49 protein-coding genes, 1 tRNA gene and 1 pseudogene (2 of these 51 only partly in view) are annotated in these 57671 nt (G+C 64.3%); 29 read left to right on the top strand and 22 right to left on the bottom strand.

Annotated elements, in window-relative coordinates:
- The 9 genes from IVB36_RS37715 to IVB36_RS37755 all read left to right on the top strand — a co-directional run.
- Positions 1–146: the final stretch of a tripartite tricarboxylate transporter substrate-binding protein gene (locus tag IVB36_RS37715; protein ID WP_085350245.1), read on the top strand. 850 nt of this gene lie to the left of the window's left edge; 146 of the gene's 996 nt are visible here — the last part of the coding sequence; the start codon falls outside the window, past its left edge; the stop codon is at positions 144–146.
- Between the two features lie 313 nt (positions 147–459).
- Entirely contained in the window at positions 460–2112 is a 1653-nt protein-coding gene (locus IVB36_RS37720) for an NAD-dependent malic enzyme (protein WP_083926483.1), read from the top strand.
- Between the two features lie 261 nt (positions 2113–2373).
- Entirely contained in the window at positions 2374–2766 is a 393-nt protein-coding gene (locus IVB36_RS37725; RefSeq protein WP_018457458.1) for a BlaI/MecI/CopY family transcriptional regulator, read from the top strand.
- Positions 2763–5279 carry a M56 family metallopeptidase gene (locus IVB36_RS37730; RefSeq protein ID WP_018457459.1) on the top strand — a complete coding sequence of 839 codons (2517 nt, stop codon included), beginning with the start codon at positions 2763–2765 and terminating at the stop codon, positions 5277–5279. Before IVB36_RS37725 ends, IVB36_RS37730 begins: the two co-directional genes overlap by 4 nt.
- Positions 5280–5450: 171 nt before the next feature.
- On the top strand, positions 5451–6902 hold the full coding sequence (locus IVB36_RS37735) for a DUF1800 family protein (RefSeq protein ID WP_018457460.1): 1452 nt from the start codon (positions 5451–5453) through the stop codon (positions 6900–6902).
- Between the two features lie 2 nt (positions 6903–6904).
- Positions 6905–8155, top strand: a complete 1251-nt coding sequence (locus IVB36_RS37740; protein WP_018457461.1) for a DUF1501 domain-containing protein — start codon at positions 6905–6907, stop codon at positions 8153–8155.
- A 30-nt stretch (positions 8156–8185) separates the two neighbouring features.
- The gene (locus IVB36_RS37745) at positions 8186–8407 is read left to right on the top strand and encodes a hypothetical protein (protein ID WP_026233375.1); all 222 of its coding nucleotides are present in this window, start codon (positions 8186–8188) and stop codon (positions 8405–8407) included.
- A 93-nt stretch (positions 8408–8500) separates the two neighbouring features.
- Positions 8501–9016, top strand: a complete 516-nt coding sequence (locus tag IVB36_RS37750; protein WP_018457463.1) for a septal ring lytic transglycosylase RlpA family protein — start codon at positions 8501–8503, stop codon at positions 9014–9016.
- 111 nt (positions 9017–9127) lie between these two features.
- Positions 9128–9283: a hypothetical protein gene (locus IVB36_RS37755; RefSeq protein ID WP_018457464.1), complete on the top strand. Its 156-nt coding sequence runs from the start codon at positions 9128–9130 to the stop codon at positions 9281–9283.
- A gap of 19 nt (positions 9284–9302) precedes the next feature.
- Here IVB36_RS37755 and IVB36_RS37760 read toward each other — a convergent pair whose 3' ends face one another.
- The 3 genes from IVB36_RS37760 to IVB36_RS37770 all read right to left on the bottom strand — a co-directional run bounded on the left by IVB36_RS37760 (position 9303) and on the right by IVB36_RS37770 (position 12788).
- Positions 9303–9608 carry a hypothetical protein gene (locus IVB36_RS37760; RefSeq protein WP_018457465.1) on the bottom strand — a complete coding sequence of 102 codons (306 nt, stop codon included), beginning with the start codon at positions 9606–9608 and terminating at the stop codon, positions 9303–9305.
- Positions 9609–9696: 88 nt separating this feature from the next.
- Positions 9697–9969 (bottom strand): hypothetical protein, encoded by a 273-nt coding sequence (locus IVB36_RS37765; protein ID WP_018457466.1) that lies wholly within the window; start codon positions 9967–9969, stop codon positions 9697–9699.
- Between the two features lie 128 nt (positions 9970–10097).
- Positions 10098–12788, bottom strand: a complete 2691-nt coding sequence (locus tag IVB36_RS37770; RefSeq protein WP_026233376.1) for an alpha/beta hydrolase fold domain-containing protein — start codon at positions 12786–12788, stop codon at positions 10098–10100.
- Between the two features lie 191 nt (positions 12789–12979).
- Here IVB36_RS37770 and IVB36_RS37775 point away from each other — a divergent pair, with 191 nt between their 5' ends.
- Both IVB36_RS37775 and IVB36_RS37780 read left to right on the top strand, forming a co-directional pair.
- Positions 12980–13225, top strand: a complete 246-nt coding sequence (locus tag IVB36_RS37775; protein ID WP_018457468.1) for a hypothetical protein — start codon at positions 12980–12982, stop codon at positions 13223–13225.
- 81 nt (positions 13226–13306) lie between these two features.
- Positions 13307–14767 carry a carboxylesterase family protein gene (locus IVB36_RS37780; protein WP_018457469.1) on the top strand — a complete coding sequence of 487 codons (1461 nt, stop codon included), beginning with the start codon at positions 13307–13309 and terminating at the stop codon, positions 14765–14767.
- 15 nt (positions 14768–14782) lie between these two features.
- Here IVB36_RS37780 and IVB36_RS37785 read toward each other — a convergent pair whose 3' ends face one another.
- Positions 14783–14962 carry a hypothetical protein gene (locus IVB36_RS37785; RefSeq protein ID WP_007601069.1) on the bottom strand — a complete coding sequence of 60 codons (180 nt, stop codon included), beginning with the start codon at positions 14960–14962 and terminating at the stop codon, positions 14783–14785.
- A 158-nt stretch (positions 14963–15120) separates the two neighbouring features.
- Here IVB36_RS37785 and IVB36_RS37790 point away from each other — a divergent pair, with 158 nt between their 5' ends.
- The gene (locus IVB36_RS37790) at positions 15121–15918 is read left to right on the top strand and encodes a class III extradiol ring-cleavage dioxygenase (RefSeq protein ID WP_247294809.1); all 798 of its coding nucleotides are present in this window, start codon (positions 15121–15123) and stop codon (positions 15916–15918) included.
- Between the two features lie 44 nt (positions 15919–15962).
- Here IVB36_RS37790 and IVB36_RS37795 read toward each other — a convergent pair whose 3' ends face one another.
- Genes IVB36_RS37795 through glgC form a run of 3 tightly spaced genes read right to left on the bottom strand, consistent with a single transcriptional unit; the run spans position 15963 to position 18974 of the window.
- Complete coding sequence (locus tag IVB36_RS37795) at positions 15963–16223, bottom strand: SemiSWEET transporter (RefSeq protein ID WP_018457471.1); 261 nt, start codon at positions 16221–16223, stop codon at positions 15963–15965.
- Positions 16224–16260: 37 nt separating this feature from the next.
- The gene (glgA, locus tag IVB36_RS37800) at positions 16261–17715 is read right to left on the bottom strand and encodes a glycogen synthase GlgA (protein WP_018457472.1); all 1455 of its coding nucleotides are present in this window, start codon (positions 17713–17715) and stop codon (positions 16261–16263) included.
- Positions 17712–18974, bottom strand: a complete 1263-nt coding sequence (gene glgC, locus IVB36_RS37805; protein ID WP_007613273.1) for a glucose-1-phosphate adenylyltransferase — start codon at positions 18972–18974, stop codon at positions 17712–17714. The genes glgA and glgC overlap by 4 nt, the downstream gene beginning before the upstream one ends.
- A 335-nt stretch (positions 18975–19309) precedes the next feature.
- On the opposite strand from glgC, the gene IVB36_RS37810 reads away from it, so the two are divergent.
- The gene (locus tag IVB36_RS37810) at positions 19310–19741 is read left to right on the top strand and encodes a hypothetical protein (protein ID WP_018457473.1); all 432 of its coding nucleotides are present in this window, start codon (positions 19310–19312) and stop codon (positions 19739–19741) included.
- Positions 19742–19945: 204 nt separating this feature from the next.
- Here IVB36_RS37810 and IVB36_RS37815 read toward each other — a convergent pair whose 3' ends face one another.
- A complete protein-coding gene (locus IVB36_RS37815) occupies positions 19946–20125 on the bottom strand; it encodes a hypothetical protein (protein WP_018457475.1) in 180 nt (59 codons plus the stop codon).
- Between the two features lie 202 nt (positions 20126–20327).
- Between IVB36_RS37815 and IVB36_RS37820 the strand changes: the two genes are divergently transcribed.
- Positions 20328–23399: an AAA family ATPase gene (locus IVB36_RS37820; RefSeq protein ID WP_247294805.1), complete on the top strand. Its 3072-nt coding sequence runs from the start codon at positions 20328–20330 to the stop codon at positions 23397–23399.
- A 5-nt stretch (positions 23400–23404) separates the two neighbouring features.
- On the opposite strand, the gene IVB36_RS37825 is transcribed toward IVB36_RS37820, so the two are convergent.
- Entirely contained in the window at positions 23405–24499 is a 1095-nt protein-coding gene (locus tag IVB36_RS37825; protein WP_026233377.1) for a catalase family protein, read from the bottom strand.
- A 381-nt stretch (positions 24500–24880) separates the two neighbouring features.
- Positions 24881–25861 carry an ABC transporter substrate-binding protein gene (locus IVB36_RS37830; protein ID WP_026233378.1) on the bottom strand — a complete coding sequence of 327 codons (981 nt, stop codon included), beginning with the start codon at positions 25859–25861 and terminating at the stop codon, positions 24881–24883.
- Between the two features lie 475 nt (positions 25862–26336).
- On the opposite strand from IVB36_RS37830, the gene IVB36_RS37835 reads away from it, so the two are divergent.
- From IVB36_RS37835 to IVB36_RS37870, 8 genes are all read left to right on the top strand, one after another.
- Positions 26337–27440 (top strand): ABC transporter substrate-binding protein, encoded by a 1104-nt coding sequence (locus IVB36_RS37835; RefSeq protein ID WP_085360713.1) that lies wholly within the window; start codon positions 26337–26339, stop codon positions 27438–27440.
- A complete protein-coding gene (locus IVB36_RS37840; protein ID WP_247294801.1) occupies positions 27418–28440 on the top strand; it encodes an ABC transporter permease subunit in 1023 nt (340 codons plus the stop codon). Before IVB36_RS37835 ends, IVB36_RS37840 begins: the two co-directional genes overlap by 23 nt.
- On the top strand, positions 28434–29234 hold the full coding sequence (locus tag IVB36_RS37845; protein ID WP_018457482.1) for an ABC transporter ATP-binding protein: 801 nt from the start codon (positions 28434–28436) through the stop codon (positions 29232–29234). The genes IVB36_RS37840 and IVB36_RS37845 overlap by 7 nt, the downstream gene beginning before the upstream one ends.
- Positions 29228–30400, top strand: coding sequence for an acyl-CoA dehydrogenase family protein (locus IVB36_RS37850; protein WP_018457483.1), 1173 nt, complete (start codon positions 29228–29230; stop codon positions 30398–30400). Before IVB36_RS37845 ends, IVB36_RS37850 begins: the two co-directional genes overlap by 7 nt.
- Before the next feature lie 29 nt (positions 30401–30429).
- On the top strand, positions 30430–31530 hold the full coding sequence (locus IVB36_RS37855; RefSeq protein WP_018457484.1) for an LLM class flavin-dependent oxidoreductase: 1101 nt from the start codon (positions 30430–30432) through the stop codon (positions 31528–31530).
- A 405-nt stretch (positions 31531–31935) separates the two neighbouring features.
- Positions 31936–32781 carry a CmcJ/NvfI family oxidoreductase gene (locus IVB36_RS37860; protein WP_247294798.1) on the top strand — a complete coding sequence of 282 codons (846 nt, stop codon included), beginning with the start codon at positions 31936–31938 and terminating at the stop codon, positions 32779–32781.
- A 103-nt stretch (positions 32782–32884) separates the two neighbouring features.
- A complete protein-coding gene (locus IVB36_RS37865; protein WP_026233379.1) occupies positions 32885–33196 on the top strand; it encodes a septal ring lytic transglycosylase RlpA family protein in 312 nt (103 codons plus the stop codon).
- A gap of 42 nt (positions 33197–33238) precedes the next feature.
- Positions 33239–34408 carry a Gfo/Idh/MocA family oxidoreductase gene (locus IVB36_RS37870; protein ID WP_247294797.1) on the top strand — a complete coding sequence of 390 codons (1170 nt, stop codon included), beginning with the start codon at positions 33239–33241 and terminating at the stop codon, positions 34406–34408.
- A 270-nt stretch (positions 34409–34678) separates the two neighbouring features.
- On the opposite strand, the gene IVB36_RS37875 is transcribed toward IVB36_RS37870, so the two are convergent.
- The 11 genes and pseudogenes from IVB36_RS37875 to IVB36_RS37925 all read right to left on the bottom strand — a co-directional run bounded on the left by IVB36_RS37875 (position 34679) and on the right by IVB36_RS37925 (position 48714).
- Positions 34679–35989, bottom strand: coding sequence for an ABC transporter substrate-binding protein (locus tag IVB36_RS37875; RefSeq protein WP_018457488.1), 1311 nt, complete (start codon positions 35987–35989; stop codon positions 34679–34681).
- A 153-nt stretch (positions 35990–36142) separates the two neighbouring features.
- Complete coding sequence (gene uvrA / locus IVB36_RS37880; RefSeq protein ID WP_026233381.1) at positions 36143–38656, bottom strand: excinuclease ABC subunit UvrA; 2514 nt, start codon at positions 38654–38656, stop codon at positions 36143–36145.
- Positions 38657–38831: 175 nt separating this feature from the next.
- Positions 38832–40073, bottom strand: coding sequence for an ABC transporter substrate-binding protein (locus IVB36_RS37885; RefSeq protein WP_026233382.1), 1242 nt, complete (start codon positions 40071–40073; stop codon positions 38832–38834).
- A gap of 41 nt (positions 40074–40114) precedes the next feature.
- Positions 40115–41596 carry an ATP-binding cassette domain-containing protein gene (locus tag IVB36_RS37890; RefSeq protein WP_026233383.1) on the bottom strand — a complete coding sequence of 494 codons (1482 nt, stop codon included), beginning with the start codon at positions 41594–41596 and terminating at the stop codon, positions 40115–40117.
- Entirely contained in the window at positions 41596–42522 is a 927-nt protein-coding gene (locus IVB36_RS37895) for a branched-chain amino acid ABC transporter permease (RefSeq protein ID WP_018457492.1), read from the bottom strand. Before IVB36_RS37895 ends, IVB36_RS37890 begins: the two co-directional genes overlap by 1 nt.
- Before the next feature lies 1 nt (position 42523).
- Complete coding sequence (locus IVB36_RS37900) at positions 42524–43399, bottom strand: branched-chain amino acid ABC transporter permease (protein WP_018457493.1); 876 nt, start codon at positions 43397–43399, stop codon at positions 42524–42526.
- A 104-nt stretch (positions 43400–43503) separates the two neighbouring features.
- A complete protein-coding gene (locus tag IVB36_RS37905; protein WP_026233384.1) occupies positions 43504–44745 on the bottom strand; it encodes an ABC transporter substrate-binding protein in 1242 nt (413 codons plus the stop codon).
- Between the two features lie 250 nt (positions 44746–44995).
- The gene (locus IVB36_RS37910) at positions 44996–45637 is read right to left on the bottom strand and encodes an FAD-binding oxidoreductase (protein ID WP_247394844.1); all 642 of its coding nucleotides are present in this window, start codon (positions 45635–45637) and stop codon (positions 44996–44998) included.
- Between the two features lie 145 nt (positions 45638–45782).
- A pseudogene (locus IVB36_RS37915) lies at positions 45783–46133 on the bottom strand (FAD-dependent oxidoreductase); the annotation flags it as partial.
- Entirely contained in the window at positions 46111–47295 is a 1185-nt protein-coding gene (locus IVB36_RS37920; protein ID WP_247294795.1) for a hypothetical protein, read from the bottom strand. The gene IVB36_RS37920 and the pseudogene IVB36_RS37915, both read right to left, overlap by 23 nt.
- A 198-nt stretch (positions 47296–47493) precedes the next feature.
- Positions 47494–48714 (bottom strand): SMP-30/gluconolactonase/LRE family protein, encoded by a 1221-nt coding sequence (locus IVB36_RS37925; protein ID WP_247394846.1) that lies wholly within the window; start codon positions 48712–48714, stop codon positions 47494–47496.
- Positions 48715–48990: 276 nt separating this feature from the next.
- On the opposite strand from IVB36_RS37925, the gene IVB36_RS37930 reads away from it, so the two are divergent.
- The 5 genes from IVB36_RS37930 to IVB36_RS37950 all read left to right on the top strand — a co-directional run bounded on the left by IVB36_RS37930 (position 48991) and on the right by IVB36_RS37950 (position 53514).
- Positions 48991–49254: a hypothetical protein gene (locus IVB36_RS37930; RefSeq protein WP_018457498.1), complete on the top strand. Its 264-nt coding sequence runs from the start codon at positions 48991–48993 to the stop codon at positions 49252–49254.
- 429 nt (positions 49255–49683) lie between these two features.
- Complete coding sequence (locus IVB36_RS37935) at positions 49684–51246, top strand: 2-isopropylmalate synthase (protein WP_018457500.1); 1563 nt, start codon at positions 49684–49686, stop codon at positions 51244–51246.
- 170 nt (positions 51247–51416) lie between these two features.
- Positions 51417–52421, top strand: a complete 1005-nt coding sequence (locus IVB36_RS37940; RefSeq protein ID WP_247394850.1) for a TRAP transporter substrate-binding protein — start codon at positions 51417–51419, stop codon at positions 52419–52421.
- 193 nt (positions 52422–52614) lie between these two features.
- Entirely contained in the window at positions 52615–53238 is a 624-nt protein-coding gene (locus IVB36_RS37945; protein WP_018457502.1) for a Spy/CpxP family protein refolding chaperone, read from the top strand.
- A gap of 200 nt (positions 53239–53438) precedes the next feature.
- Positions 53439–53514, top strand: a tRNA-Lys gene (locus IVB36_RS37950).
- Positions 53515–53575: 61 nt separating this feature from the next.
- Here the strand turns inward: IVB36_RS37950 and IVB36_RS37955 are convergent.
- Positions 53576–54598, bottom strand: a complete 1023-nt coding sequence (locus IVB36_RS37955; protein WP_247294793.1) for a tyrosine-type recombinase/integrase — start codon at positions 54596–54598, stop codon at positions 53576–53578.
- A 706-nt stretch (positions 54599–55304) separates the two neighbouring features.
- On the opposite strand from IVB36_RS37955, the gene IVB36_RS37960 reads away from it, so the two are divergent.
- Both IVB36_RS37960 and IVB36_RS37965 read left to right on the top strand, forming a co-directional pair.
- Positions 55305–57668, top strand: a complete 2364-nt coding sequence (locus IVB36_RS37960; protein ID WP_247394853.1) for an adenylate/guanylate cyclase domain-containing protein — start codon at positions 55305–55307, stop codon at positions 57666–57668.
- A protein-coding gene (locus tag IVB36_RS37965; RefSeq protein ID WP_247394856.1) for a hypothetical protein crosses the window boundary here: on the top strand, positions 57631–57671 show its 5' portion. 982 nt of this gene lie beyond the right edge of the window; only the first 41 of its 1023 coding nucleotides appear in the window; its start codon is at positions 57631–57633; its stop codon lies beyond the right edge, outside the window. Before IVB36_RS37960 ends, IVB36_RS37965 begins: the two co-directional genes overlap by 38 nt.

Genomic DNA, 57671 nt, shown 5'->3' on the forward strand with positions numbered 1-57671 from the left:
CCACCGTCAAGCAGCGGTTTGGCGAATTGGGGCAGGAGATTCCTCCGCCCGATCAGCAGACGCCCGCAGCGCTCGGAGCCTTCCAGAAGGCCGAGACCGAGAAATGGTGGCCGATCGTGAAGGCCGCCGACATCAAGGCGGAATAATACCACTGCCTCATCCTGAGGAGCCCGCGGAGCGGGTGTCTCGAAGGATGCGCCGCAAGCGAGAGCAGGGCCTGCGTGGTTCGCCCGGCGATGCAAAGCATCGTCCGGAGACGCGCGTTCCGCGCTCCTCACCATGAGGAGAACGACAGCCTCGCGGCGTTAACCTTTTCGTGCGCACGACGACCGGTCTGTCACCAAAACCTCGCTGCGGTGCGGGATCACAATGCTTGCCGCAGTTTTCTGCGTCCTTGATCTCAGGTGAGTGCTGGCCGACAATGCTCGCCCTTCAATAAGAAACTCCCTGGGGGAATTCGTGAATAGACCTGCTCGGGTCAGCGCCCATTCGACATCGTCCGATTCCGTGCACGGCATGGCGCTGCTGCGCGATCCCCTGCTCAACAAGGGCACCGCCTTCTCCGCGCAGGAGCGCGACGATCTCGGCCTGCGCGGCCTGCTGCCGCCTTGCGTGCTGACGATGGAGACCCAGGTCGAGCGCGTGCTGGTCAATCTGCGCACGCTGCCGACCGATCTCGAGAAATATGTCGCGCTGAATGCCTTGCACGACCGCAACGAGGCGCTGTTCTTCCGCGTCGTCGTCGACAATATCGACGAGATTCAACCGATCATCTACACGCCGACGGTCGGGCTCGCCTGCCAGAAATACGGCCTGATTTTCCAGCGGCCACGCGGCATGTTCATCTCCTCGCGCGATCGCGGCCAGATCGCCGAGATCCTGAAGAACTGGCCCTATCCGGCCAAGCTGATCGTCGTCACCGATGGCGAGCGCATCCTCGGCCTCGGCGATCTCGGCGCCAACGGAATGGGCATTCCGGTCGGAAAGCTCTCGCTCTATTCGGCCTGCGCCGGCGTGCATCCCGAAACGTGCCTGCCGATCGTGCTCGACGTCGGCACCAACAACGAAGAGCTCCTGAAGGACCCGTATTATCTCGGCCTGCGCGAGCGGCGGCTCACGGGCGAGGCCTATGACAGCTTCGTCGACGAGTTCATGGTCGCCGCGCGAAAGACCTTTCCGGGTGTGCTGATCCAGTTCGAGGATTTCGCCAACCACTCGGCGTTCAAGCTGCTGCACAAATACCGCGATGAGGCCTGCGTCTTCAACGACGACATCCAGGGCACGGCTGCGGTGGCGCTCGCCGGCCTGTTTTCGGCGCTGCGCGTCAACGGCGGCAAGCTGAAGGACCAGCGCATCCTGTTCCTCGGCGCCGGCGAGGCCGCGACCGGCATCGCCGATCTCGTGACGTCCGCGATGATGGCGGAAGGTGCCTCTGAAGCCGAGGCGCTTCGGCGCAACTGGCTGGTGGATTCCCGCGGCCTCGTCGTTGGCGCCCGCCAAGGCCTGTCCGGTCACAAGCTCCGTTATGCCCATGCCGGTCAGGCGCCGATCGCCGATTTCCTCACCGCGATCAGGACGCTGAAGCCGACCGCCATCATCGGTGTTGCCGCGGTCGGTGGCGCCTTCACGCCCGACGTGCTCAAGGCGATGGCCGAGCTCAACGAGCAGCCGATCGTGTTCGCGCTCTCCAATCCGACTTCGAAGGCCGAATGTTCGGCGGAGGACGCCTACCGCTACACCGGAGGCCGCGCGCTGTTTGCCTGCGGCAGTCCGTATGACCCCGTCAAGCTCAACGGCCGAACCTTCGTGCCGCGCCAGGGCAACAACTCCTACATCTTCCCGGGCGTCGGCCTCGGCGTCATCGCCAGCCGCTCGCGGCTGGTCACGGACGAGATGTTCATGGCGGCCGCCCATACGCTCGCCGATTGCGTCGGCAAGGACGATCTCGCGCAAGGCAGCCTCTACCCGGCGCTGCCACGCATCCGCGAAGTCTCGGTGCGTATCGCCGCCGCCGTCGCCGATGTCGCCTTTCAGCGCGGGCTCGCGGACGGACCCGCGCCGAACGACGTGAAGGGACTGGTTCAGTCCCAGATGTACGAGCCGCAGTACTGAGGCCTCCGCCTCGTCATGGCCGGGCATAGCCGTCCGAAGGACGGCGTCGCTTCCGCTCGCCTATGTCCCGGCCATCCACGCCTCGCCGGATGGTACGAAGAACGTGGATGCCCCGGACAAGCCCGGGCCCGACGACCGCTTGAAGCAAGCCACGTTAGGTCAGCACAGCGATACCATTTCAGGTAGAAACCCGGTTGCGCGGCGCGGCCGTATATGCGACGCTCTGTAGCGTTACAAGAAATTCAATCAAGGTAAGCCGCCATGGACGATCGTTTGCCCGAACTGGGCGACCTCGAGCACGAGGTCATGCAACTGGTTTGGGCCCATGGTCCTGTGACGGCCGAAATTGTGCGCGAGAAGCTGTCGCGTCGGCTGAAGGAATCGACAGTCCGCACGGTGCTGCGCCGGCTGGAAGAAAAGGGCTATGCTCGGCACACGGTGGACGGACGCACCTATGTCTACCACGCAGCCGAAGAGCGCGCGCGGGTTGCGGCCAAGGCGGTGCAGCGCATCGTCGACTGGTTCTGCAACGGCTCGATGGAGGAGGTCCTCGTCGGCATGGTCGACAATGCGATGCTCGATCAGCAGCAGTTGCGCACACTGGCCGACCAGGTGGCCAAGGCGAAGAAGGCGAGGGGAGTGAAGAAAGAATGATCGCAACTCTGGCGGAGGCGGCGCTGCGCTCCCTTGTGCTGGGAGGCGTCGTCTGGTTCGGCCTCAACCTGTTTCGCGTGCGCAATCCGCACGTCCACATGACGGCGTGGGTCGTCGTGCTGCTGGCGTCGCTGGCGATGCCGTTCGTGATGCATTGGCCGACGGTCACGATCACCCGGCTGCCATCGCCGGTATCGGTGCCGGCTGATGTCATGCCAGTTGATATCTCGACGTTCGAGATGCCGCAGCCCATGCAGCCGATGACGCCCGGCGCGGCGATTCCGCCGTCGAAGAACGGCGTCTCAATCAATTGGTGGCTGATCGCTACCGTCATCCATGCCGGCGTCGCCAGCCTGTTGCTGCTGCGGCTGGCCATCGGCCTCTGTCTGACCTGGCGCCTCGCGCGCGCGGCAAGGCCGATCAACGGTCCGCGCATGGTCGACGCCGATGTGCGCGTCAGCCGCGACGTCGGCGGTCCCGTCACGTTTGGCTCGACCATTCTGGTGCCGCCGCAATTTTCCGGCTGGGACGCCAAGAAGCGCCTCGCGGTGCTCGCGCATGAGGGCGCGCATGTCGCCAACCGCGATTTCTATATACTCCTGCTCGCCTCCCTCAATCGCGCGGTGTTCTGGTTCAGCCCGTTCTCGTGGTGGCAGCTCGCGCGTCTGGCCGAACTTGCCGAGATCATCAGCGACGCCGAGGCCATCGAGGTGATCGACGACCGGCTGTCCTATGCGGAAATCCTGCTTGATTTTGCAAGCACGGTAAACCCGCGGCCGGTCGAGCTCGCGATGGCGCGGGCCTCGACCGTGCGCGCCCGCGTCGAGCGCATCATCGCGGCCGCCGCGATGCCCGTCGCGGTCGGCTGGCGCAAGCGGGCGTGGATCGCGGCTGCGATCGTCCCGGCCGTGATCGTGTCCGCCGGCATGATCGCCTATCGCACGCCGGAGCCTGCGCCGCTCGCCGCGGATAGTGGAGAGGTGCCGGCCCAGCATTACCGCCCCTTCGTCAATTTCTACGCCATGGGTCCGACCTCGGTGTTCGCGATCTTCCGCGACGGCGACGAGGTCTACGGCCAGCTCACCGGGCAGCGCAAATTGCGCCTGACGGTCGGCACTGACGGCATCGCATCCTACCCCGCCTCGTCCGGTGAGATCACGTTCCCGCTCGATGCGGAGCGCCGCTCCGCCGAGCTGATGCTGCGCATGAATGGACGCGACATCCGCGCACTTCTCGTTGCCGAGATGCCGACGGCGGCCACCGATTCCGGATCACTCGATCAATATGTGGGCTGGTACAGGATCGCACCGAACCGCGTGCTCACGGTGGACCGCGACGGGGATCGGCTCCAGGTGCAGGAAACCGTACAGGGCCGGGCTGCGCTCCTCGCTGAGGGGGCCGACGCCTTCTCGATCCGTGGCGACAATCTGCTGGTTTTCCTGCGCGACGAGCAGGCCAGGGTCTCGCGCGTGCTGGTCCAGAACGCGGTGTTCGGCGCCCGCCTCGCACCGCGGATCGATGCGGCCGCGGCGCAGGCGATCGAGGCCGACTTCGCGCGTCGCGTTGCGGAAGTCCCCGATCGTTTCCGCGAGCAGGTCCCGGTCGCCGGCGGCAAGGAGATGATCCTGCGCGGGATCGAGGATCTGCGCAGCGGCACGCCGAACTACGACCGGATGAGCGCACCGCTCGCCGCCAAGGTCCACCGCCAGGTCGACGAGTTGCACGCGACCTTCGTCGCCCTCGGTCCGGTGGAGTCGCTGTTCTTCCGCGGCGTCGGACCGGGCGGCTACGACATCTATGGTGCGAAATTCGAGAACGGCACGGCGGAATTCCGCCTGCTGCTCGAGCCAGACGGCAAGGCCGGCGACGTCATCTTCCGGGCCGACGGCAATGATGAGCTCGGCGGCATCGTCACGTGCGCCGAGGAGGCGAATGTGCGCGGCCGCGCCGGCACTTCGCCGATCCGGATCATGGTCTACAACGAGATGGGCGAGGACATCCGCGTCTTCAATCTCGATGCCGACGGCAATCGCAAGGCCCAGAGCGTGGTCCGGCCCAACATGAGCTGGGCGGCCACGACCACGGTGAACAATCCCTGGGTGATCGCCGACAAGTCCGGACGGTGCCTCGAGGTGCTGATGCCGGGTCGGCAGACGCGCTTCCACAATGTCGAGGCTTCCAACATGGGCGCGAAGCCGGGGCGCGCCGCCCGCCGCGCCGTTCCGATCGCCAATGGCGAGGATATGCTGCGCCGCTATATCGCTGATGTCGGCAAGGGCCAGCCGGACTACGAGCACATGACGTCGGAAGTCGCCGACATCACGCGGCAGCAGCTTCCGTTCGACCAGGCGATCCTGGCGAAGCTCGGCGCGCTGCGTGCGGTCTCGTTCCGCGGCGTCACCGCGCTCGACAGCGACATCTACATCGCCCAGTTCGCCAACGGCTCGGCGGAATGGCGGATCGGCGTCAGGAACGGCACGATCACCAAGATCGCGCTCGGGCCGAATTTCTAGGAGCGTTGCGGCCGTCCATCAGTCACGCCGGATGGGCGGCTCGCGATATCGGACGGGACAGCGCAATCTCTGCTTGCGGGCCAGCACCGCAAATGCTACGATATGTAGCATTACGGTTCGTAGCCTTGCGCGGCGTGCCGCTGGCAGGCTCGAGAAAATCAGGCGTTCGCGATGACCAATTCCGCAAAGGCCGAAGCTGTGCTGGCGCTTCATCGCTTCGGGATGGGGCCGCGACCGGGATCGATCGCCGCCGTCGGCACCGACCCGCGCGGCGCACTGATCGCCGATCTCGACCGGCCGCTCACGCTGACCGCCGCCGCCGTCCTTCCCACCAGCGCAAAGGCCTATCGCACCGTTGCCGACGCCAATGCGCGGCGCGCGGCTAGGGCCAAGCAGGCGCAGCAGCAGGCCAAGAGGCAGCAGACGGCGTCCGCGCCGACAATGTCGGAAGACCAGACGCAAGGGCAGGGTGCGGACAAGGACGCCGCCGAGATGGCGGCCAAGCAGGCGGCCGAGGCCGTGCCCGATCCCGGGCGTCCGATCTATTTGCAGGAAGCCAAGCTGCGCACGGAAGCCGCGCTTGCCGCCGAGATCGGCTTCGCCGAGCGGCTGGTGTGGTTCTGGTCCAACCATTTCTGCATCTCGGCCAACAAGATCCAGAGCATGTCCGGCGCCTATGAGCGCGAAGCCGTTCGCGCCAATATGCTCGGCCGCTTCGTCGATCTCCTGTTGGCCGTCGAGGGCCATCCGGCGATGCTGTTCTATCTCGACAATCTCGGCTCGATGGGTGCGAACTCGATCGCCGGCATCAACCGCAGCCGCGGCCTCAACGAGAACATCGCGCGCGAGATCATGGAGCTGCATACGCTCGGCGTGCGCGCCGGCTACACCCAGGACGACGTCATCAGCTTCGCCAATGTGTTGACGGGATGGACGCTGGTGCCGCCCGGCGACAATCCCGAGCACGGTGGCGAGTTCACCTTCAATCCGCGGCTGCACGAGCCCGGCGGGCAAACCGTGCTCGGCAAGCGCTACGAGCAGGAGGATGCCGAGCAGGGCCGCGCGGTGCTGCGCGATCTCGCCGCGCATCCGGCGACCGCAACCCATATCGCGACCAAGCTCGCGCGCCATTTCGTCGCCGACGAGCCGCCGCCTGTGCTGATCGAGCAGATGGCGAAGACTTTTCGCGACACCGAGGGCGATCTTAAGCAGGTCGCGATCGCGATGGTGTCCTCGGACGAGGCCTGGCGCGGGCCGCCGTCGAAGCTCAAGCGTCCCAGCGAGTGGGGCGTTGGCATGGTGCGCGCGACCGGCGCCACGACGGTCGATCCAGTCCGCTTCACCGGCGGGCTGGAGCTGCTCGGCGAGGCGCTGTGGCGTCCATCCGCGCCCAAGGGCTATCCGGACGACGAGGCGAGCTGGATCGACGGCGTCGGCCGGCGGCTCGACATCGCCAACAATTTTGCCGAGCGCCTCGCCGGTACGGCTGATCCGCAGGCGATCATCGAGGACGTCTTCGCATCGGAGATATCACCCGAGGTGAAGCAGGCCGTCGGCCGCGCCGAGAGCCGGCAGCAGGCGCTCGCGCTGTTGTTCATGTCGGCGGATTTCCAGAGGAGGTGACCATGGGCTTTGACCATCATCTGCCCACGCGGCGCGAGCTTCTGGTCGGCTCCGGCGCGCTGTTCACGTGGAGCCAGATGCCGCGGATCGCGCGTGCCGAAGGGCGCGATCCGCGCCTGCTGGTCATTGTGCTGCGCGGTGCGCTCGACGGCCTTGGCGCGGTTGCGCCGGTCGGCGATCCCGACTGGATCTCCTTGCGCGGCGATCGTGCGCTGGTGCTGGACGGCAAGCCGCCCGCGCTGCCGCTCGATGCCTTCTTCGCGCTCAATCCGGCGATGCCGAATCTGCATCGGCTCTACAAGAGCGGCAAGGCTGCGATCGTCCATGCCGCCGCGACGCCCTATCGCGAGCGTTCGCATTTCGACGGCCAGGACGTGCTGGAAAGCGGGCTCGTCAAGCCGGGCATGACCAGCTCGGGATGGCTCAACCGCGCGCTGCTCGCGCTGGAATCCAGCGGGCGTGTCGACCCGCGCGGCAGCCGCGCGCTCGGCATCGGCTCCGTGACGCCGCTGGTGGTGCGCGGTTCGGCGCCCGTCATGACATGGGTGCCGCAGAGATTGTTGCCGGCGAGCGAGGACACGCAGAACCGCCTGCTCGATCTCTACCAGCACACCGATCCGAAGCTTGCGACCGTGCTCCAGGCCCGCATGAGGCTCGCTTCGCTCGGCGGCGCACCAGGCGCGGGCGATCCGATGTCCGACGATCCGACCTTGCCGCCGCCCGGCATCGCGCGCGTGCGCGCCTATTTCGCCGAAGCCGCCGGCACGGCCGCGCGCTATCTCGCCAAGCCTGACGGCCCGCGTGTCGGCGCCATGGGCTTCGTCGGCTGGGATACGCACATCGCCGAGGGCGTGGCCTCGGGCCAGCTCTACAATCTGCTCGGTGCTCTCGACGGCGCCTTTGCCGCGATCGAGAGCAATATGGGCGAAGCGTGGCGCGAAACAGTCGTGGCCGTCGTCACCGAGTTCGGGCGAACCGCGCGCATCAACGGTACGCAGGGTACCGACCACGGCACGGGCACGGTCGCTTTCCTGATCGGCGGCGGGCTCAACGGTGGTCGCGTGATCGCGGACTGGCCCGGTCTGAAGCCGGCGCAACTCTTCGAGGATCGCGATCTCAAGCCGACCACGGATTTGCGCGCGGTGCTGAAAGGCCTGCTGAGGGATCATCTGCGCGTCGAGGAGAAGGTGCTCGCAGAAGCCGTCTTCCCGGGCAGCGCCGACGTCAAACCGATGGGAGGCCTCGTCGGCTGACGACGCGGCTCTCGCAACCGGATCGGGTTCATGATGTGCACGCTGACACAACGGGAGCTCGACTTTCTCGCCAGCTTGAAGACCGGCTGGCAGCGGCTCTATCGGCGCGAGCTCGCGCGGCTCTCGAGGAGCGGCGCCGAACCTGACGAGGTTCCGCCGGAGACGCGCCCGATCTGGCGCGTCGTATCGGGCTTATCCCACGAGCCTGTCTCGATTCAGGACAAGCCAGTGTGGTGGAATCGCCACAGCTAACCCGAAACGGCTGCGGCCTCAGGCGCACTTTCGTTCCGACAAGGTTCTGCCCTCATTGCCCACCGAAACTCGGGGCCATTCGGAGGGCGCATCATGTCTTGCTTTGCACGTGCCGAAAATGCCCGGATTTCGCCGGCAAGCCTGTGCCGGATCCTGCTCGCCACCATCGGCGCGGCGTCGCTTGCGGCGTGTGCGCAATCGCCGGTCGGCCACCAGAAGGCCGATCTCGGCACCCACCGCCAGGCCGCTGTCGAACGACCGCACAGGGTGGCGGCGCTGCATCCGCGTCCGATCAGCCGGGCGCGCATCCCCGACGGTGATGCAAAGCAGAGCGTCTCCCACGGCGTCGCCAGTTTCTATTCGGACACGGAGACGGCGAGCGGCGAGAGGTTCGACAAGAACGAATTGACCGCGGCCCATCCCAGCCTGCCGTTCGGCACCAAGCTGCGCGTCACCGATGTCTCATCCGGCCGCTTCGTCACCGTCAGGATCAACGATCGCGGGCCGTATGTTCGCGGACGCGTGGTCGACGTCTCTCCCTCCGCGGCGGAGGCGCTCGGCATGGTCGACAAGGGTGTCACCAATGTCCGGCTCGACGTGGTGCAATAATTTGCGGCTGCATCGATCCGAAGCGCTGTGCTTAACCGGCTGTTAGCCGCCTCAAGCCACCATGGATACCCAATCATTCGGGACTAGATCTAAGCTCTTGGGAGGCGGCGTTTGACCACGATCCAGTATCTCGAAGATCAGGCCGCACGCGCCGAGCGGCTGGCCAAACGGATCACGGATACATTGACGATCGAAAAGCTCCTGACCTTCGCGCACGAACGCCGCCGCGAGATCGAGGTCATCGCCGGCAAGTACCGGCGCGCCTGATTCTCATCCCCATGCGCGCTCAGCTGTGGCTTTCGACGAAGTCGCTGAGATAGTCCGGCAGCGTCATGCCATCAATGTCACAGCGCGCCCGGATCTCGCCGGCGACATCGGTCGAGATGTCCTTCATCCAGTGCTCCAGCGTGTTGAACGAGATGACCTTGATGGGGTCGTTGAAGCAGCCAGCGACGAGCTCGCCGATCGTGGCGTCGAGATCGCTTCGCTCGACGCGAATTTCGGTCGCCTTGTCGAGGCGGTCGATCACCACGAACAGGGTCTGGTCTGCGCCATAGGGCACGACAGGGGCTGGCACGCCGGCTTCAAGCATGTGAGGCACTCACGCCTTCGCTTCCGATCACCATCAACGGGAAAAACCGGCAGAAGGTTCCCGCGCTCAGCCGGTGCTTCTGCGAGGATCAGAGAAATTCGCGCAGCCGCGCCAGCTCCGTGATGTGCTCGGGCGAGAGAATGTCCGTGACCAGCGGCGGTTGCGCGATGGTGCGGATCTCATAGAGATGCCTGGTCGCCGCCGGCTTCGCCATGAACGCCGAGATGCATTCGTCGAGCGTACCCTCGATCACCTGGTAGGACGCTCGGTCCGACCGTCGCTGGTTCGCAAGCGACGGCCATTTATGCAGCACCGCAAGGACACCAAAGTCGACCTTTGAATCCCCAACCACGTCCCCCATCGTCCCGCCTCACGCAAAAAGACCCCGGCACACGATCGTGCGTACCGGGGCCTACACCCATTACTGCATCTCAATGCCTCAGCACCAAACGCGATGACCGGGAAATAGTTCCCGGCAAATGTTTGCTTTCAGCTCGCGGCCGCCGCGATTTTATGGCCCGGGCTGGTGTGCCCGTGGCTGGTCTCATCGCCGCGACCAACTTCGGGCGGAAGCCCGGCAAAGCGCCGCAAGGCCTCGGCCATCTGCACCCGGCTCGGCGCGCCGGTGATGATCACGTCCACCATCGTGAAGGACGAATGGAAATGGCCACGCGCCTTGAGTTGCTCGACCGGGACGCCGGCGGCTGCCATCGCCTCGGCATAGGCGATGCCTTCGTCGCGCAGGGGATCGAATTCGCAGGTGACGACGAAGGCCGGCGGTAGCCTTTCGACCTTGCCGCGGAGCGGCGAGGCGCGTGGATCGGTGCGGTCGGTCGGCGAGCAGTAGAGGTCCCAGAACCAGTACATCAGCGAGCGCGTCAGGAAATAGCCGGTCGCATTGTCGTTGTAGGAGGGGCGGTCGAAGGTGCAGTCGGTGACCGGGCAGATCAGGAGTTGGCCCGCGATCTCAGGGCCGCCGCGATCGCGCGCAAGCTGGCAGGTGACGGCGGCGATGTTGCCGCCGGCGCTCCAGCCCGCGACCAGCACCGGGCCCGGCCTGCCGCCGAGCTCGGCGGCGTGCTCGGCGATCCAGCGCGTCGCCGCATAGCCGTCTTCGGCCGCGGCCGGGAAACGATGCTCGGGCGCATGACGATAGCCGACGCTGACCAGCATCATGCCGGTCCGCCGCACCATGTCGCGGCAGAACGGCTCGTCCGACTGCTCGTCGCCGAGCACCCAGCCGCCGCCGTGGAAATAGACCACCACCGGATGCGGCCCCGGCGTTGCCGGCCGGTATACCCGGTAAGGCAGCGGACCGTCGGCGCCTGTCAGGGTGCCGTCGACGATCTCGCCGATCGGCCGTCCCGCCGGGCGGCCCTTGTTGAACTCGTCGACGAAGGCGCGGGCGCCGAGGGCGCCCATCGACTCGATCGGCGGCAGGTTGAGTGACGCCAGCAGGTTCAGCACCAGCCGCACGTCCGGCTGCAGCCGCACCACCTCGCCGTCATTGCATTGCGCGGCGACGTCGGGGCCGGTCAGCTTGAAGCCGAGCATGCCGCGGCTGACCACCTCGTCGCAGATGCTGCGATAGGGACCGACGCCGCCGGTATAGGGCATCAGGCCCTGCACCTTGCCGGGCACGTTGGCGCCCGTGTACCAGGTGTTGGCGAGCCGGTGCAGCGTCACCATCGAGCAATCGGCCATGTGCCTGTTCCAGCCGGCTTGCGCCGTCTCGGTCGGCTCGATCGTGGTGAAGCCGCCGTCGCGCAATGCTTTGAGCCGGTCGACGACCCAGTCGACATGCTGCTCGATTGACACCGCCATGTTCGACAGCACCGACGGGCTGCCGGGACCGGTGATCATGAAGAAGTTCGGGAAGCCTGCGACGGTGAGGCCGAGATAGGTCTGCGGCCCCTGCGCCCAGACGTCGGTGAGCGACTTGCCGCCACGTCCGGTGATCGGATGCACGGCGCGGATCGCGCCGGTCATGGCGTCGAAGCCGGTCGCGAACACGATCACGTCCACGTCGACGCTGCGCTTGGCCGTCGTGATCCCACTTGCGGTGATCGCCTTGATCGGCTCCTGACGCAGATTGACCAGCGTGACGTTCGGCCGGTTGTAGGTCGCGTAATAGTTGGTATCGAGGCAGGGGCGTTTGGCGCCGAACGGATGATCGTCCGGCATCAGCGCCGCGGCGGTCTCGGGGTCTTTGACGGCGGCGCGGATCTTCTCGCGGATCAGGTCCTGGACGATCTTGTTGCCGTCGATGTCGACCGCCTGGTCGGCCCAGAGCTGGGTCAGGATGTGGACGAGGTCGCCGGCCGCCCAAGCGCGTTCGAACCGCTCACGACGCTCGGCATCGCTTAATTGCCAGCTAACGACCGTCTGCTGCGGATAGGGCACGCCGGCCATCGACTGGCGCGCCTGCTCGCGATAGGCCGCGCGATCGCCTTGCAGCAGGCTCATGCGATCGGACGGCGCGGGACCGTTGTGCGCCGGAAGCGCGAAATTCGGGGTGCGCTGGAACACGGTCAGGTGCGCAGCCTGCTCGGCGATCAGCGGGATCGACTGAATGGCCGACGATCCCGTGCCGATCACCGCGACGCGCTTGCCGCCGAGATGGACGCCGTCATGCGGCCAGCGTCCGGTGAAATAGACCTCGCCCTTGAAGTCCTTCACGCCGTCGATCTCCGGCGGCTTGGGCGCCGAGAGGCAGCCGGTGGCCATGATGTAATGGCGGCAGGAGACCGGCGGGCCATTATCGGTGGTGAGCTGCCAGCGCTCGATCGCCTCGTCCCATTTCGCTTCCGTGACCTTGGTCTTGAAGCGGATGTCACGCCTGAGATCGTAGCGGTCGGCGACGAAGCCGAGATAGCGCAGGATCTCGGGCTGGGTCGCATATTTCTCCGACCAGGTCCATGCGGTCTCGAGGTCGGGATCGAAGGTGTAGCTGTAATCAATGGTCTGGATGTCGCAGCGCGCCCCGGGATATCGGTTCCAGTACCAGGTGCCGCCGACGTCGCCGGCTTCTTCGAGGCCGACCGCCGTCAGGCCGGCCTTGCGTAGCCGATGCAGAAGATAGAGGCCGGCAAATCCGGCACCGACCACGGCAACATCGACCTGCTGGCTGGTTCCGCGCCCCGTGTCCGAGGCACGTGCAGCAACCATTGCATCAGGCATGGCATTTCCTCCCGTGTGTTTTGTTTTGCCCGCAGGCTATCGCTGCAGGTTCGGCTTGTCATCACGGCATGTGCAATCTTCGGTAGCCATTTGCGGCGTCATCATGGCCGCGTGAATGTTGCGGCGGCACACGCATCGCGATGCACAAGGGCCGTGATTTCCCGGGCTAATCAGGGTCGATCCACCTGTGTATGCTCTTGTTTTTGCCACGCGTGCAAACGGGCGTCATGACAGAGTTGAGTGAGCGGACCAAAGCGAACATGGACGTCGTCCTGGAGGAGACGTGCCGCCAACTGCCTCACGGCGGCGATCACGACAGCCGCAGGTTCATCGCCGAGCGGCTGATCGAGGCGGCGCGGTCCGGTCACTCCACGCTCGGCGAGCTCGGCATCATCGCACGGCACGCACTGGCGGAGCTTGCCGCCAAGCGGAGCTAGGCGCAGCCGCGGCGCTTGCTTCGCGGCGGGCCACGGACATAACCTGCCCAAAATCCTTCCGCGCGTCGAGATGCTCCGAAGATGCGGTCCGTGTTCGCGCTTTTTGCGACGTCACTCGTCCTCTGTTGCGCCGGCTCGGTCGTGGCCCAGCCGGTCGGCCAGTTTCCATTTGCGCTGACGCGCGAAGGACAGATGCTTGGCGCCGTCGAAGGCGAGGTGGCCTCGTTCAAGGGGCTGGCCTATGTGGCCGCGCCGCTCGGACCGCTGCGCTGGCGTCCGCCGCAGGCTGCACCCGAGAGTTCGGAGATGCGCACCGCCTATGCCTATGGCGCGCCGTGTCTTCAGCCCTCGCTGCCGGGATCGAGCGAGGATTGCCTCACGCTGAACGTGTTTCGTCCGTTCGGGGTCGACGGCCCGCTACCGGTGATGATGTTCATCCACGACGGCGCTTTCGTCAGCGGCACCGCGAATGATCCGCTGTTCGACGGTGCCAGGCTCGCGCAAGCCGGCCTCATCGTGGTGACCGTGAATTTTCGCCTCGGCGCGTTCGGCTGGCTCAGCGATCCCGCGCTGTCGGAAGGCGGCTCCGGCAATTTCGGCCTGATGGACCAGATCGCGGCGCTGCATTGGGTGCACGACAACATCGCGGCCTTCGGCGGTGATCCCACCAACGTCACCTTGTTCGGCAGTGGCGCAGGCGCAACGTCGATCGCGCTGCTGATGCTGTCGGAGCAATCGCGCGATCTCTTCCAGAAAGCCATTCTGCAATCGATCCCCGGCCGTGCGCGCCTGCGTTCGGCACAAGAGGCCGAAATTGTGGGGCGGCAATTCGTGGCGGTGCTGGGGCGACAGGCCGATTTACGTACAGCCGAACCGCAACGCCTGCTTGCCGTCGAAAAACATTTCCTGGAAAAATCGCCGCGCAGCTTCGCGCCGACGATCGATGGGAGTCTGGTGAGCGAGGAGGTCGCCGCGGGCTTCGCAGCTGGACATGAGAGCCGCATCCCCTTGATCATCGGCTCGAACGACGACGAGACCGGTTTCGACGGCGAGCTGGATATCCGGGAAGAGCTGGCATCGTCAGGCACCACCAGCGATGAGCTGCGCAGGCTCTATCCCGATCTCGCCAGACCTTCGGACCGCGCGGCAAGGTTCTACACCGACAGGGTCTTCTCCGAGCCAGTGAGACTGCTGGCGCGCCTGCATGCCGCCAGCGGTGCGCCGACCTTTCGCTATCGCTTCACCTATGTGCCGGAGGCACGGCGCGCAAACCCCGAGGGCGGTCACGGGCGGGAATTGCAGTTCATCTTCGGCGTCGAAGGCATGCCCGGTGCAGGCATCTTGTCAGGAGCCGATCGCGAGGTCGCAAATCGCATGCGCGCCTACTGGATCAATTTCGCCAGGAGCGGCGATCCCAACGGTGCGGACCTGCCGCATTGGGATTCGGCCGCAGGCAGCGATCGCCTGCTGCTGATCGCGAACGATGGCATCGCGAGCGGAGACGACCCCTGGTCGGAGCGTCTGGACCGGTTCGCGCATTAGAGGGATGAGTTGGACTTAAGCCGCGAGCTCGACGCGCGGCGCCGGGCTTAGCCGGTCTTCCTCCAGATAATCCATCGCGCCGTCTTTCTCGACGGCGTAGAACTGCTGGCCTTCCTTCGACTTGTAGGCGGCGCGAACGACGCCGCGGCGGCCCTTGTCACTGTTGACGACATCCCCCAACGCAAACTTCTTCATTTCACGTCCCTGGCTGCTGGCCGACTCCTTCGGCTACGCCCGGGATTCTGGGCAGCAAATCGTTAACGTCTTGCTAACCATACGGGTTTGCCTATGCTCGCGGCCGATCGCGCGGGCAACTCGCACGCGCATGTTGCCAACGAAACGAGCCTTCGCCCATGGTGCGATTTCCCACCTTCTTCCTGTCGCATGGCGGCGGTCCGTGGCCGTTCATGGAAGACAGGCGGGTGCAATACGCGAAAACCGCCGAGGCGTTCGGCCGGCTGCCACAGCTCTTGCCGGAGAGGCCCAAGGCCGTGCTCGTCATATCAGGACATTGGGAGGCTGACGCCTTCACCGTGTCGACTTCCGCGCATCCGCCGATGGTGTACGATTATCACGGTTTCCCCGAGCACACCTATCACCTCAAATACCCGGCGCCGGGGCGGCCCGAGCTCGCCGCGGAGGTAAAGGCGCTGCTCACGCGCGCGGGTGTTGATTGCCGGGAGGATCCCAACCAGGGGTTCGATCACGGCACCTTCGTGCCGCTCGGGCTGATGTATCCGAACGCCGACATGCCGATCGTGCTGCTGTCGCTGAGATCGAGTTACGATCCGGCCGAGCACATCAGGATGGGGCAGGCGATTGCCTCCCTACGCGACGAAGGCATTCTGATCGTCGGCAGCGGACTCACCTATCACAACATGCGCGGGTTCGGCCGTGCCGAATCGAAGCCGGTCTCGTATGATTTCGAGGCTTACCTGAACGAGGCGATCAGCCACAAGGACGCGGCGCGGCGCAACGCGATGCTGGTTGACTGGGAGAACGCGCCGAGTGCGCGCCTGGCCCATCCGCGCGAAGATCATCTGCTGCCGCTGATGGTGGCCGCCGGCGCCGCCGTCAGCGACACGGGCAAGCGCGTCTTCGTCGACGAGGTCGCGAATGTCGCGATGGCGTCGTATGTGTTTGGCGGGTGATCTTCTCCTCTTCCCGCAAGCGAGGAGAGGTGAAGAAGAGTGGCTCACCCGTATTTCAGCTTCATGAACAGGATGCCGCCGGCGAGCACCATGGTGATGGCGTTCGCGGCGACGAGGGGCGCATCGCCCGACAGCAGGCCATAGACGAGCCAGAGCGCCAGCCCAAGCACCATGACCAGGAACATGCCGAGCGAAATATCGCCGGTGGAGCGGGTCTTCCACACTTTGATGGCTTGCGGCGCGTAGGCCACGGTGGTGCAGGTCGCGGCGGCAAAGCCGATCAGCTTGATCAAGAACGGGTCCATGGCGGCTCTATAGCATTGATTCGAGGATGGTCGCGCCTCAGGCGCGCGCGGTCATGAGGCCGCGATAGAGCGCGGCATAGTCACCGGCGCGGTTGCGCCAGGACACGTCGGTCGCAAGGCCGCTCAGTTGCAGCCGGCGCCAGGTCAGCTTGTCGTGGAAGGCGATGTTGGCCTTGCGCAGCGTGCCGGCGAGGGCATCCGCGGTGACGGGTGCGAACTTGAAGCCGGTGGCATCGCGGCCTGATTTATCGGCCTCGCCGATATCGACGATGGTATCCTCGAGGCCGCCGACCCGCGAGACGATGGGCACGGCGCCGTAGCGCAACGCGCAGAGCTGGGTCAGGCCGCATGGCTCGAACCGCGAGGGCACGATGAGCGCGTCCGAGCCGGCCTGGATCAGATGCGCCATGATCTCGTCGTAGCCGATCACGACCCCGATCCGGCCAGGGTTCGCGCGCGCTACGGCCTGATAGCGATCCTGGAGATCGCGATCGCCGCTGCCGAGCAAAGCGAGCTGCATGCCTTCGCGCAAAATGGTCGGAATGGCTTCGAGCAGGAGATCGAGCCCCTTCTGCCACGACAGGCGGCTGATGACGCCGAGCAATGGCGCTTCGTCCGAGGAATCCAGATTGAACTGTTGCTGAAGCACCGCCTTGTTCGCGGCCCGGAACGTGAGGTCCTCCGCGCCGAAGCGGTAGGCGATGTGCGGATCTTCTTGCGGATTCCAAACGGATACATCGATGCCGTTGAGGATTCCGCTCAGCGCGTTCGCGCGGGCGCGAAGCAGGCCGCCGAACCCCATGCCGCCCTCGTCGGTCTGGATCTCCTGCGCATAGGTCGGCGAGACCGTGGTGATGCGATCGGCGAATTGCAGGCCGGCCTTCAAGAAACTGATGCCGCCGAAATATTCGAGGTCGTTGACGCCGTAGGCGCGCCACGGCAGGCCAATCGAACCAATCAGCTCGGGCACGAACTTGCCCTGATAGGCCATGTTGTGGATGGTCATCACGGTGGCCGGCCGCGGCCGATTGTCATAGTGCAGATAGGCCGGCGCGAGCCCGGCCTGCCAGTCATGGGCATGCACCACGTCGGGCACGAAGGCGGGAACGAGGCCGTGGCCGATATCGGCCGCGATGCGCGAGAGCGCGGCGAACCGCACGCCATTGTCCGGCCAGTCGACGCCTTCGGGCGTCACGTAGGGGTTGCCAGGCCGTGCGTAGAGATGCGGCACGTCGAGCACGAACAGATCGAGGCCGTCATGCGAGCCGGCGAGCAGACGTCCGGGTCCGCCGAAATAATCCGGCCAGCGCCGGATTTCGTCGGCTCCCCCCAGCACCCGCATCACGTCAGGATAGCCTGGCATCAAGGTGCGCATCTCGACGCCATGCGCCTTGAGCGCAATCGGCAGCGCGCCCGCGACATCGGCGAGACCGCCAGTCTTGACGATGGGATAGACTTCAGAGGCGACCGCGAGGACGCGAACAGGCGTCATGTATTGAGCCTGTCGAGCATCGGCTGGGTGATGAGCGAAATGCCCTGCTCGGTGGTGCGGAAGCGTCTTGCGTCCAGCTCGGGATCTTCGCCGACGACGAGCCCTTCCGGGATCTCGACGCCGCGATCGATCACGACGTTCTTCAGGCGCGCGCCGCGGCCGACATTGACATAGGGCATGATCACGGCGTTCTCGACATTGGCGTAGGAGTTGACGCGCACGCCGGTGAACAGCAGTGAGCGCCGCAGCGAGGCGCCGGAAATGATGCAGCCGCCCGAGACCAGCGAGCTCACGGCCTGGCCGCGCCGGCTCTCCTCGTCGTGGACGAATTTTGCCGGTGGTGTGATCTCGGAATAGGACCAGATCGGCCAGGCGCTGTCGAACAAATCGAGCTCGGGCACTACGTCGGTGAGGTCGATATTGGCGGCCCAATAGGCGTCGACCGTGCCGACGTCGCGCCAATAGGCGCGGGGGTCGCTGCCCGAGCGAACGCAGGAGGTCGAATACTGGTGCGCCATGGCGCGGCCGTTCTTGACGAGGTAGGGGATGATGTCCTTGCCGAAATCGTGGTTGGAATTCGGATCCTCGGCGTCGCGCTTGAGCTCTTCGAACAGGAATTTTGCGTCGAACACGTAGATGCCCATGCTGGCGAGCGAAACGTCCGGCTTGCCCGGCATCGGCGGCGGATCTTTCGGCTTTTCCAGGAACTCTTTGATCCAGCCGTTCTCGTCGATATGCATGATGCCGAAGCCGGAAGATTCCTGGCGCGGCATCTCCAGGCAGCCGACGGTGACGTCGGCGCCGCTGTCGACGTGCTGGCGCAGCATCACCTCGTAATCCATTTTATAGATATGGTCGCCGGCGAGAACGACGATGAAGCGGCAGGCGTGGGATTCGATGATGTCGATGTTCTGGTAGACTGCATCGGCCGTGCCGACATACCACATGTTTTCGGAGACGCGCTGGCTCGCCGGGAGGATGTCGAAGCTCTCGTTGCGCTCGGGGCGGAAGAAGTTCCAGCCCATCTGAAGGTGCCGGATCAGGCTGTGCGCCTTGTACTGGGTGGCGACGGCGATGCGGCGGATGCCCGAGTTCACCGCGTTCGACAGCGCGAAATCGATGATGCGGGATTTTCCGCCGAAATAGACCGCAGGCTTGGCGCGACGGTCGGTCAGCTCCAGCAGCCGGCTGCCGCGTCCGCCGGCCAGGACAAACGCCAGCGCCTGACGGGCAAGCGGCTCGGGTCTCGCGGCACTCATGTCATCCTCCCACAACTCTTGCGCTCGCGAGAAGCCTCCCGGCCGCGCTCATTTGGAACCGATAGTAACGGCACGAATAGTAAATCGGGAAGGTGGTTGTTGGTTGCGAATGCGCCGGAAGCTTAATGCTTTGCCGCCGTGATCGGGCCCCAGGCACCGTCCTGCCGGTGTCACTCGCGGCAAGGTTGTCGAGCCCGTCAGGTACCGGTTGATCAGAATGGAGGCATGCGTCTTGTGCGGTGCACGCAAAACTCGAGGCTTTGACCTCGCGCCAGGATGCCCGATGATGGCGCTGCGATCCATGTCCAAGCCAAACGTCAGAAAGGAGTAAGACGATGAGGGTCTGGAAAACGGCAGTCGCCGGTTCGCTCGCCGCCGCGGTCATGGCGGGGGGGATTCAGCAGGCGGCGGCGGCTCCGCTGCCCACCAATGTCGCAACCATGAAGGCCGCCGTCGGCGACGATGTCACGCAGGTGCACTGGCGCGGCCGAGGTTTTGGATGGGGTCTCGGCGGCCTTGCCGCTGGCGCGATCATCGCAGGTGCCATCGCCAGCAGCGCGCCCTATGGCTATGGCTACTATGGCGGCGGGCCCTATTATGGCGGCTACGGATACCCGGGCTACGGCTATGGTTATGCGCCGGCCTATTACGGCTATGGTCCGGCCTATGCTTATCCGCGCTACTATCGGCCTTACCGCCCGTATTTCGGCCCTCGTTACGGCTACTACCGGCCGTATTACCGGCACTATCACCGCGCGTATTGGTGATCGATCAAACGGGCGGACCCGCTCGCCGCAGGGCGACGACGCTGAAGAGGTTTGAGGGCCGCTGAATGCAAGCGGCCCGATCGGCTTGCGCGCGCTGAACCCGGTGATGCGGCACGACGAGCCGGCCATGCCCGCCCACGACAATCCCGATGCAGATCGCGACGATGATCGCGATCTCGATGCACCATTCGAGCGGTCCCGAGCTCATGGCAGCGCGATGGCGTTGGCGAGATCGAACTCGGACAGGCCCGGGCCGCCGCACGCAAGGTAGATGGCGACGAGGAAGATGCGGCTGAGGACGGTGAGGCCCAATATGACCCTGATGTCGTAATGGCGAATGGCAAAAGCGAGAGGCGAGATCGCCAGATGTTTTAGAATGCTCATGGCCAACTCCTTGCCAAAATTCAGGCATCGACTGCCTGCCGACTGAAATGACAGCGTGATGAAAAGGCCGTCCGACGCCTTGCCGGCGTCTCTGAAATGGACAGGCCAATGCTAGTGCCGGCGCAGGGCGCAGGTCTTTATCGCGTCCTTACATTTGGCTGAGCTTTCCCTTAAGATGAGCGAGCATCCGGGGGTCTGAGCCGTGCGTAGAGACGCGCTTGCCTTTGGTGAATTCCGCCTCGACCGTGCCAACGCGCTGTTGTGGCGAGGCGGGGAGCGGATCGCGCTGGCGCCGAAGCCGTTCGAGGTTCTTTGCTATCTCGTCGGTCGGCCCGGTGAGCTCGTCACCAAGGAAGAGTTGCTCGACGCGGTCTGGTCCGATCTGCACGTCAGCGAGTCGAGCCTCGCCGTTGCCGTGAACGCGCTACGCTCGGTGCTCGGCGACGACAGGCAGTCCCCCAATTACATCGAGACGGTCACGCGGCGCGGCTATCGTTTCATTGCGCCGGTCGCGACCGCCGACTTGCCTGCGATCGAGCGGGCGCCCGAAGAAGAGACCGCTTCCGTCACGGAGCAGGTCGTCGATCGACGCCGGCACTGGAGAGTCGGGCGCACCGGGGCACTCGACACGCTGGAGAAGGCATTGCAACTCGCTCGCACCGGACAGCGTCAGGTCGTCTTCATCACCGGCGAGGCCGGGATCGGCAAGACCACCCTCTTGCAAATGACGCTCGACAGGATGAACCAGCAGGGACTGGGCGTGCTGCATTGTAGCTGCAACGAGTTGTTCGGCACCCATGAGGCCTTTCTTCCGCTGATCGGAGCGCTGAACGAGTGCTGCCGTCGCACCGATGGAGCATCGCTGCTGACGTCCATCCGCGAGCACGCGCCGACCTGGCTCGCGCAGATGCCCGGTTTCCTCGGCGAAGCAGAGCGGGCCACATTCCAGCATGAGGTCTTTGGCGCAACGCGGGAGCGCATGCTGCGCGAATTTTCCGATCTCATGGAACATCTCGCTGTCACGCGACCATGGGTGATCATCCTGGAAGATCTGCATTGGAGCGACTTTGCCACCGTGGATGTGCTCTCCCGGCTGGCGCGGCGGGATCGGAGGGCTTCTATCCTCGTGCTCGCCACCTACCGGCCGATGGAAGTCGCCGTCGGCGGACATCCTATCCGTGCCGTTCATCAGGACTTGCGGATTCACGGACACGCCACCGAGCTCGCGCTCGATCGACTGACCGGCACCGACGTCGAACGCTATCTGTCCCTGCGCTTCAACTCGGCCGATTTTGCCAGAGAGCTGGTCGAGCGCATCTTCGCGCGAACCGGCGGGCATCCTCTGTTCGTGTCGTCTCTGCTCGATCATCTCGTGGCGCAGGGTGCACTGGTCGAGCACGAATTGGGCTGGCGGCTGGTCAGCGAAGACGCGGCCTCGCATGACAGCATGCCGCGCGATCTGGAAGGAATGATCAAGCAGCAGATCGATCACCTCACCGAAGACGAGCGCTGCCTGCTCGAGGTCGCCAGTGCGGCGGGAGCGGAGTTTTCCGCGCTCCATATCGCCGGTGCGCTGGACCGTCCCGTGCTGGATGTCGAGCAGATGTGCGAGGACCTGGCACGGACCGATCGCATTATCGTCGGGGCCGGCATGACCGAGTGGCCGAACGGAAGCGTCTCCGGTCGCTATGCGTTCCAGCACGCGCTTTACCAGGAGATCCTCTACCAGCGGCTCGCACCAGCGCGCTGCGCGAAAACCCATGCGCTGCTTGGGGCGGGGCTCGAGCAGGGCTATGGGCCGCAGGCTGCGGAGATCGCCGCCGTTGTCGCGCGCCATTTCGAACTGGGCCGTGATTTCCCGAAAGCGATGCATTATCTGGGCGCGGCGGCCGAGGGCTCGGCGCGAAGGTTCAGCACGCGCGAGGCCGCCAATTACCTGTCCCGCGCCTTGGAGCTGGTGCCGCATCTGCCGCCGGAATTTCGGGTGACGACACGTCTGAAGTTGCTGCTTCAGCGCGCCTGGGCCTGGCGGGCCAGTGGAGATTTCCTGAATTCCCTGCAGGATCTCAGCGCTATCGTGGCGCACGCGGCGGAGAACGGGCACGTGCGCGAAGAGGTGAACGCGCTGGTCGATCTCAGCAGATTCTGTCTTTACGTCGATCGGCGCCAGAGCCTGCCTGTTGCGGAACAGGCCCTTATCAAAAGCAGGGCGATCGACGACGCCGCATTCAGCGCTCTGGTCCAGGGCAACGTTGCCAATCTGAAGCTGATGCTCCGCGGCTGGGATCGTGAGAATGCGGACCTTGCCGAGCGTGCGTCAGCACTGATCACCGGAGAGCAGGATCTGAGCATGCGGCTGCGACGCTGCTCGATGGAAATGGTGCTGGAGTTTCTGCGCGCGAATTATCCGGCCTGCTGCGATGCGACGACCAGGGGAAAGGAGCTCGCCCGCCTGGTCGGTGACGTCTATCTGTTCGTGCTTTATGAATCGGTCGAGGCGTTTGCCCAGATTTATCTCGGCGAATGGGGCCAGGCGCAACGAAACCTCGTCTCCGCGTTGGCTATCTCGGAGCGGAATGCAAATCCGCAGGCCGTCGCGCTGTGTCATCTCGCGATCGGATGGCTGTACTCCGAGGCGGAGGAATATGGCAGCGCGTCACGGCGTGCGGAGGATGCGCTCGGCCCGATGATCGAGGCCAATCCGTTCACCTTCTTCGTTGGCAGGAATCTGCTGGCGCGAGCTTATGTCAGGATGGGCGACCTGGCTCGGGCGCGGCAGCATCTCGATGCGATGGAGCGGCGAATGGAGGTCGACCGGGTGCCGATGGAGTCGCTGGTCATCCCCCATTATCTGCTGACTTGCTGCGACTATTGGATCGCGATCGGCGATCTGGACCGTGCCCAGGGCTCGGCCAGCCAGTTTCACGAGGTGACGAGCGCGGCACCTGACCGGCCGTTTCTCGCGCTGTGCTACGAGGCCATGGCGAGAATTGCGATGCTGAAGCACGATGCGCAACTCGCCGGCGGGCATCTGTCGGCGGCCATGTCGATCCTCCGCCATGCCAGGTTGCCGCATGCCACCTGGCGGGTTTACCGCACGACCGCGGGGCTCTATGAGAGCCTCGGACAAGCGCAAAGGGCTGCCAAGTGGCGGGACCGCTCCTGCCAGGTGATCGCATCGCTGGCAGAGACGCTTGATCCCAATGATCCGCTGCGCTCGGCATCCTTTTTCGACGCAGGCCGGGACACCGGGCCCGATATTGCGGGACGCTGATCGGCTCAATCCGGCAGGTCCGCGATCTCTCGCGGTTCGCCGGGCCGTTGCTTGACCTTGAATTGATTTTGCTGCTGCCGCAGCGTGCGGGAGGCACGGTAGGCATCCCTGCGCAATCGCATGATCGAGCCGAGCGGCTGATGCGCGGCGAGACATCGCCATGGATCGAACGAAAGCACCTCGTCGGAATAGACGCGACGCGCGGGGCTGTCGGCGGTCTGGCGCGGAAGCGTGATCTTGCCGAGTGCTTGCGGCGGCGCGACGTCTTCAGGCCAGTCGATCGAGGCATCTTCGATCGGTGTTCGCTCGAGGTCGGTGCAGAGCTGGGCGAATAATTCGTACTCGGCCGCATTATCCTTGAAGAAGGCAACGACGCTGTTCAGCACGGCATCATCGGCATCGTGGCAGGGTCGGCCGGTGAGTTGGCGAACCGACGCCGACATCGGCATCAGGCGAAGCCTTGCGATATAATCGCCAAACCGCAATGCACCCTCGGTGTGAAAGGTCTCTCCGAGGATGTTGCTGCCGGCATCACCGAGCGCTTTCAAGACGATCGGGATCGGAATGCCTGTTCTGTCCGATGCGGCGACCAGGGCGCGCGCCAAAAAGCCTATGGGTCCGTACGCCAGATCAGGCAGGAACAGGGTGTGCTCGACCTTGTGCTGTGCGCGCATATAGGCCATCGCATCCGCGAAATAGCTGGGGTGATTGACGAGCAGGAGATCCTGGTTCGTCGAATCGTCGTCGCCGAGCGCCTTAGCCCCCGTCACACCCAAAACCTTGATGGCAAACCCTCGCGGCGAACGTACACGATCGCTCCTGTTGAATGCGGTGGAGAGGCGGACGATGATCGGGAAGTGGCCAGCCTGCTTGAACAGGCCTTGGCGCAGATGATCCGGCAAATTGTCGTAGACGATCAGCTCGCCCCGGAGATAGCCGGCGCCCTTGGCGTGCTGCTGCCGGGTCCCATGCTTGTTTTTGCGAAAAGTGCGATCACTCGTTCGCGAAATCGAAGCAACGATCTCCTCGACCGCCGCCGCTTCCTCCGGCAGGATGTGTTCGACGGACGGATCGTAACGAAGATACTGATCGGCTGACATGGCGCTGATCTCCAGCCCGAAGGTCGCCTTCCCATTGCAAGCGTCGACGGCCGCAGGGCGGATCACTGTAAGCCCGTCCAGTCGGGATCGGCAACCCGAGAGCGAGTTGTGATTGCCTGGACAAGCCGCGGGATGAGGCATTCTGTTACCGACGCGATCACACGGTCGATGCTAGGCCAGCGGCGTCTCGTAAGTCCTTATGGGTTCCTTATGTTGTCCTGATTTTTTCCTTAAGGCCGGGCCGGCGAGCGGGGGTCCTGGCTGGCGTCTAAAGCGACAGCCACACGATCAGGCTCATGCAGGCCAAATGCGCGAGTAGGATCGCGGCGAGATGCAGCGGGCCAGCGTTGAGACGGAGCCCGCGCATCCCGCCGCCTCCGCCTAGTTCGATCCCGCGGCCGCAGCGGTGAAGCTGCGGTCGACGGCTTTGCTGACGTCGAGCTTCTTCGGCAGGATGCCGTAGCGCGTCGAGCGGTCGGAGGCTTCCTGCACCTCCTTCACGACGTTCTCGTCGATCGGAATCGGGCTGGTGCGCTGCGCGGTGTAGGCCGAGAGCAGCACATCCTCCGGCAGCTTGGTCAACTCGGCCGTGCTCTTGGCGTACTCGCCGAGATGATCCAGCGACCACAGCCGCGCCTTGTTCAGCCGCTGCACGAGGTCCTGCACCGCTGCGCGCTTGGTGGCGATGGCGTTGTCGGAAGCGACGATGAAGGTGATGGTCGGCGTCAGGCCCTCGCCATTGGCGATGACGCGGGCCTTGTCCTTGAGCGTCGCGAACGAGACGTAGGGCTCCCACACCGCCCAGGCGTCGATCGAGCCCGCAACCAGCGCGATCTTGGCGTCGACCGGGCCGAGCGGCGCGAAGGTCGCGTCCTCCAGCCTGATCTGCGCCTTCTCCAGCGTGGCGTCGATCAGAAACTGGCCCCAGCCGCTGCGCGTGCCGGCGAGGCGTTTTCCCTTGAGGTCGGCGGCCGATTTGATCGGGGAATCCTGGCGCACGAGGATGGCTTGTGTCTTGGCATCCGACCTTGTGCCGCCGATCGCCTTGATCGGCGCGCCGGCCGCGTAGACGGAAAGGAACGAAAGGTCGCCGGTATAGCCGACGTCGAGCGCGCCGGCGTTGAGCGCCTCCAGGATTGGAGCTGCCGCGGGGAATTCCGACCACTCGATCTTGTAAGGCAGATCCTTCGCGTAGCCCGAGATCTCGAGCAGCGAACGATTGCCGCCCTTCTGGTCGCCGACCCGCAGCACGACGGCATCGGCTGCGAACGACGCCGCGGCCGTCGACAGGGTGATGGCGGCGGCAAGCAGCGATGCAGCGAGCCGGCGCGCGATGGAATGATCGAGGGAGTTGATGCTCATGTGGCCTGTCTTGTTGCTTTGCCCACGACGCGTGAGCGAACGATGCATCGAGACGATCAAGTCTATGGCCGCATGATGCGCGGTCAATGAAATGGCTAACCGTATTGCGCGCGCGATCGGCAAGGACGTTTCAGCGAGGCGCCGATTTCGAGAACGTGCGGTATGCGCCACTGATGCTGCGCAAAAATGAAGCAGGAGAGGGAGTAGCCCCGTGCTCCGTCAATCGATCCATCGGCGGAAATCCTTTCGTCGTCCTCGCACGCACCGGTGGAGAGAATGACTTCGCTTCGTGCCACATTCGAAATTCCATTTCATTGACGATACGGCGAACGCGCCGCATGATTTGCGCATCGCATCAAGGCACCGAGCAGGCGCCGGCGAAAAGATTTTCTCTCGACGCAGGTCCGCACGGAACAGGCGCAACGCAAGCTGTTGTGCCGATGGCGGAGCCGTGCCAGCGCAGGAGTGGAGACGGATGAACGACGACGACAAGCGCGACGGATCGAGGCTCGACCGGCGCCATTTGCTCCAGGCGGGATTAGCTGCGGCATTCGCTGCGCCGCTCGGTGCCTTCGGTGCGGCACAGGCCTTTGCGCCGCGGACAATCGCGCCCGGCGTCGATCTCTCGGAGTTTCCGCTGTGCCGGACTGCGTCGGATGTGCCCGCGCTCACCGGCGCGCCGCGCAAGCTCAAGCTATCCTGGAACGCGGGCGCGGTCTGTCTCGCCCCGGTGCCGGTCGCCATCGAGCACGGCTTGTTCCAGAAGCATAATCTCGACATCGAGCTCATCAATTATTCCGGTTCGACCGACCAGCTGCTCGAGGCCATCGCAACCGGCAAGAGCGATGCCGGTCTCGGCATGGCGCTGCGCTGGCTAAAGCCGCTGGAGCAGGGCTTTGACGTCAAGATTGCCGCCGGCACCCACGGTGGCTGCATGCGGGTCCTGACCCGCGCCGATTCCAGCGTGAGCAAGCTTGCCGATCTCAAGGGCAAGATCGTCGCGGTCGGTGATCTCGGCGGCCCAGACAAGAATTTCTTCTCCATTCAGCTCGCCAAGCTCGGTATCGATCCGAACAAGGATGTCGACTGGCGCGCCTATCCCGGCAACCTTCTCAACGTCGCCGTCGAGAAGGGCGAGGTGCAGGCATTCCTGTCGTCCGACCCGCTGGGTTATCTCTGGCTCAAGGACAGCCAGTACAAGGAGGTCGCCTCCAATCTCGATGGCGAGTATCGCGACAAGAGCTGCTGCATCCTCGGCCTGCGCGGCAGCCTGGTGCGCGAGGAGCCGCTGGTCGCGCGCGCCCTGACGCAGGCGCTGCTTGATGCCGCGATGTTCACCGCGCAAAATCCGTCTGTGACGGCGAAATCGTTCCAGCCTTACGCGCCGAAGACGGCGTCGCTCACGGATATCGAGGGCATGGTGCGCTACCACACTCATCACCATCACCCCGTCGGCGAAGTGCTAAAGCGCGAGCTCAAGGCCTATGCCGACGATCTCAAGAGCGTGCAGGTGTTCAAGCAGAGCACCGATACGGCCAGATTCGCGGAGCGCATCTATGTCGACGTATTCGCTGTCTGACGGCCTTGCCTCCGGCGCGCCGCGCCTCTCGCGCGCACCCTGGCTGACGAGCTGGGTCCGGGACTCCGGTGCCGGCATTCTCGCCAGCGTGGCGTGGATTGCCTTCGGCCTGTCCTGCCTGTGGTGGGAGGACGTCGGCGACTGGTCGCGGACCCATTCGCTCGGCATTGCCGCGTTTGTCATCGCAGCGATCGCGTTGTTCGGGACGGTCGGCGCCGATTACCTCGGTTCGACGGGCCGGGCCTTGCGCCAGCGCGCGCCGTGGCTCGTCGTGCTCGGCGTTGTCCTGACCCTGTGGGAAGTCGCGACGGCAAAATTCGCCTGGCTACCGTTGCCGTTCTTTCCGCCGCCGCAATCGATCATCGAGGTCTACACCGACGATCTGCCAAAACTGCTCGACAGCGTGTTCGCCTCGGTCAAGCTCCAGCTCGGCGGCTATCTGATCGGCGCGACGGTCGGCTTCCTGACCGGCGTCTCGATCGGCTGGTCGCGCGCGGTCGGCTATTGGGTGCATCCGGTGCTGCGCTTCATCGGCCCGTTGCCGGCGACCGCCTGGCTGCCGATCGCCTTCTTCACCTTTCCGTCGAGCTGGAGCGCATCGAGCTTTCTGATCGCGCTGGCAACCGGCTTCCCGGTCACCGTGCTGACTTGGTCGGGTGTCGCGAGCGTGAGCAACGCATATTACGACGTCGCGCGGACGCTCGGGGCGAAGCCTTCCTTCCTGGTGCTGAAGGTCGCGATCCCCGCGGCCTTGCCGCACGTTTTCGTGGGCCTGTTCATGGGGCTCGGCTCGTCCTTTGCCGTGCTCGTCGTCGCCGAGATGATCGGCGTCAAGGCAGGGCTCGGCTGGTACCTGCAATGGGCGCAGGGCTGGGCCGCCTATGCCAACATGTATGCGGCGCTGATCGTGATGTCGTTGCTCTGCTCCGGCGCGATCACGCTGCTGTTTGCGATCCGCGATCGCCTGCTGGTTTGGCAAAAGGGGACAGTGAAATGGTAGCCGCAACCGCACTGGCTGACTTCGACGCTCACCCGGCGGCCGGTGCCGCGCTCGACATCGAGCAGGTCAGCCACGCCTTCGACATCGACGGCGCCGAGCTGCCGGTGCTCAGCGACGTCAGCATCTCCGTCGAGCCGGGCGAGTTCGTTGCGCTGCTCGGCCCCTCCGGCTGCGGCAAGTCCACGCTGCTGCGCCTCGTCGCAGGCCTCGACAAGCCCCGGTCCGGAACGCTGCGCGAGGACGAGGCGCGCATCACGCGACCGCACCCGTCGCGCGTCGTCGTGTTCCAGGATCCCACCTTGTTTCCTTGGCGCACGGTCTGGGACAACGTCGCGCTCGGGTTGGAGGCGCAGGGCATCTTGAAGAGCCAGCGTCATCGCGTCGATGCCGCGCTCGATCTCGTCGGGCTATCGTCCTTCCGCAATGCCTATCCGCACCAGCTCTCGGGCGGCATGGCGCAGCGCGTCGCGCTGGCCCGCGCACTGGTCAATGATCCCAAAATCCTCATCCTCGACGAACCGCTCGGTAAGCTCGACTCGCTGACCCGCATCACCATGCAGGCCGAGCTGGTCTCACTGTGGCAGCGCAAGGGTTTTACCACGCTGCTGGTGACGCATGACGCCGAGGAGGCGCTGGTGCTCGCCAACCGCGTCATCGTGTTCAGCGACCGCCCGGCGCGTGTGAAGGCAGACATCCGTGTCGACCGGTCCTATCCGCGCCATCGCGGCGATCCGTATCTGGTGGATTTGCGCCGCCAGATCCTTGGCCTGCTCGGATTGGACGCCACATGGTGACTTCGATCGCCAAGGGCCGCGCGGCGCATCACGAGCCCGACTACATCGCACGTGCCGAGGCGCTGGCCGAGGCTTTCGCCGCCCGCGCGGCCGAGCACGATCGCACCGGCAGCTTCCCGTTCGAGAACTTTCGCGAGCTTTCCGAAGCAGGCCTGCTGTCGCTGACGGTGCCTGCCGCCCATGGCGGGGCCGGAGCTGGCGCACGATACGCCGCCCGCGTCCTCGGCATCATCGGCAAGGCCGATCCGTCGACAGCGCTGGTGCTGTCGATGCACTACATCAACCATCTGGTGATGGCACGGAGCCCGACCTGGCCGGCGCGGCTGTCGCGCAAGCTCGCGCGCGAGAGCGTCGAAGGCCTTGCGCTCGTCAATGCGCTCCGCGTCGAGCCCGAACTGGGCTCGCCTGCGCGCGGCGGCCTGCCCGCGACCATTGCACGTCGGACCGAGACCGGCTGGCGGCTCTCGGGGCACAAGATCTATTCGACGGGATCGCCGATCCTGAAATGGTATCTGGTCTGGGCGCGGACGGACGAAGCCGAGCCGCGCGTTGGACAGTTCCTGGTGCCGGCGGGCCTGCCAGGCACGCGCATCGTCGAGACATGGGATCATCACGGCCTGCGGGCCAGCGGCAGCCACGACGTCATCTTCGAGGACGTCGTGATACCCCTCGATGCCGAGATCGATGTGCGCGAGCCGGCGGACTGGCGCGCACCTGATGTGGCGCAGGCGACGGTCCACACGATCTTTGTCGCCGCGATCTATGACGGCGTTGCGCGGGCTGCACGCGACTGGCTGGTCGGGTTCCTGAAGCAGCGGGTCCCTGCCAGCCTGGGCGCGCCGCTTGCGACCTTGCCGCGGGCGCAGGAGATCCTTGGCGCGATCGAGGCGCGGCTCATCGTCAATGCACGGCTGATCGCATCCTTTGCCGGTGATTTCGATGACGGTGTCGCGCTTTCCGCGGCCGAGTCCAACGTCATCAAGCTGGCCGTCACCAATAACGCCGTCGCCGCGGTCGAGAATGCCTTGTCGCTGACCGGCAATCACGGCCTGTCCCGCGCCAATCCGCTGGAGCGGCACTATCGCGACGTCCTGTGCGGTCGCGTGCACACGCCGCAGGACGATTCCACGCGCACCGGCCTCGGCCGTGCCGCATTGGGCCTCTAGCCTGCCGCCAAACATTCAGGGAGAACATCATGTCGGTCGAGTTCATCGGCTTTATCGCCAACAGCAATGCTTCCGAGACCATCGTACGCCAGGGCCCGGTGCTCGATGCCGCCTATATCGAGACGGTGGCGAAGGCGCATGAGCTCGCGGGTTTCGATCGTGCGCTGCTGGCGTTCCATTCAACCACGCCCGATGCGCTCCAGGTCGCACAGCATGTGCTGACCATCACCAAATCGTTGAAAGTGATGATCGCGCAGCGACCGGGCTTTACCGCGCCGACGCTGCTCGCGCGGCAGCTTGCGACGCTTGACCAACTCTATGGAGGCCGCGTCTCGCTCCACGTCATCACCGGCGGCAATGCAGCCGAGCTTAGGCAGGACGGCAATACGCTCGACGACAAGGACGAGCGTTACGCCCGCACCAGCGAGTTTCTCGACGTGGTGAAGCTGGAATGGACCAGCGAGAAGCCGTTCAACTACAGCGGAAAGTACTACAACGTCGAGAACGGTTTTTCGCAGGTGAAGCCGCTGCAGAAGGCCGGCATCTACACCTTCGTCGGTGGTGGCTCTGACGCTGCGATCGACGTCGCGGGCAAGCATGCCGACACCTTTGCGCTGTGGGGTGAATCCTATGCGCAGGTGCGCGACGTCACCTCGCGGGTTCACAATGCGGCCGTCAGGCAGGGCCGTCGGACGCCGCGCTTCAGCCTCTCGGTGCGGCCGATCATCGCTCCGACCGAGAAGCAGGCCTGGGAAAAGGCGGACGAGATTCTTGCGCGCGCCACCGCGCTCCAGGACAAGACCGGCTATCGCAAGCCCGCCGACGGCCATGCCACCGCTGGCGCGCGGCGTCTGCTCTCGCTCGCCGACCAGGGCAGCCGCATCGACAAGCGGCTGTGGACCGAGATCGCAAAGCTCACCGGCGCCAACAGCAACACCACCGCGCTGGTCGGCACGCCCGAGCAGGTCGCCGAGGTCTTCGGCGACTATTGCGACCTCGGCGTCAGCCATTTCCTGATCCGCGGCTTCGATCCGCTTCCCGATGCCATCGAGTATGGCCGTGAGCTGATCCCGCTGACGCGCGAGCTGATCGCCAAGCGCCAGCCTGTTCGCGGCGAGGCGGCGGAATGATCCGTCTCATGCTGGCCGACGCGATAATGTTCGGCTGGTCGCGGACGAGCAGAGCGAAATCGACCTCTACCTTCACTGGGGTCTGATCAAGCAGAAGCTCGAGGCGGCCGAGATCGCTACTGCGCAGAGCCGGGACCCATGCCGCACAGATGCTCCCGGTGAGATAGGCCCCGGCTCAGCAGCGTACCACTGCGTGATGCGCTGCGTCCGGGGCACGAGATCTCAAAAGGCTCTCAAGCATCCGTGAAGCGGGCAGGGCGCATTCCAACCCGGCCGGATTTCGCGATGCGTTTGTTCTGCGTTTCATGCCAGCGACAGCACTCGCATTGCTATTTGCACCAACTCCCTTGCAGTACGCCCGGTGTCTTCAAAAATCATCCAGACGACCACATCGGGAGACCGGCCATGGGCCTGCAAGAAACAAAAATCGAATCGCTTCCCTTCGTCACCGCTGAACTCAATTACCTCGCGCCGGTTTCGGGCAAGCCGCGCACTTACGCCTTCGATCCACCGCCTGGCGAGCCCAAAAGCACGTCATTGCCGGAGCCGCATCAGGTACCGATCTTCGATGCCCGGCTGATCGCACAAAACATCTCGCTCGACCGCGAAGGCTTTGCGCTGGTGCGGCATCCACATCAGGTGAAGGACTTCTCTAATGAGGAGGAAATCAAGGCGGTCTACTATCCCGCCGTCGAGGCCTTCCTGCGCGCAACGCTGAAAGCCGACCGCGTCGTCATCTTCGACCATACCGTGCGCAGGCGCGTTGAGGGTGCCGCGGACATCCGCGACGGTGGCCCGCGTCAGCCGGCAACGCGCGTCCACGTGGATCAGACCGCCGTCTCAGGCGCCAACCGCGTGCGCGAGCATCTGCCCGACGAGGCCGAAGAGTTGCTGAAGGGCCGCGTCCAGGTGATCAATCTGTGGCGGCCGATCCGCGGTCCTTTGCGAGATTCGCCGCTGGCGATGGCCGACGGCACGACGGTTGCGCCCGACGATCTCGTCGCCTCGGATCTGATCTATCCCAACCGTCGCGGCGAAATCTATTCGGTGAAATACAATCCGAACCATCGCTGGTTCTATTTCCCCGAGATGACGGCGGACGAAGCACTGCTGCTCAAGTGCTACGATTCCGCAACCGATGGCCGCACCCGCTTCGGGCCGCACGCCGCGTTCGTCGATCCGACCACGCCGGCCGATGCCGCGCCGCGCGAGAGCATCGAGGTTCGGACCCTCGTATTCCACAAACAGTAACAGAACTGTGATGGCACTGCCGGGCGCGGCCCGGCAGTGGCTCAGGAACCCACGGGAACCGACAAACGTTTGCGCCCGGGGCAGGCCAACCCGGAGGGGTGCCGTGCGAGCGCAGACCACGTTATTTTCTTGCCTTGCTACGTTTTCGCTTTCTGCAGTTTCCTTTGCCCAGGCCGAAAGCGGGCTTGCCTCCTATTACAGCTACGGAAAAGCCGGGAAAGGTGAGCTGACCTGCGCGCACCGGACGCGTCCGTTCGGAAGCGTGCTGAGGGTGTCCTACGGCAGCCGCTCGATTCAGTGCCGCGTCAACGATCGCGGCCCCTTCATCCGCGGCCGCATCGTCGATCTCTCGGTGCCGGCTGCCAAGGCGCTGGGCATGATGAGCGCCGGCGTGGTGCGGGTCTCGGTGGAATAGACCTGCCAGCACGCTATAGTGCCGCCCAAAGCGGGGGGCGCTATGGCCAGGATCAGGGTGGGACTCGTCGGCTGCGGCTTCGTGTCGGAGCTGCATATGTATGCGTTCCGGCGCGTCTACGGGGTGGATGTCGAGGTCGCGGCGGTCGCTGCGCGCGGCGACCATGTCGTCGAATTCGCCGGCCGCCACCAGATCCAACGGGTCTATCGCAGCTTCGCCGAGCTGATCGCAGACCGCGAGCTCGATGTCATCGACATCTGCACGCCGCCCAATCTTCATGCGGGGATGATCGTCGCCGCCATGCAGGCCGGCAAGCATGTGATCTGCGAAAAGCCGTTCGCCGGCTATTTCGGCCGCGACGGCGACCGGCAGCCGATCGGCAGGCATGTGCCGAAGGCGCTGATGTATGAGCGCGTGCTGGAAGAGATGGACGCCACGCGTGCCGCGATCGAGCGCACCGGAAAGCTCTTCATGTATGCCGAGGACTGGATCTACGCGCCGGCCGTGACCAAGACCGCGGAGATTCTGAGAGCGACCAAGGACAAAATCCTGTTCATGAAGGGCGAGGAGAGCCATTCCGGATCGCATGCGGCCCATGCCGCGCAATGGGCGATGACCGGGGGCGGCTCGCTGATCCGGATGGGCTGCCATCCGCTCTCGGCGGTGCTGTATCTCAAGCAGGTCGAGGCCAAGGCGCGCGGTGAAACCATCCGCGTCGCCAGCGTCAGCGGCGATGTCGGCAATGTCACGGCCATCCTCAAGCCGGAGGAGCGCACCTACATCAAGGCCAATCCTGTCGACGTCGAGGATTGGGGCACGCTGACCGCGACGTTTTCGGACGGCACCAAGGCCACCGTGTTCTCCGGCGACATGATCATGGGCGGCGTGCGCAATCTGATCGAGACCTACACGTCAGGCGGCTCGCTGTTCGCCAACATCACGCCGAATGATCATCTGATGAGCTACCAGACCTCCGAGGAGAAACTCGCCTCCGTCTACATCACCGAGAAGGTCGACCGCAAAACCGGCTGGCAATATGTCTGCCTCGAAGAGGAGTGGACGCGCGGCTATCTCCAGGAGATCCAGGACTTCATGGAATGCGCCGCGACGGGACGGCAGCCGCTGTCGGACCTCGCGCTGGCGTACGAGACAATCAAGGTGAACTACGCGGGATACTGGGCGGCGGAGGAGGGACGAAGGGTGATGATGTAGGGCGTGATGAACTCACTGAGCTAGCCGCAGGCACGGTGCCAATCCTTCTCCCCTTGCGGGAGAAGGTGGCATAGGCGGCCTTCGGCCGCCGTTCTCAAGAACGCCGAAGCGTAGCTTCGGCTATAGCGCCGGATGAGGGGTTCTCTCCGCGGTTTAAAATGAGAGAGGTTTGCTCGCGGAGGCAACCCTCACCCGTCTCGCCGTTTCGCGGCGAGCCACCCTCTCCCGCAAGCAAGGGGAAAGGGTGCACCGTCGGCGCGGCGCGTAGCCTCACGTCCCGTAGGTCGAGCCCTTCGGCAGCGGAAACACCGGGTCCCGCGTCCGGATGTTCGTCGGCCACACCACCGAGATGTGTTCGCCGGCATTCTGCATCACCACCGGGGTCGAGCGCTCGTTCTGGCCGGACATCGGCGTGCCCGGCGGGAAGAATTTCACGCCATAGCCCTGGATGGTGCCGCCGGCTGGAATGTCGACGTCGAGCGCGGCCTTGCGAATGGCCTCGGGCTCGAAGCTGCCGTACTTCTCCTTGGCGACCGGCAGCACGTTGTTGAGCAAGATCCAGGTCTGGTTGAAACCCATCGAGCAATGCGGCGGCACGTCGGTGGCGCTGGTCTTGGCCTGGTAGCGCGAGACCATGGTCTTGGTCAGGTCGCCGATTCCAGGCGCGAGCTTGGAGGCATCGAGCAGTTGCGCCGGCACCGGATCGATGTTGCAGAAATTGTCGATGTCGGGGCCGAAGGTCGCGCGCAGCTTGTCGAGCTGGCTGTAGCCGGCGCCCGCGCCGAACAGCATCTTGAAGCGCAATCCGCTCTCGCGGGCCTGGCGCAGGAACAGGGTGATGTCGGGGTTGTAGCCGGCGTGCGAGATCACATCGACCTTGGCGCGCTTGAGCTTGGTCACGAGCACCGAGAGATCGGGCGCGGAAGCCGAATAGCCTTCGCGCATCACCACCTGGATGCCCGCCTGCTTGGCATAGGCCTCGTCGGCCGCCGCGACGCCGACGCCGTAAGGGCCGTCCTCGTGGATCAGCGCGACCTTGACGTCCTTCGGGTCCATGCCGAGCTTGCCTTGCGCGTGCTCGGCGACGAAGCCCGCGAAGGCCTGGCCGTACTGATCGGAATGGATCTGCGCGCGAAACACATATTGCAGGTTCTTGTCCTTGAACACGGCGGTCGAGACCGCGGTGGTGATCCAGAGGATCTTCTTCTGCTGCTCGACCTTCGCCGCCATCGGCACCGCATGCGCGCTGGAATAGACGCCGTTGATGATGTCGATCTTTTCCTGGCTGATCAGCCGCTCGGCCTCGTTGATGGCGACGTCGGCCTTGCTCTGAGAGTCCGCCGCGACCGGCACGATCTTGGTCTTGCCGCCGATGCCGCCCTTTTCGTTGACGAGGTCGATGGCGATCTGCGCGCCGACCGAGGAGGCGACCGAGCCGCCGGCGGCAAACGGACCGGTGAGGTCGTAGATCAAGCCGATGCGCAAATTCTCGGCTTGCGCCTGGGCCCGTGTCCAATCGAGGCTGAGTGCGGCGGCGGCAGCCGCCGAGCTCTTCAGCAGCTGCCTGCGTGAAGTGGGCATCCTATCCTCCCTCAAAGATCGTCTTATGATTTGGTCTTGTTATTCTTTTTCGAAGTATGGGGAGCGGGGCGGCGGAAAGTCAACATGGCGAAAGTCGGGGTCCGGTCTCCGCGACGCAGAACGCAATTGCGAAATGGGTGATGAGCGCGCCCGTTACTGTTTCAAGCGACGGGCAAGATAGCCAGCGGTCTTCCCGCCGGCCGCGGCGACCTCTCGCGGCGTCCCCGACGACACGATACGGCCGCCTTCCTCGCCGGCGCCGGGACCGAGGTCGATGATCCAGTCGCTATGAGAGACGACATCCATGTCGTGCTCGACCACGACCACGCTGTTGCCGGCGTCCACGATGCGCTCGAGTTGGGCGATCAGCCGCTCGACATCCCTGGGATGAAGACCGGTGGTCGGCTCGTCCAGGACATAGAGCGTGTGACCGCGTTGCGGCCGCATGAGCTCGGTCGCAAGCTTGATGCGCTGGGCTTCCCCGCCCGACAATTCGGTGGCGGACTGACCGAGACGAATATAGCCGAGCCCGACCTCGCGGACGACCGATAGGGACCGGTTGAGGGTTGGATCTTCGTGGAAGAATTCGAAGGCTTCGTCGACGCGCATCGCCAGCACATCCGCGATGGATTTTCCGCGGATCTTCACCTCCAGCGTCTTGTCATTGTAGCGCGCGCCCTTGCAGGTCGGGCAGGGCGCATAGACGCTGGGAAGAAACAGAAGCTCGACGCAGACAAATCCTTCGCCTTCGCAGGTGCTGCATCGGCCCTTCGCGACATTGAAGGAAAAGCGCCCGGCATCGTAGCGGCGGGACTTTGCCTGCGGCGTCACGGCGAACAGCTTCCGGACGTGGTCGAACAGGCCGGTATAGGTTGCAAGGTTGGATCGCGGCGTGCGGCCGATCGGCCTCTGATCCACCACGACGAGACGATCGACCTGGTCGAGGCCGGCGACGATCTCGCCGCCCAATGTCTCGACCGTGGGTGCCAGGCTATCGTCGTCCGCGTCCGCAGCCCGTGCATGGCCGAGATGCTCCGCCATGGCATCGACGAGGAATTGGCTGATCAGGCTCGATTTGCCGGAGCCCGACACGCCGGTCACGCTGGCGAGAACGCCGAGCGGGATATCGACGTCGAGGCCGCGGAGATTATTCCGGGTCACACCCCGGACTTTCAGATGCGCCTTCGGCTGGCGGCGGACCATCGGCAGCGGCTTTCGTGGATGCGCGAGATAATGGGCGGTTCGCGATTGCGCGACCTGCCCGAGTCCTGAGGGCGGTCCGCTATAGAGGATGTTCCCGCCGCCTTCGCCGGCATCAGGCCCGACATCCACCAGCCAGTCGGCATGCTTGATCACCTCGATCTCGTGCTCGACCACGAAGATCGAATTGCCCGCGTGTTTCAGCCGGTCCAGCGCCCGCAGCAGCGCCTCGGTGTCGGCGGGATGCAGACCTGCCGACGGTTCGTCGAGCACATAGACGACGCCGAACAGGTTGGAGCGAACCTGGGTCGCAAGCCGCAGCCGCTGCAACTCGCCGGGCGACAGCGTTGGCGTGCTGCGCTCGCAGGCGAGATAGCCGAGGCCGAGGTCGAGCAGGACGGCCAGCCGCGCCGACAGATCCTCGCAGATGCGCCTGGCGACGATGGTTTTCTCCGATGCTCCGACGGTCGAAGTCTCCGCGAAAGGGTTCATCACCTCCTGCAGCTTCTCGAGCGGCAGATGAGACATCTCGGCGATATCAAGTCCGGCGAATTTGACCTTGAGTGCCTCGGGCTTCAATCGCGTGCCATGGCAGGTCGGGCAGTCCTGGGTGATCATGAATTGCGCGACGCGGCGCTTCATCATCGCACTCTCGGACTTGGCAAAGGTCTGCATCACGTAGCGCTTGGCGCCGGTGAACGTGCCCTGATAGCTCGGCTCCTCCTTGCGGCGCAGGGCCCGTTTGACCTCGGCCAAGTCGTAACCGGCATAGACCGGAACGGTCGGCTGCTCCTCCGTGAACAGGATCCAGTCGCGGTCCTTCCTGGGCAGCTCACGCCAGGGCTTGTCCACGTCGTAGCCCAGCGTGGTCAGGATGTCCCGGAGGTTCTGCCCCTGCCAGGCACTCGGCCACGCCGCGACGGCGCGCTCGCGAATGGTGAGGGTGTCGTCGGGCACCATGGACTTCTCGGTGACGTCGAGCATCCTGCCGATACCGTGACAGGTCGGGCAGGCTCCTTCCGGCGTGTTCGGCGAGAACGATTCCGCATAGAGCATCCTTTGTCCGCGCGGGTATTCGCCGGCACGGGAATAGAGCATCCTGAGCAGGTTCGAGATGGTCGTCACGCTGCCCACGGACGACCTCGTCGTCGGCGCGCCGCGCTGCTGCTGGAGCGCTACGGCGGGCGGCAGGCCTTCGATGTCGTCCACCTCAGGGATCTGCATCTGGTGGAAGAGGCGCCGCGCGTAAGGCGACACCGATTCCAGATATCGCCGTTGCGCCTCGGCGTAGACCGTTCCGAAGGCGAGCGAGGATTTTCCGGAGCCCGACACGCCGGTGAACACGACGAGGGCGTTGCGCGGAATACTGACGTCGACGTTCCTGAGATTGTGCTCACGCGCGCCCCGCACGCGAACGAAGCCGTCATCCTGCATCAGGTCATCGGGGTGTCTTGATCGGTCGTCCATCTCGCTGCTCCGGCCCACGCATGGGAGATAACGGCAGGATCGCAGGATGGGTCCACAGATGCCAGCGCATCGGTTGCGTTCTGCACAAAGCGAAGGCCCGCCGCGATTGAAGCGACGGGCCATGCAAGGGCGATGGGGCGCTCGGGACGGGGCCCTGGTGCCCCAGCGTGGCGTGTTACTGCGACAGCTTCACGAAGCTCGGAAACTTCAGCTTGCCCTCCGCGATCTTCTCGGGCCAGACCACGACCTGCTTGGAGTCCTGCCACTGGAAGACCAGACCGGATACGGTCGTGGGACCGGACTTGATGCCGTGGGTGAACTCGTCGTCCTTGCCGTAGAACTGGATGCGGCCGATCGTGCCCTCGTAGTCGGTCTTTTCGAGCTCAGCGACCATCTTGTCCGGATCGGTCGAGCCGGCGCGCTTGATCGCCTCCGTGATGAAGTAGACTTCGTCATAGGCGGTGTAGCCGGTGTAGGCCGGCGGCGAGCCGAACTTGGCCTTGAAGGCGGCCGCGAACGGCTTCGTCTTGGAGGTCACGGCGACGTCGGGCGTTGCGACCGCCAGCGACGGCACGCCGTCGGCGGCGCCATTGGTGTCCTTCCAGAAGGTCGGGCTCAGCGCCTGCGCGCTGATGCCGAACATCGGGACCGGCACCTGCTGGTTCTTCCACTGCACCGTCGGCTGCACGCCGACATGCGAGATGCCGGTGACGATCACGTCCGGCTTCTTGGCCTCGATATTGTTGAAGATCGGCGTGAAGTCGGTGGTATCGGGCGAGAACCGCACGTGCTCGACGACCTTGAGGCCTGCTTTCGGAAGACAGGCTTCGTAGCCGACGTCGAGCGGCTTGGTCCAGGCGGCGTCCTCGCTCATGATCGCGGCCGTCTTGAACTTGAGCTTCTCGACCAGCAGATCCTTGGCGGCGTCGCAGACGAGCTGCGCTTGTGCGGCCGAGGTCAGATAGCCGTGGAAGGTGTATTTGTTCTTTTCGTAGTCGTTATGGATCGCCTTGGTGATCTCGTTCGAGGCCGCGCCGGGGGTGATCAGCGGCATCTTCAGCCGCGCTGCCCAGGGCTCGAGCGCCAGCACGACCTCGCTGATATAGCTCGCGATCACGGCGGAGACTTTGTCCTCGCTCACCGCGCGCTGGAACGCGCGCACCGAGTCCGCCGAGGAGCTCTTGTTGTCGTAGGTCACGATCTCGATCTTGCGGCCGAGAATGCCACCCTTGGCGTTGATCTCGTCGGCGGCGATCTGCGCGCCGCCGGGCGTCGCGGCACCAGCGATCGACTGCACCTCGGCGATGACGCCGATCTTGATAGGATCGTTCGACTGCGCATAGGCGGGAGCAGCAAGGCACAGCGCCAGCGCGGAGGCGAGGAGGAAGCTGCCGCTCAAACTCTTCGATGGTCGCATGGTCGTTTCCTTTTGCTTGTTTTGTTGTTGGTATGGGCGAACTAGAGAAAATCGGCGCCAGCCTCCGCGGCGAAGCGGCCCGGATCGCCCTCCCAGACGATCCTCGCATGCTCGAGCACATAGACGCGGTCGGCATGCGGAAGCGCGAAGGTCACGTTCTGCTCGCCGAGCAGCACCGTAATCGACGTCGTCTGCCGCAGCCTCGTTAGGGCCTTGGACAGGAGTTCGAGGATGACGGGGGCGAGACCCAGCGTCGGTTCATCCAGGATCAGGATCTGCGGCTGCATCATCAGCGCGCGGCCGATCGCAAGCATCTGCTGCTCGCCGCCGGAGAGCGTTTGCGCCATCTGGCCCTGACGCTCTTTCAGGATCGGGAATAGCTCGAACAGCCAGGCGAGCTGTGCCGCGCGCTTGTCGTCGGCCAGATGTTGCCCGCCGAGATCGAGGTTTTCGCGCACGCTCATCTCGCCGAACAGCTCGCGCGATTCCGGGCACTGCACGAGGCCGCTGCGGGCGATCTTCGCCGGCGTCGTGCCGCGCAGCTTCTCGCCGTTGCGCACGATCTCGCCGCTATAAGGCAGGAAGCCCGAGATGGTGTTGAACAATGTGGTCTTGCCGGCGCCGTTGAGACCGACGATCGAGACGAACTCGCCCTCATGGACGTGGATCGAGACGTTCTCCAGCGCCTGCGCCTTGCCGTAGAACACGCTGACATTCTCGACCTGGAGCAGCGGCACCTTGTCCTTGAAGCTGGTCTCGGGCCGCGCATGGGTCTCGATGGCGCCGCCGAGATAGACCCGCCGCACCGTCTCGTTCTTCATGACGTCCTCGGCCTTGCCGGTGACGATCTCCTCGCCGAGATACATCGCGAGCACGCGGTCGACCAACGCCGCGACGCTCTTGACGTTGTGGTCGACCAGCATCACCGCGCGGCCCTCGTCGCGGAAACTGCGGATCAGGTCGGAAAACATTTCGACCTCGGCCCGCGTCAGCCCGGCAAAGGGCTCGTCCACCAGCACGACCTTGGGATCGCGCGCGATAGCCTTGGCCAGCTCGAGCCGGCGCAGGTCGGCGAAGGGCAGCGTCGGCGGGCGGCGGTTCATCACGTTGCCGAGCCCGACGCGATCGGCGATCCATTTGGCGCGCTCGAGCAGCGCCTTGTCCGGAAACAGCATGAACAGGCTGTCCGGCAGCAGCGCGACCATGATGTTCTCCAGCACAGTCTGCCGGTTCAGCGGTCGCGAATGCTGGAACACCATGCCAAAGCCCTTGCGCGCGATCTTGTGCGCCGGCAAGCCCGCGACGTTCTCGCCCTCGAATACGACTTCGCCTGATGTCGGGCGCTCGATGCCCATGACGCTCTTCATCGCGGTCGATTTGCCCGAGCCGTTCGGGCCGATCAGGCCAAAGATCTCGCCGCTATTGACCTCGAAGCCCAGGTTCTTCACCGCCGTCAATCCGCCGAAGCGCTTGGTCAGGCCGCGGACTTCGAGCACGGCCCGGTTTGAAGATCGCATATCCATCACGAGCGCGCCTCACGCGAGAGGGCCGCTCCGAGGAAGCCGCCGGGGAAAAACAGCACGACGAGCAGCGCGACGGCCGAGACGATGAAGGTCGCAAGCTCGCCGGTGGGCCTGAGGAACTCGCCGGCGACGATCAGGAAGATCGCGCCGAGTGCCGCGCCAAGCACGGTGCGCCGGCCGCCGAGCACGGCTGAGACGATCACGTTGACGCCGACCGCGACGTCGACGACGGTGCCGACCGAGGCGGTGCCGAAGTAGAACACCAGCAGCGCGCCTGATAACCCCGAGAAGAACGCACTGACGATGAAGGCGGCGAGCTTGTGCTTGACGATGTTGAAGCCGAGCGCGCCGGCCTGGACCGGGTCCTGGCCGCTGGCTTGCAGCACCAGGCCAACAGGCGATTGCGACAGGCCATAGAGAATGGCCGCCGAGATCGTCATGAAGCCGAGCGCGATCCAGTAATTGACGCCGGCGTTGATGGAGATGACGTCGGGAATGGTCAGCCCGATCTCGCCACCGGTGAGGTCGGCAAACACCACGATGAAATTCTGCAGCATCAGCACCGCGACCAGCGTGGTCAGGCCGAAATACGGTCCGCGCACCCGAAGCGCCGGCAACGCCAGCACGAGGCCGGCGATGACGGAGGCGAGCGCGCCGAGCACGATGCAAGCGTAAACCGACCAGCCGAACTGGGCATTCAGGATGCCGGCGGTGTAGGCGCCGACGCCGATCAGGAAGGTCGGCCCGAAATTGACCTCGCCGGCGAAGCCGAACAGCAGGTCCCACGCCATTGCGAACACGCCGAAATAGAAGGCGACGGTGAGAAGCCCGAGCACGTAGCCGGAGACGTAGAGCGGCAGCGTCGCCGCGATGACGACGAGCGCGAATGAGATGAAGAACAGGCGTGTCGTAAAGAAGCTGGCCATCTCAGCGCCTCCCCAGAAGGCCCTGGGGCCGGATGTACATCACGAACACGAGCAGCAGCAGCGCCGGAATGGTGCGGTAGGCCGGCGAGACCAGATAGGCCGTGAGCGTTTCGAGATAGCCGACCACGAAGGCTGCGATCAGCGAGCCGGAGACGCTGCCGAGGCCGCCGAGCACGACGATCGAGAACGCGCTCGCGGTCAGCGGTCCGACGCTGTAGGAGCTGACGCCGAGAAACATTCCGAGCAGCACGCCGGCGATGCCGGCGAGGATGCCGTAGATCGCCCACACCACGACGTAGATGTTGGTGAGCTCGAGGCCGAGCAGGGTGACGCCGCGTGGGTTCATCGAGGCCGCCAGCACCGCCTTACCGGTGCGGGTGCGGTTCACCAGGAGCCACAACAGAGCGATGACGAAGCAGCACACGATCGCGGTAAAGATCTCGTTCCTGGGCGTGCGGACGCCGAGAATCTCGACCACGCCCTCGACGATCGGCAGCACGGTCTTGGCGTTGTTGGTGAACAAATAAGCGATCACCTCCTGGATCATGATCCCCCATAGCAGCGTGCCGGTGAGGACGAAGATCTCCTTCTCTTCATTCGGGATGCGCCGGGAATCCTGGATCGGCTTCACCACCGCGAAATAGGTCGCAAAGGATGTAAGGAGGGCGACACCGACGCCGATCAGTGCGCCGGCATAGGTGCCGACATTCAGGATGCTGGCGGCAGCCCAGGCCGCCACCGCTGCCGCCACCATGATGGCCCCGTGGGAGAGGTTGAGGACGCCGGAGACGCCGAAGATCAGCGTGAAGCCGGTGGCACCGAGAGCATAGAGAGCGCTGATGGCAAAGCCATCGATCAGAATCTGGAAAGCACGCATCTAGGGTTGGCAATCCGATTTATGAGAGACGATGTTGCTGGAGCAACGTGCTGCGGGGGCCGCATGTGGAAGCTCCCGGGAGCTGGTCCCGGGAGCGTGTCCTGCTAGTTCGAGAGCTTGATGAAGCTCGGGAACTTGACGTCGACCTTGGCGACTTCCTTGGGCCAGACCGCGCTCTGCTTGCCGTCCTGCCATTGCAGCATCAGCCCGGTGATCAGGCCCTTGCCGTATTTGATCGAGTGCGTGAACGGATCGTCCTTGCCGTAGAACTGGACACGGCCGATCGTGCCTTCCCAGTCGGTCGTCTCCAGAGCGGCGACCAGCTTGTCGGCGTCGGTCGAGCCCGCGCGCTTCACCGCATCGGCGATGTAGTAGACCTCGTCATAGGCGGTGTAGCCGGCATAGGAGGGATAGTTGCCGAACTTCTTCTTGAAGGCTTCGGCGAACGGCACTGATTTCGGCGTCACCGCGACGCCTGGGCCGGAGACGCCCTGGTAGAGTACGCCCTCGGCCGCCTGATTGGTGTCCTTGCCGAAGGTCTCGTTGGTGGCCTGCGAGGAGATGCCGAACATCGGGATCGGCACCTGCTGGTTCTTCCACTGCACCGTCGGCTGCACGCCGACATGGGAGATCCCGGTGATGATCACGTCGGGCTTGGAGCCTTCGATCTTGTTGAAGATCGGCGTGAAGTCGGTGGTATCGGGCGAGAAGCGGATGTGGTCGAGCACCTTCAGCCCGATCTTGGGCAGGCATTCCTCGTAGCCGATGTCGAGCGGCTTGGTCCAGGCGGCGTCCTCGCTCATGATGACCGCGGTCTTCATGTGCATCTTGTCGACGAGCAGGTCCTTGGCGCCGTCGCAGACGGAAAGCGCCAGCGCGGCGGAGGTCAGATAGCCGTGGAAGGTGTACTTGTTCTTCTCGTAGTCGGCATGGACGCTCTTGCTGATCTCGTTGGAGGCGGCACCGGGCGTGACGAACGGCGTCTTCAGCCGCGAGGCCCAGGGCTCCAGTGCCAGCACGACTTCGCTGATGTAGCTGGCGATGACCGCATTGACCTTGTCCTCGTTCACCGCGCGCTGGAAGGCGCGCACTGAATCTGCCGAGGAGGAATGATTGTCGTAAGAGACGATCTCGATCTTGCGGCCGTCGACGCCGCCATTGGCGTTTATCTCGTCGGCGGCGAGCTGTGCCGCCTGGGGGATGGAGGCGCCGGCAATCGCCTGCGCTTCCGCGATCACGCCGATCCTGATCGGGTCGGCCGCAAGCGCCGCGCCTGACGTCATCAACACAGCGGCCGCGGCGGTACCGAGTGCTATTCGCAACGCAACAGAGAGCGGTTTCTTCATCTTGTTCTCTCCCTTAACAGGCCTCTTATGAGCCATTATGCCGCGACTATACCGGCGGAGACATTCTCGGCAAGTGAAACCGCGTTCAGGATTGTGAGGCACGAACTAAAGTCTAGCGCTGGGCAATAGCGGGCAGGAAAGCTGTCGGACCCGTTTCACGCGGAGGCATGCAGATTTCGTCGGTAGGCATGCGCAGCTATCGCGGGCGCACAGCAACCGGAACGCTGAATTGCGATGCCGTCGCGTCGGCTCAGCGCGCTTGCAGCAGCGATGGATCGAGCGGCGCGAGCCGGGCCGGATCGAATGGCGAGATGTCGACGTTGCGCGTCGCACCCTCCGCGATCAGTTGCGCCATGACCTCGCCCGTGGCGGGCGCATTCAGGATGCCCCATACATTGTGCCCCGTCGCAACATACAGACCTTCACTTCGCGGCACCTTGCCGATCAGCGGCAGGCCGTCCTGTGTCACCGGCCGGAAGCAGGCTTGTTGCGCAATGATCCTCTCGGAGCGGAACAGCGGCGACAGCCGCTCGGACATGGTTTGCAGGCGCGCGATCGCGTCCTTGTCCGGCGTCACGGCCGCCGGATCGAGCGGAAGCGGCGCGATGTCGGAGAGAGCGGTGATATGCGTGCTGCCGTCGGCGCGAGGAAAGACCTCGATCGACACGGCACTGCCATTCTCTTCATACTCCAGGAACAGCGCATCGGCCGGCGCATCCGTGCCGGTGTCGTACACGATGCTCGGGCTGCGCTGGCCGTAGACGGCGGGCAGGCTCATCCATTGCGCCGCGAGCAGCGACCATGGTCCCATCGCGATCACGACGGCGTCCGCCTCGACGATGCCGCCGTCGACCTCGACGCCCGTCGCGGTGGTGCCGTTCGCATCGCGCATGATGCCGGTCACCTGGCCGGGACGAAACTCGGCGCCTTCCGCGAGCGCCGGCGTTCATCACGGCTGCGGTGAATTTTTTGGGGTGAACGATCGCGGCGGTCTCCATCGTGCCGATGCGCTGGGCGATGATGACGCCGTTGCTGAGCCAGCCGAGCGCGGACGGTGCATCCCGGCGCGGGTGGCCATCGGCGGCAACGAAGCCGCTATAAGCGGTCATCGGGCGATAGCCCCAATCGCCTGCGATCTGTTCCGGCAGCTGCGCATGGATCGCAAAGCTCCGTCGCGCCAGCGCATCGAGCGGCGAGCCCTCGCACCAGTCGCGCGCGAGGAAGCCGCCCGCCTTGCCTGACGCCGCGGCCGCGACGCCCGCCCGCTCCACGACGACGATTTCGATGCCACGGCGGCGGAGAAACCAGGCGATGCAGGCGCCGATCACGCCGCCGCCGCAGATCACAACGCGCATGAATGCTCCCTTACACAATGAAATCCTTCGCATGGAGATCCGCGGTATGGATTCCCGCCAGCGTAATCGTATCGGTCGCCGTCAGGTGGATCACCGCGTTTCCTGTGCTGTCATCGCTGATCAGGCTTTTCAGCGCCGCCCAGTCTGCGAAGCCGTAATCGTGCAAATTGATCAAATCATGCTCTCGCGCCGTGCTGCCGACAGCCTTGTTGCCCTGGTCGAAATCGTTGATCACGTCCAGGCCCGAATTTTTGTCGAAGACGAATCTGTCGTCGTTCGGTCCGCCCCAGAGCTGGTCATTTCCGCCACCGCCATTCAACATGTCCTTGCCGCCGGTGATCGAGCCGGCTGTGAACGGAGCGTAGGTCTGTGCGTCGCCATACAGGAAATCGTCGCGGCTGCTGCCGAGGAGGATATCATCTCCGCCATGCGCATTGCCTGACATGTTCGAGGCGTCTCCGACGAGCACGATGGACGTGGAGTCCGGGTTGCCGTCGACGGTCGCGATCAGGATATCGTTGCCGCCACGGGTATCGTCGCTCATGTAGCCGGCGTCTCCGACCAGAGACGCGCCGCCGGATCGGGCTGGGGCACCGACGGTGTAGATGAGCATGTCGTTGCCGCCGTGCGCATCGCCGCTCATGGAGACGAGGGCATCGCCGGAGATTGAAGCGCCGCCGTAACTGCCGCCCTGGGTCACGCTGAGGATATCATTGCCGCCACGCGCGTGATCGCTCATGGAACTGCCGGAATCTCCGCCGAACGTGCCGGACGATCTGTTTCCCATCGATGCAATGACGACGTCATTGCCGCCCCCCGTGTCGGCTGACATGGCGGTTTCGGCATCGCCAAAAATGCCGAGAGACGCGTAGATCGATGTCGATGCATCGACATGAAGTACATCGTTGCCGCCATGGGCGTCGCCGGACATCGCCTGCGCATCGCCGTCCAGGAACACGTAGTCCCCGAAGCCTGTGACGGTCGCGGCGAGATGGTCGCCTCCTCCGTGAGAATGTCCTTGGAGGGTCTGGTCGTCGCCAACGAATATCAGGACCGCGTTGCCACCGTCGACGGTCGCGATCATCTTGTCGCTGCCGCCGCGGCCTCCGTTCGGAAGGCCCGGGTCTCCGAACTCCGTCACGAATTGCTGGTTCCCCACGCTGACGATGATGGTGTCGTTCGGCATACGGCGCATCGCGCAACTCCCGGTTCAAGTCGGGCGCGAGAACGAAGAGCATCATGCCTTTGCACCGCGCTGCGGCCTTGCCGCGCGATTCAATCTTCGTTGGATTAATGGCGGAGATTTGCCCGCGGCGTAATTTGATTGCGATCAGGGAACCGCGGGCGCCGGCGATCCACGCCGACGCCCGTGCTTGCGATCTTGCGCGCGGGCTCAGCCCGGTCCGGCGCCTTGCGTGGCCGTGTACACCGCATAGAGCGATTGGCTCGCCGCCATGAACAGGCGATTGCGCTTGGGGCCGCCGAAGCAGACGTTGCCGCACACTTCGGGCAACCGGATGCGGCCGAGCAGCTTGCCCTCCGGCGACCACGTCGTCACGCCGCTGTAGCCGACGGCGCGGCCGGCATTGCTGGAGGCCCAGACATTGCCGTTGACGTCGCAGCGCACGCCGTCCGGTCCGCACTTCACACCGTCAATCACGCACTCGCTGAACCGCTTGTGGTTGGTGAGCTTGTTGTCGGCGCCGACGTCGAACACGAATATTTCGCCCTTGCCGCCGGGGCCGGTGTCGCCGGGTCCCTTGCCAGTCGAGACGACGTAGAGCTTCTTGAAGTCCGGCGAGAAGCACAGCCCGTTGGGATCGGGCACCTGCTCCTCGGTGACGACGAGATCGACACGGCCGCTAGGGTCGATGCGATAGCAATTGGTCGGAAGCTCGCGCTTGCCCGGTGCGAAGCCGGCCGGCTGTCCAATCCGAGGATTGAGCTTGCCGCCGGAATTGCTCGGACCGCCCACGGCATCGGGCTCACCTTCGTAGAGCTGGCCGCCATAGGGCGGATCGGTGAACCAGTAGCTGCCGTCAGGATGCGCGACGACGTCGTTCGGCGAGTTCAGCTTCTTGCCGTTGTAATTGTCGCAAAGCACGGTCGCGGTGCCGTCATGTTCATAACGCGTCACCCGCCGGGTCAAATGTTCGCAGGAAAGTTGACGGCCCTGGAAATCGAACGAGTTGCCGTTGGAATTGTTGGACGGCGAGCGGAACACGCTGACGCGACCGTCGTCTTCGCTCCAGCGCATCTGCCTGTTGTTGGGAATGTCGCTCCATAGCAGATAGCGGCCCTGTGCACTCCACGCCGGGCCTTCAGCCCACAGCAAACCCGTATAGAGACGCTTGATCGCAGTGTTGGGCTGCGCGAGATCGTTGAAGGACGGATCGACTGTGACGACATCGGGGTCCCAGAAATAGGTGGTCGGCGCGCCGTTGGGACCGAAATCGCGTGGCGGGCTGGTAATCGTCGTCGGCGGTGCGGCTGGTCCGGTCTGGGCCAGCGCGGAGCCGGCGCCGGCAAAAGTGGCGGCGCCGAGCGCAAACCCCTGAACGAGCGTTCGTCGTGAAAGCGCAGCATCCTGGTCACGCTGCTTTTGGCGTGTCATCGCGTCCTCCCGGTCATGTTCGGCTAGCCGGTTGATCCGGCCGAGCAGGGCAAGGTTAGTCCGGTCCGATGACGGTTGCGAGGGGGAGGTACGCATCCTCAGCGAGATCGGGGCGGCAAAGCGCTGCAACGTCGAACATGGAAACGACAAATTCATCAGGCGTGACGGGGTTTACCGGAGCTGTCTTCGGGACATTGCCAAGCAGGGGAATGTCAAGCCTTGACCTCCTGCGCGATGCTGGCAGAACGTCATTCGGGGCGTAAGTCGGAGTTTACTGTGGTCGCTGTCGTCGTACTGGTTTTGCTGCTCGGGATTGCATTTGCGGCCGGCTATTTCACCCGCGACTACGTCTCCCGAAAAAGACGAGCCGAGGCGCGCCGCTGGCGTGAGTACAGCGAGCCGGATTGGCTCAGTGCCAACGCACCAGCCAACACCAACGATATCGCGATCGCTGGCACGGCTACGCCGGTTGCCACCAGCGAGCTCGGTCAGATGCTGAACCGCTGGGAGAGCAGGGCTCGCGCTCGCCGCTCGGCATAGCTTGACCGCCTTGCCGGCGTTCGGTCGGCCAAACAATTGGCACCGGTCACGCATCCGGCGCTGCGATCATGTCAGCCCTTCTGTCCATCTTTTGGCGTTGCGGTTGCTGCCATTTCTCGTCTAGAAACGACGCATCGAGCCTCCCGGCAACCAACCGTCAACGGTTTTGACCGAGGATTTGAGGGCTCAAAGGGTCCGGTAATGCTGATTCGCGGCCAAATCGATGGGATTTCGGGGGAGGTGGCTCTTGCCGCCGCCGCGATCCCGGCCGCGCTGCTGCCTACCCTCCTGATTGGCGGGCTTCTTCTTACTTGCCCCTGAGGGCCGGCTGGGCGCCATGCGCCTGGGCGCTCAGGGGTTGGTCGAGATCACCGGACACCTCAAGCGCCCAGAAGACTGACGGCGCAAAAAGCTCAAAAGGAAATTCAAATGGCCCCCGTGAACAAGTCCGATAAGGACCGCGTCATCATTTTCGACACCACCCTGCGCGACGGCGAGCAGTGCCCCGGCGCCACCATGACCTTCGAGGAGAAGCTCGAGGTCGCCGAGATGCTGGACGATATGGGCGTCGACGTCATCGAGGCCGGCTTCCCCATTACCTCGGAAGGCGACTTCCAGGCGGTCAGCGAGATCGCCCGCCGCTCCAAGAACGCCGTCATCGCCGGTCTGTCGCGTGCCCATCCGGCCGACATCGACCGTTGCGCAGAAGCGGTGAAATTCGCCAAGCGTGGCCGCGTCCACACCGTGATCGCGACGTCGCCGCTGCATATGCGGGTGAAGCTGAACAAGACCCCGGAGCAGGTGCTCGAGACCTCGGTGGCCATGGTCGCGCGCGCCCGCAACCAGATCGACGACGTCGAATGGTCGGCCGAAGACGGCACCCGCAGCGAGATGGACTATCTGTGCCGCATCGTCGAAGCCGTCATCAAGGCTGGCGCCACCACGGTGAACATTCCTGATACCGTCGGTTACACCACGCCCGACGAATACACCCACTTCATGAAGACGCTGATCGAGCGCGTGCCGAACTCGGACAAGGCGGTGTTCTCCGTGCACTGCCATAACGACCTCGGCATGGCGGTGGCGAACTCGCTGGCAGGCGTCATTGGCGGCGCGCGCCAGGTCGAGTGCACCATCAACGGCATCGGCGAGCGTGCCGGCAACGCCGCGCTGGAAGAGATCGTGATGGCGATCAACGTGCGCAACGACAAATTCCCTTTCTGGAATAAGATCGACACGACGCAGCTGACCCGCGCCTCGAAGGTGGTGTCGGCGGCGACCTCGTTCCCGGTGCAGTACAACAAGGCCATCGTCGGCCGCAACGCGTTCGCGCATGAGAGCGGCATCCATCAGGATGGCGTGCTGAAGGACGCTTCCACTTACGAGATCATGCGGCCCGAGATGGTCGGCCTCAAGCAGTCCTCGCTGGTGCTGGGCAAGCATTCCGGCCGCCACGCCTTCGTGCACAAGCTGGAGGAGATGGGCTACAAGCTCGGTCCGAACCAGCTGGAAGATGCGTTCACGCGGATGAAGGCGCTGGCCGACCGCAAGAAGGACATCTACGACGAGGACATCGAGGCGCTGGTCGACGAGGAGATGGCGGCTTCGCACGACCGCATCAAGCTGACCTCGCTGACCGTGATCGCCGGTACCCATGGCCCGCAGCGCGCGACGATGAAGCTCGATGTCGACGGCCAGATCAAGATCGAGGAGGCCGAAGGCAACGGGCCGGTCGATGCCGTGTTCAACTGCATCAAGCGCCTGGTGCCGCACGAAGCCAAGCTCGAGCTGTACCAGGTCCACGCCGTGACCCAAGGCACCGACGCGCAGGCCGAAGTCTCGGTGCGGCTGTCGCACGAGGGACGCGCGATGACCGCGCGCGCGGCGGATCCGGATACGCTGGTGGCCTCAGCAAAGGCCTATCTCGGCGCGCTCAACAAGATCGTCATGAAACGCCAGCGCGACACCGTAACGACCGCGGCGGCGAGCTGAGGTGGCTACTACCGCCTCTTCCGGAAGCGGGAGAGGCGGTGCTTGCGGCGTTCACCATGAATGGCTGCCCTGCTAACGACCAATAGCAGCTGGTGATGTCGACCTGTATTGATGCTGACGGCATAGGCCACCCGCGCGCCCGGTGGCCCAAATAACAACAGGGAGAGATTATGCGCACCTTCGCGATCGCTGCGTCCATCGCGGTCCTGGCACTTGGCTTGACCGGGCCGGCATCGGCCCAGTCGCCCATCATCATCAAGTTCAGCCACGTGGTGGCCACCGACACGCCGAAGGGCAAGGCGTCGGAGAAATTCAAGGAGCTCGCCGATAAGTACACCGGCGGCAAGGTCAAGGTCGAGATCTACCCGAACTCGACGCTTTACAAGGACAAGGAAGAACTCGAGGCGCTCCAGCTCGGCAGCGTGCAGATGCTGGCGCCGTCCAATTCCAAGTTCGGCCCGCTCGGCATCCGCGAGTTCGAGGTATTCGATCTCCCCTACATCCTGCCTGATCTGAAGACGCTGCGGAAGGTGACGGAAGGTCCGCTCGGTGCCAGGCTGCTCAAGCTGCTCGAACCGAAGGGCATCACCGGCCTCGCCTATTGGGACAACGGCTTCAAGCAGATGAGCGCCAACAAGAAGCTGGTGACGCCGGCCGACTATCAGGGCGTCAAGTTCCGCATCCAGTCCTCGCGCGTGCTCCAGGCCCAGTTCAAGGCGCTCGGCTCGCTGCCGCAGGTGATGGCGTTCGGCGAAGTCTACCAGGCGCTGCAGACCGGCGTCGTCGACGGGCAGGAGAACACCTGGTCGAACATCTATACCCAGAAGATGCACGAGGTGCAGAAGTACATCACCGAGAGCAACCACGGCTACATCGGCTACGTCGTGATCGTGAACAAGAAGTTCTGGGACGATTTGCCGGCCGACATCCGCGACCAGCTGACGAAGGCGATGAAGGAAGCGACCGACTTCAACAATACGCAGTCGCAGAAGGAGAACGAGGACGCGCTCGTCGAGATCAGGAAGAGCGGCAAGAGCGAGATCATCAAGCTCACGCCGGAGCAGGACGAGGCGATGCGCAAGGCCATGGAGCCGGTCTACAAGGACGCCGCAGGCCGCGTCGGCCAGCCGCTGATCGACGAGTTCCAGAAGGAAGCGAAGAGCACGACGAACTGATTTGAACGGAGGTTGAAAGGGGCTTCCGTGCCTGGCGCGGAAGCCCCTTTTGTTGCGAATGATTCCGATTGCGACTGAACTAAAATTCAGGAGCGTTACATCTTGGAAAGGACTCGCTCCCTGTCCAAGTTGTAAGTTGCGCGTAAGCCGCGCTGCGCTCATCCTCACGACATCCTTCCAGAGGAGAGTTCGCATGAGGAAATTCACCATCGCCGCCATCGCCGTGCTCAGCATCGCCGGCTCGGGCGCGGTCTATGCCCAGTATCATCGCCCGTGGATGCACGAGCACATGCGCCACATCCGCATGAACCCGGAAGACCGCGCCGCCATGGTCGACGCGCGGATCGCTGCCGTCCATGCCGGGCTGAAGCTCAACGCCGACCAGGAAAAGCTGTGGCCGCCGGTCGAGGCCGCCGTGCGCGACTTCGCCAAGCTGCGCATCGACCGCGCCAATGCGCGGATGAATGCCGGAGCCGGCGATGCCGGCAAGGACGCTAACAAGGACGCCGTCAGGCCGGAGGATCCGGTCGCCCGCCTGCGTCAGCGCGCCGAGGACATGGGGGCAACGTCGGCGGCCCTGAAGAAGATCGCCGATGCCGCCGATCCGCTCTACAAGACCCTCGACGAGGGCCAGAAGCGGCGCCTCGCCGTGCTGACCCGTCACCGCGGCCCGTTCGGCGGCGGCGAAGACGGCCCGCGCCGCCACTTCATGGAGCGTGGCATGGACCGCATGATGGAGCGCGGCATGGACCACTTCCACCGCGACCGTTTCGACCGCGACGATGGCCCGGACCGGGACCGCGAGGGCCGGCTCTGAGCCTACAAGGGTTGCCGCGATCAACCCTGGCGAAGCCGCTGGAATCCAGCGGCTTTTCGCTTTTTTGGGGGATGTGGGCACGCCCTTGGCGTACCCTTGGCGTACCCTTGGCATACCCTTGGAAAACTTACGTGCCATCGCTTGCCAGACCCGGATCGCTTTGCTAAACGACCGGCCTCGCAAGGCTTTAACCGCCTTTCGGGCGCATAGCTCAGTTGGTAGAGCAGCTGACTCTTAATCAGCGGGTCCCAGGTTCGAGCCCTGGTGCGCCCACCATATAATTCAAACACTTTGCGGGCTGAGCAAACGGCAAAACCAGCGCCGTTTACACCACCGTTTACAGTTTTGTTCTCGCTTCGAGCTTCACCACCGCAGCTTCAGCGAGCTGAATGTCGCGACCGAGGTAGTGCGCATCGAGAATGGCCTCGACGTCTTTCAACGAATGACCTGTGACGGCTGCGATCTGTGGCACGCTGGCGCCTGCGATTGCGAGGCGCACCACTGCCGTGCCGCGCAGGTCGTGAAAGGTCAGTTCACCCATACCGGCGCGCTCACATGCCCTTCCCCAGGACGTGCGAAAGCCGTCCGACGTCCATGGCCGACCGAGCGTGTTGGTCAGGATCAGGGGGCCTCGGCGCTCGGTGATATCGAGAAGGGTTCGCAAAGGCGCGCCGGCTGGCATCGCGACGCGCCGCCCGCCTTTAGACTGGCGCAGGCGAATGTAGGGGTTCTCGTAGGCGGACCAGGGCAGTCGCAGCAAGTCGCCTTGGCGCTGGCCACTCCACAACGCCAGGACTAAGGCGGGCTGGATCTCGCTAAAGGCGATCGCAAGAACCGCTGCGATGTCCTGCTCGGTCCAAATCTTGTCTCTGCGGTCTGCTACGTAGAGGCGGCCCCCGCGCTCGCATGGGTTGGTCGCGATGATGCCGCGGTCTTTTGCGAACGACATGATCCGCGCCAACGTGGTCCAGGCGTAGTCCGCCTTACGTGGTGTCTCGGCGAACAGGTCGCGCCAGGCCTTGAACTCACCACGCACTCGACGATCGGCCAGAGCTGCCACCGGCAGGTCGCCGAATTCATCTTCGATCAGCTTAATGTAGGCGAGGTACGCACGACGGGTCGATGCCGCTAGTCCGGTGAACTCTGGTGCGGCCTTGTACTGCGCAACGATCGTCATGAAGGTGCCGGCGCGGGGCTGCCGAAGGCTCGCATGCGCATCGTGATACTCTCGAACGAAGTCTGGCGCACCGGGCTGCGCATGGATGGCGGGGCCCCCACGCCATGCGTAGCAATGTACTTTCGTCTCGCCATTTGCGAGCCGTCTCTTGACCTTATGAATTCCTTTCAGAACGACGCGCACGGTTCATCCTCCATTCGTCCAAGGCCGCACCCTCTGTCTCGCAGTTTTTGGCGTCGCCTACGCCGCTCAGGGTCTGTCGCTCGGCACGGATATGCTGGGCCCATTTCCTCTGCGAGGAACTGGAGCCTTACTTTGGCTACGACAACACCACTAGGGCGACCGATAGGAAGGTTTTCTTCTTCACCCTAGTCGACATCAACTGTGCGAGGTCGCTGAACGAACGCAAGGTCGATCTGAAGCCGATAGCGTGCAAGCTGCAGCGGGGGCTAGCCGACTGCATCGGCCGCCAGGATCGTCGTCAGCCGTCGATTTGGCCGCTCTATCGCCAAATCTCCCTCCTGGCTCGGTCGGACCCAGTCTACGCATTTAGCTCCAGGTGCCAAGGGATTCGGTGATGAGGGGGAGCTGTTCGGTATGTGGGCTTCTGGTCCCTTAACGAGGCATGCATTGATTGCCCGCTTATGGCCCGTTAGCGAAGTACCGGCACATCTCGACTAGGTCCGCTTAATGAGGCATGGCGGACCAGATTTGCTTAGGTTGAGTTCTTCGCACTTTGACCCCTAACAGACATCGCGCCCAGCGGCGTTCACTTTTCGCCTGGGCCACTGTGTTACATTGGGCAAGACGTCCGGCGCTTCGGTCGACAGATGTGCCTTCGCAAGCCTCTCCAATGTGCTATTCTCATCGTATAAGCCATAGGTATACCATGGCAGGTATTGCAGAGTGGCTAGCATCGATCGGTTTGGGCGAGTACGCCGAGCGATTCCGCGAAAACGCCATCGACCTCTCGGTCGTTCGCGATCTCACGGAGCAGGATTTAAAGGATTTGGGCGTCCTGCTTGGGCATCGCCGCAAGATGCTGCGCGCGATCGTAGAACTTCAGAGAGAGGTCCTGCGAACGCCTCAAGCGGGCGCTAAGCCGGCCTCGACGGATCACGCCGGCCGGCGTCAGCTTACAATCATGTTTTGCGATTTGGTCGGCTCGTCGGCACTTGCGGCCCGCCTTGATCTGGAGGACCTGCGGGCCGTAATGGGCACCTATCACCGCTGCATCGCGGAGGTTGTTGCCAGGAATGAAGGGGTTATCGCGCGGTACATGGGAGATGGCGTGCTCGCCTATTTCGGTTATCCCCAGGCCCACGAGGATGATGCCGAACAAGCGACACGCGCCGGGCTGGCGCTGGTCGATGCCGTAGCTAGCCTCCGGACAGAACCCGCCACCGAGCTGCAGGTTCGCGTTGGCATCGCTACCGGTATGGTGGTCGTGGGCGATTTGACCGGCGAAGGTTCAGCTCAAGAGCAGACGGTCATTGGCGAGACGCCAAACTTGGCTGCGCGCCTGCAGACCTTCGCCAATCCCGGTACCGTGCTGATTTCCGAAAGTACGCACCGGCTCACTGATGGGCATTTCGAGTTCCGCAATCTCGGCCCTGTCGCGCTTAAAGGATGGGCCGAGCCAATGCCAGCCTGGCAGGTACTGGGAACAACCGAAGTGGAAAGCCGCTTCGAGGCACAGCACAAATCTCGATTGGCGCCGCCAATCGGGCGTGACGAGGAAATCGAGATGCTCTTGCGTCGCTGGCAGCACGCCAGGCGTAGCGAAGGTTGCGCGGTGATGCTCACCGGAGAGCCCGGTATCGGCAAGTCGCACATTGCGCTGGCGCTTGAGGAGCGGCTCCAAGGCGAACCGCATATAACGGTGCGCCAGTTCTGCTCGGCGCACCACACCAACAGTGCGCTGTATCCTTTCACCCGCCAGCTCGAACGCGCTGCCCGGTTCGAGCGGGGCGACCCGCCCGCAGAGAAGTTCGCTAAGCTCGAGGCTCTGCTCGTGCGGGCTGATGCCGACCGCGTGTTGCTACCTCTGGCCAACCTTCTGTCCCTTCCACCGAGTAACCGCTACCGTATGCCAGAGCTGAGCCCGCAGAAGCGCAAGGAGCTAACGTTAGCGGCGTTTTTGTCCCAGCTAACTGGCTTGGCCGCAAGACAGCCGGTGTTCGTCATTGTAGAGGATGTCCATTGGGCAGATCCGACGTCGCTGGAGCTGCTCACGATGACCTTGGAACACCTACCCCGGCTTCGGGGGCTGCTGCTCATCACGGCGAGGCCAGAGTTCACTCCGCCGTGGCCAGGTCATGCGCATGTGACGACGATCTCGCTCACGCGGCTGAACCGACGCAACGGGGCGGCGTTAATCGAGCGCGTCACCGCTGGCAAGACGCTCCCGGAAGAGGTAATGGACCAGATCCTCGCCCGCACCGATGGCGTGCCCCTATTCGTGGAGGAACTGACCAAGACGGTGCTCGAAACCGGGCTATTAAATGAACAGGACGATCACTACGTCCTCAACCGTCCTCTCCCCCCGATGGCGATTCCAACGAGTTTGCACGCATCGCTGATGGCAAGGCTCGATCGATTGGCTCCAGTGAGGGAGGTGGCTCAGATCGGCGCTGTGGTGGGTCGCGAGTTCTCCTACGAACTGCTGAGCACCGTAGCCGGGTTGTCAAAAGAGAGACTTGAGGAGGCGCTTGCTCAGTTGGTTCGCTCGGAGTTGATATTCTGCCGGGGCGAGATACCGCAGGCAATCTATACCTTCAAGCACGCGCTTGTGCGGGACGCTGCCTACTCGGGACTCCTGAAGAGCCGACGCGCAGCGCTGCATGCTGCGATCGCGGGTGCCTTCGAGCAACGGTTCCCGGACCTTGTGGAGACTCAACCCGAAACTCTTGCGCATCATCTGACAGAGGCCGGCCTGTTTCAAAAGGCGGAGGCATATTGGCTGCAGGCAGGCAAGAAGGCCGCCATGCGCTCGGCCAACCTTGAAGCCATCGCACACTTGCAGCGGGGTATCGAGGCCTCGGGCCATCTGCCAGAAGGCGCCGGAAAGGATAAGCTGGAACTTGCCTTCCACTTCGCCCTTGGGCCCTGCCTGATCGCTACGCAAGGGCCAGCCTCGAACAAGGCGATGGCAACCTTTGCCCGCGCGCGAGCTGTGCGAGCGCCTGGGAGACCCTCCCGAGCAACTCCAGGTGATGTTCTGGTTGACCACTGCGAGCGTAATGCGCGGTGAGTT

It is taken from the genome of Bradyrhizobium sp. 35, assembly GCF_023073215.1.
Lineage (GTDB): Bacteria > Pseudomonadota > Alphaproteobacteria > Rhizobiales > Xanthobacteraceae > Bradyrhizobium > Bradyrhizobium canariense_D.

Bases quoted from the DNA above. Each gene is read 5' to 3' on its own strand.
- IVB36_RS37850 (WP_018457483.1), top strand. From the start codon at position 29,228: ATGGTGACTTCGATCGCCAAGGGCCGCGCGGCGCATCACGAGCCCGAC.
- IVB36_RS37795 (WP_018457471.1), bottom strand. From the start codon at position 16,223: ATGGACCCGTTCTTGATCAAGCTGATCGGCTTTGCCGCCGCGACCTGC.
- IVB36_RS37895 (WP_018457492.1), bottom strand. From the start codon at position 42,522: ATGGCCAGCTTCTTTACGACACGCCTGTTCTTCATCTCATTCGCGCTC.
- glgC (WP_007613273.1), bottom strand. From the start codon at position 18,974: ATGAGTGCCGCGAGACCCGAGCCGCTTGCCCGTCAGGCGCTGGCGTTT.
- uvrA (WP_026233381.1), bottom strand. From the start codon at position 38,656: ATGGACGACCGATCAAGACACCCCGATGACCTGATGCAGGATGACGGC.
- IVB36_RS37750 (WP_018457463.1), top strand. From the start codon at position 8,501: ATGTCTTGCTTTGCACGTGCCGAAAATGCCCGGATTTCGCCGGCAAGC.
- IVB36_RS37735 (WP_018457460.1), top strand. From the start codon at position 5,451: ATGACCAATTCCGCAAAGGCCGAAGCTGTGCTGGCGCTTCATCGCTTC.
- IVB36_RS37815 (WP_018457475.1), bottom strand. From the start codon at position 20,125: ATGAGCATTCTAAAACATCTGGCGATCTCGCCTCTCGCTTTTGCCATT.
- IVB36_RS37725 (WP_018457458.1), top strand. From the start codon at position 2,374: ATGGACGATCGTTTGCCCGAACTGGGCGACCTCGAGCACGAGGTCATG.
- IVB36_RS37845 (WP_018457482.1), top strand. From the start codon at position 28,434: ATGGTAGCCGCAACCGCACTGGCTGACTTCGACGCTCACCCGGCGGCC.
- glgA (WP_018457472.1), bottom strand. From the start codon at position 17,715: ATGACGCCTGTTCGCGTCCTCGCGGTCGCCTCTGAAGTCTATCCCATC.
- IVB36_RS37960 (WP_247394853.1), top strand. From the start codon at position 55,305: ATGGCAGGTATTGCAGAGTGGCTAGCATCGATCGGTTTGGGCGAGTAC.
- IVB36_RS37905 (WP_026233384.1), bottom strand. From the start codon at position 44,745: ATGAAGAAACCGCTCTCTGTTGCGTTGCGAATAGCACTCGGTACCGCC.
- IVB36_RS37810 (WP_018457473.1), top strand. From the start codon at position 19,310: ATGAGGGTCTGGAAAACGGCAGTCGCCGGTTCGCTCGCCGCCGCGGTC.
- IVB36_RS37885 (WP_026233382.1), bottom strand. From the start codon at position 40,073: ATGCGACCATCGAAGAGTTTGAGCGGCAGCTTCCTCCTCGCCTCCGCG.
- IVB36_RS37730 (WP_018457459.1), top strand. From the start codon at position 2,763: ATGATCGCAACTCTGGCGGAGGCGGCGCTGCGCTCCCTTGTGCTGGGA.
- IVB36_RS37790 (WP_247294809.1), top strand. From the start codon at position 15,121: ATGGTGCGATTTCCCACCTTCTTCCTGTCGCATGGCGGCGGTCCGTGG.
- IVB36_RS37870 (WP_247294797.1), top strand. From the start codon at position 33,239: ATGGCCAGGATCAGGGTGGGACTCGTCGGCTGCGGCTTCGTGTCGGAG.
- IVB36_RS37740 (WP_018457461.1), top strand. From the start codon at position 6,905: ATGGGCTTTGACCATCATCTGCCCACGCGGCGCGAGCTTCTGGTCGGC.
- IVB36_RS37840 (WP_247294801.1), top strand. From the start codon at position 27,418: ATGTCGACGTATTCGCTGTCTGACGGCCTTGCCTCCGGCGCGCCGCGC.
- IVB36_RS37875 (WP_018457488.1), bottom strand. From the start codon at position 35,989: ATGCCCACTTCACGCAGGCAGCTGCTGAAGAGCTCGGCGGCTGCCGCC.
- IVB36_RS37785 (WP_007601069.1), bottom strand. From the start codon at position 14,962: ATGAAGAAGTTTGCGTTGGGGGATGTCGTCAACAGTGACAAGGGCCGC.
- IVB36_RS37760 (WP_018457465.1), bottom strand. From the start codon at position 9,608: ATGCTTGAAGCCGGCGTGCCAGCCCCTGTCGTGCCCTATGGCGCAGAC.
- IVB36_RS37940 (WP_247394850.1), top strand. From the start codon at position 51,417: ATGCGCACCTTCGCGATCGCTGCGTCCATCGCGGTCCTGGCACTTGGC.
- IVB36_RS37775 (WP_018457468.1), top strand. From the start codon at position 12,980: ATGCTCTTGTTTTTGCCACGCGTGCAAACGGGCGTCATGACAGAGTTG.
- IVB36_RS37890 (WP_026233383.1), bottom strand. From the start codon at position 41,596: ATGGATATGCGATCTTCAAACCGGGCCGTGCTCGAAGTCCGCGGCCTG.
- IVB36_RS37920 (WP_247294795.1), bottom strand. From the start codon at position 47,295: ATGCGCCGTATGCCGAACGACACCATCATCGTCAGCGTGGGGAACCAG.
- IVB36_RS37835 (WP_085360713.1), top strand. From the start codon at position 26,337: ATGAACGACGACGACAAGCGCGACGGATCGAGGCTCGACCGGCGCCAT.
- IVB36_RS37910 (WP_247394844.1), bottom strand. From the start codon at position 45,637: ATGCGCGATGCGAACGGCACCACCGCGACGGGCGTCGAGGTCGACGGC.
- IVB36_RS37855 (WP_018457484.1), top strand. From the start codon at position 30,430: ATGTCGGTCGAGTTCATCGGCTTTATCGCCAACAGCAATGCTTCCGAG.
- IVB36_RS37745 (WP_026233375.1), top strand. From the start codon at position 8,186: ATGATGTGCACGCTGACACAACGGGAGCTCGACTTTCTCGCCAGCTTG.
- IVB36_RS37780 (WP_018457469.1), top strand. From the start codon at position 13,307: ATGCGGTCCGTGTTCGCGCTTTTTGCGACGTCACTCGTCCTCTGTTGC.
- IVB36_RS37830 (WP_026233378.1), bottom strand. From the start codon at position 25,861: ATGAGCATCAACTCCCTCGATCATTCCATCGCGCGCCGGCTCGCTGCA.
- IVB36_RS37825 (WP_026233377.1), bottom strand. From the start codon at position 24,499: ATGTCAGCCGATCAGTATCTTCGTTACGATCCGTCCGTCGAACACATC.
- IVB36_RS37860 (WP_247294798.1), top strand. From the start codon at position 31,936: ATGGGCCTGCAAGAAACAAAAATCGAATCGCTTCCCTTCGTCACCGCT.
- IVB36_RS37925 (WP_247394846.1), bottom strand. From the start codon at position 48,714: ATGACACGCCAAAAGCAGCGTGACCAGGATGCTGCGCTTTCACGACGA.
- IVB36_RS37770 (WP_026233376.1), bottom strand. From the start codon at position 12,788: ATGCCTGATGCAATGGTTGCTGCACGTGCCTCGGACACGGGGCGCGGA.
- IVB36_RS37765 (WP_018457466.1), bottom strand. From the start codon at position 9,969: ATGGGGGACGTGGTTGGGGATTCAAAGGTCGACTTTGGTGTCCTTGCG.
- IVB36_RS37900 (WP_018457493.1), bottom strand. From the start codon at position 43,399: ATGCGTGCTTTCCAGATTCTGATCGATGGCTTTGCCATCAGCGCTCTC.
- IVB36_RS37935 (WP_018457500.1), top strand. From the start codon at position 49,684: ATGGCCCCCGTGAACAAGTCCGATAAGGACCGCGTCATCATTTTCGAC.
- IVB36_RS37945 (WP_018457502.1), top strand. From the start codon at position 52,615: ATGAGGAAATTCACCATCGCCGCCATCGCCGTGCTCAGCATCGCCGGC.